General features: G+C 71.8%; 50 protein-coding genes, 1 pseudogene and 1 riboswitch (1 of these 52 only partly in view). Of the genes and pseudogenes, 18 read left to right on the top strand and 33 right to left on the bottom strand.

The window, feature by feature from the left end; genetic code table 11:
• Positions 1-395: 395 nt before the first annotated feature.
• Positions 396-1,001 (bottom strand): hypothetical protein, encoded by a 606-nt coding sequence (locus tag KM933_RS06790; protein WP_056789649.1) that lies wholly within the window; start codon positions 999-1,001, stop codon positions 396-398.
• A gap of 166 nt (positions 1,002-1,167) precedes the next feature.
• Here KM933_RS06790 and KM933_RS06785 point away from each other — a divergent pair, with 166 nt between their 5' ends.
• Entirely contained in the window at positions 1,168-2,313 is a 1,146-nt protein-coding gene (locus KM933_RS06785; protein WP_221349165.1) for a helix-turn-helix domain-containing protein, read from the top strand.
• A gap of 54 nt (positions 2,314-2,367) precedes the next feature.
• Here KM933_RS06785 and KM933_RS06780 read toward each other — a convergent pair whose 3' ends face one another.
• Complete coding sequence (locus KM933_RS06780; RefSeq protein ID WP_221349163.1) at positions 2,368-2,559, bottom strand: hypothetical protein; 192 nt, start codon at positions 2,557-2,559, stop codon at positions 2,368-2,370.
• A gap of 656 nt (positions 2,560-3,215) precedes the next feature.
• On the opposite strand from KM933_RS06780, the gene KM933_RS06775 reads away from it, so the two are divergent.
• The 5 genes from KM933_RS06775 to KM933_RS06755 are packed head-to-tail and all read left to right on the top strand — an operon-like array spanning position 3,216 to position 7,797.
• The gene (locus tag KM933_RS06775; RefSeq protein ID WP_308013279.1) at positions 3,216-4,052 is read left to right on the top strand and encodes a helix-turn-helix domain-containing protein; all 837 of its coding nucleotides are present in this window, start codon (positions 3,216-3,218) and stop codon (positions 4,050-4,052) included.
• Between the two features lie 17 nt (positions 4,053-4,069).
• Positions 4,070-4,288, top strand: coding sequence for a hypothetical protein (locus tag KM933_RS06770; RefSeq protein ID WP_260333160.1), 219 nt, complete (start codon positions 4,070-4,072; stop codon positions 4,286-4,288).
• The gene (locus KM933_RS06765; RefSeq protein WP_221349161.1) at positions 4,285-6,273 is read left to right on the top strand and encodes a hypothetical protein; all 1,989 of its coding nucleotides are present in this window, start codon (positions 4,285-4,287) and stop codon (positions 6,271-6,273) included. The genes KM933_RS06770 and KM933_RS06765 overlap by 4 nt, the downstream gene beginning before the upstream one ends.
• Positions 6,270-7,337 carry a hypothetical protein gene (locus KM933_RS39040; protein WP_260333159.1) on the top strand — a complete coding sequence of 356 codons (1,068 nt, stop codon included), beginning with the start codon at positions 6,270-6,272 and terminating at the stop codon, positions 7,335-7,337. Before KM933_RS06765 ends, KM933_RS39040 begins: the two co-directional genes overlap by 4 nt.
• Before the next feature lie 10 nt (positions 7,338-7,347).
• Positions 7,348-7,797 carry a hypothetical protein gene (locus KM933_RS06755; protein WP_221349159.1) on the top strand — a complete coding sequence of 150 codons (450 nt, stop codon included), beginning with the start codon at positions 7,348-7,350 and terminating at the stop codon, positions 7,795-7,797.
• Between the two features lie 453 nt (positions 7,798-8,250).
• Here the strand turns inward: KM933_RS06755 and KM933_RS06750 are convergent, their stop codons facing one another.
• The 6 genes from KM933_RS06750 to KM933_RS06725 form a co-directional block, all read right to left on the bottom strand.
• A complete protein-coding gene (locus KM933_RS06750; protein WP_221349157.1) occupies positions 8,251-9,012 on the bottom strand; it encodes a transposase in 762 nt (253 codons plus the stop codon).
• Between the two features lie 42 nt (positions 9,013-9,054).
• Positions 9,055-9,474, bottom strand: coding sequence for a hypothetical protein (locus tag KM933_RS06745; protein ID WP_260333158.1), 420 nt, complete (start codon positions 9,472-9,474; stop codon positions 9,055-9,057).
• A 219-nt stretch (positions 9,475-9,693) separates the two neighbouring features.
• The gene (locus tag KM933_RS06740; RefSeq protein WP_221349155.1) at positions 9,694-10,086 is read right to left on the bottom strand and encodes a type II toxin-antitoxin system death-on-curing family toxin; all 393 of its coding nucleotides are present in this window, start codon (positions 10,084-10,086) and stop codon (positions 9,694-9,696) included.
• Complete coding sequence (locus KM933_RS06735) at positions 10,083-10,277, bottom strand: ribbon-helix-helix protein, CopG family (RefSeq protein ID WP_121749681.1); 195 nt, start codon at positions 10,275-10,277, stop codon at positions 10,083-10,085. The genes KM933_RS06740 and KM933_RS06735 overlap by 4 nt, the downstream gene beginning before the upstream one ends.
• Positions 10,278-10,557: 280 nt before the next feature.
• Positions 10,558-11,898, bottom strand: a complete 1,341-nt coding sequence (locus tag KM933_RS06730; protein WP_221349154.1) for a class I SAM-dependent RNA methyltransferase — start codon at positions 11,896-11,898, stop codon at positions 10,558-10,560.
• Positions 11,899-12,090: 192 nt separating this feature from the next.
• Entirely contained in the window at positions 12,091-14,142 is a 2,052-nt protein-coding gene (locus KM933_RS06725) for an APC family permease (protein WP_221349152.1), read from the bottom strand.
• 498 nt (positions 14,143-14,640) lie between these two features.
• Between KM933_RS06725 and KM933_RS06720 the strand changes: the two genes are divergently transcribed.
• Complete coding sequence (locus tag KM933_RS06720; protein ID WP_221349150.1) at positions 14,641-15,312, top strand: potassium channel family protein; 672 nt, start codon at positions 14,641-14,643, stop codon at positions 15,310-15,312.
• A complete protein-coding gene (locus KM933_RS06715; protein WP_221349148.1) occupies positions 15,312-15,989 on the top strand; it encodes a potassium channel family protein in 678 nt (225 codons plus the stop codon). The genes KM933_RS06720 and KM933_RS06715 overlap by 1 nt, the downstream gene beginning before the upstream one ends.
• A 307-nt stretch (positions 15,990-16,296) precedes the next feature.
• Here the strand turns inward: KM933_RS06715 and KM933_RS06710 are convergent, their stop codons facing one another.
• The 10 genes and pseudogenes from KM933_RS06710 to KM933_RS06665 all read right to left on the bottom strand — a co-directional run bounded on the left by KM933_RS06710 (position 16,297) and on the right by KM933_RS06665 (position 26,165).
• Positions 16,297-17,061, bottom strand: coding sequence for a DUF3159 domain-containing protein (locus KM933_RS06710; RefSeq protein WP_221349146.1), 765 nt, complete (start codon positions 17,059-17,061; stop codon positions 16,297-16,299).
• A gap of 3 nt (positions 17,062-17,064) precedes the next feature.
• Positions 17,065-17,463, bottom strand: a complete 399-nt coding sequence (locus KM933_RS06705; RefSeq protein WP_221349144.1) for an OB-fold nucleic acid binding domain-containing protein — start codon at positions 17,461-17,463, stop codon at positions 17,065-17,067.
• 62 nt (positions 17,464-17,525) lie between these two features.
• The gene (locus tag KM933_RS06700) at positions 17,526-18,209 is read right to left on the bottom strand and encodes a response regulator (RefSeq protein WP_221349142.1); all 684 of its coding nucleotides are present in this window, start codon (positions 18,207-18,209) and stop codon (positions 17,526-17,528) included.
• A complete protein-coding gene (locus KM933_RS06695) occupies positions 18,206-20,791 on the bottom strand; it encodes a sensor histidine kinase (RefSeq protein WP_221349140.1) in 2,586 nt (861 codons plus the stop codon). The genes KM933_RS06700 and KM933_RS06695 overlap by 4 nt, the downstream gene beginning before the upstream one ends.
• A gap of 224 nt (positions 20,792-21,015) precedes the next feature.
• Positions 21,016-21,431: pseudogene (locus KM933_RS06690) on the bottom strand (ABC transporter ATP-binding protein); the annotation flags it as partial.
• A 52-nt stretch (positions 21,432-21,483) separates the two neighbouring features.
• Positions 21,484-22,701 carry an alginate lyase family protein gene (locus KM933_RS06685; RefSeq protein WP_221349138.1) on the bottom strand — a complete coding sequence of 406 codons (1,218 nt, stop codon included), beginning with the start codon at positions 22,699-22,701 and terminating at the stop codon, positions 21,484-21,486.
• Positions 22,702-22,902: 201 nt separating this feature from the next.
• On the bottom strand, positions 22,903-23,790 hold the full coding sequence (locus tag KM933_RS06680) for a peptidoglycan-binding domain-containing protein (RefSeq protein ID WP_221349136.1): 888 nt from the start codon (positions 23,788-23,790) through the stop codon (positions 22,903-22,905).
• 467 nt (positions 23,791-24,257) lie between these two features.
• Positions 24,258-25,019, bottom strand: coding sequence for a DUF3710 domain-containing protein (locus KM933_RS06675; protein ID WP_221349135.1), 762 nt, complete (start codon positions 25,017-25,019; stop codon positions 24,258-24,260).
• Between the two features lies 1 nt (position 25,020).
• Complete coding sequence (gene dut, locus KM933_RS06670) at positions 25,021-25,515, bottom strand: dUTP diphosphatase (protein WP_221349323.1); 495 nt, start codon at positions 25,513-25,515, stop codon at positions 25,021-25,023.
• 65 nt (positions 25,516-25,580) lie between these two features.
• Positions 25,581-26,165 carry a PaaI family thioesterase gene (locus tag KM933_RS06665; protein WP_221349133.1) on the bottom strand — a complete coding sequence of 195 codons (585 nt, stop codon included), beginning with the start codon at positions 26,163-26,165 and terminating at the stop codon, positions 25,581-25,583.
• A gap of 57 nt (positions 26,166-26,222) precedes the next feature.
• On the opposite strand from KM933_RS06665, the gene KM933_RS06660 reads away from it, so the two are divergent.
• Positions 26,223-26,684, top strand: a complete 462-nt coding sequence (locus tag KM933_RS06660; protein WP_221349131.1) for a DUF3093 domain-containing protein — start codon at positions 26,223-26,225, stop codon at positions 26,682-26,684.
• Between the two features lie 124 nt (positions 26,685-26,808).
• On the opposite strand, the gene KM933_RS06655 is transcribed toward KM933_RS06660, so the two are convergent.
• From KM933_RS06655 to KM933_RS06640, 4 genes are all read right to left on the bottom strand, one after another.
• On the bottom strand, positions 26,809-27,702 hold the full coding sequence (locus KM933_RS06655) for a hypothetical protein (RefSeq protein WP_221349129.1): 894 nt from the start codon (positions 27,700-27,702) through the stop codon (positions 26,809-26,811).
• A gap of 13 nt (positions 27,703-27,715) precedes the next feature.
• A complete protein-coding gene (locus KM933_RS06650; protein ID WP_005481602.1) occupies positions 27,716-28,012 on the bottom strand; it encodes a DUF4193 domain-containing protein in 297 nt (98 codons plus the stop codon).
• Between the two features lie 391 nt (positions 28,013-28,403).
• Positions 28,404-29,645, bottom strand: a complete 1,242-nt coding sequence (locus KM933_RS06645) for a sensor histidine kinase (RefSeq protein WP_221349128.1) — start codon at positions 29,643-29,645, stop codon at positions 28,404-28,406.
• Between the two features lie 5 nt (positions 29,646-29,650).
• Positions 29,651-30,304, bottom strand: coding sequence for a response regulator transcription factor (locus tag KM933_RS06640; protein ID WP_221349125.1), 654 nt, complete (start codon positions 30,302-30,304; stop codon positions 29,651-29,653).
• Positions 30,305-30,742: 438 nt separating this feature from the next.
• On the opposite strand from KM933_RS06640, the gene KM933_RS06635 reads away from it, so the two are divergent.
• Positions 30,743-30,916 (top strand): hypothetical protein, encoded by a 174-nt coding sequence (locus tag KM933_RS06635; RefSeq protein WP_221349124.1) that lies wholly within the window; start codon positions 30,743-30,745, stop codon positions 30,914-30,916.
• Positions 30,917-31,048: 132 nt separating this feature from the next.
• Here KM933_RS06635 and KM933_RS06630 read toward each other — a convergent pair whose 3' ends face one another.
• Both KM933_RS06630 and KM933_RS06625 read right to left on the bottom strand, forming a co-directional pair.
• Positions 31,049-31,873 (bottom strand): inositol monophosphatase family protein, encoded by an 825-nt coding sequence (locus KM933_RS06630; RefSeq protein WP_221349122.1) that lies wholly within the window; start codon positions 31,871-31,873, stop codon positions 31,049-31,051.
• Positions 31,870-32,997 carry a ferrochelatase gene (locus KM933_RS06625; RefSeq protein WP_221349120.1) on the bottom strand — a complete coding sequence of 376 codons (1,128 nt, stop codon included), beginning with the start codon at positions 32,995-32,997 and terminating at the stop codon, positions 31,870-31,872. The genes KM933_RS06630 and KM933_RS06625 overlap by 4 nt, the downstream gene beginning before the upstream one ends.
• A 182-nt stretch (positions 32,998-33,179) precedes the next feature.
• Between KM933_RS06625 and KM933_RS06620 the strand changes: the two genes are divergently transcribed.
• The 3 genes from KM933_RS06620 to sepH all read left to right on the top strand — a co-directional run bounded on the left by KM933_RS06620 (position 33,180) and on the right by sepH (position 37,225).
• Complete coding sequence (locus KM933_RS06620; protein ID WP_221349118.1) at positions 33,180-34,421, top strand: MFS transporter; 1,242 nt, start codon at positions 33,180-33,182, stop codon at positions 34,419-34,421.
• Complete coding sequence (locus KM933_RS06615; RefSeq protein WP_221349117.1) at positions 34,381-35,700, top strand: D-arabinono-1,4-lactone oxidase; 1,320 nt, start codon at positions 34,381-34,383, stop codon at positions 35,698-35,700. The genes KM933_RS06620 and KM933_RS06615 overlap by 41 nt, the downstream gene beginning before the upstream one ends.
• Positions 35,701-36,148: 448 nt before the next feature.
• Positions 36,149-37,225 carry a septation protein SepH gene (gene sepH / locus KM933_RS06610; RefSeq protein WP_221349115.1) on the top strand — a complete coding sequence of 359 codons (1,077 nt, stop codon included), beginning with the start codon at positions 36,149-36,151 and terminating at the stop codon, positions 37,223-37,225.
• 76 nt (positions 37,226-37,301) lie between these two features.
• Here sepH and KM933_RS06605 read toward each other — a convergent pair whose 3' ends face one another.
• A complete protein-coding gene (locus KM933_RS06605) occupies positions 37,302-38,129 on the bottom strand; it encodes a sulfurtransferase (RefSeq protein ID WP_221349113.1) in 828 nt (275 codons plus the stop codon).
• A gap of 315 nt (positions 38,130-38,444) precedes the next feature.
• Here KM933_RS06605 and KM933_RS06600 point away from each other — a divergent pair, with 315 nt between their 5' ends.
• The 4 genes from KM933_RS06600 (at position 38,445) to KM933_RS06585 (ending at position 46,543) form a co-directional block, all read left to right on the top strand.
• Positions 38,445-39,323 carry a VOC family protein gene (locus tag KM933_RS06600; RefSeq protein WP_221349111.1) on the top strand — a complete coding sequence of 293 codons (879 nt, stop codon included), beginning with the start codon at positions 38,445-38,447 and terminating at the stop codon, positions 39,321-39,323.
• A gap of 96 nt (positions 39,324-39,419) precedes the next feature.
• A complete protein-coding gene (locus KM933_RS06595; RefSeq protein ID WP_221349109.1) occupies positions 39,420-42,638 on the top strand; it encodes an NACHT domain-containing protein in 3,219 nt (1,072 codons plus the stop codon).
• A gap of 236 nt (positions 42,639-42,874) precedes the next feature.
• Complete coding sequence (locus KM933_RS06590; RefSeq protein WP_221349108.1) at positions 42,875-44,935, top strand: ATP-binding protein; 2,061 nt, start codon at positions 42,875-42,877, stop codon at positions 44,933-44,935.
• A gap of 21 nt (positions 44,936-44,956) precedes the next feature.
• Complete coding sequence (locus KM933_RS06585; RefSeq protein ID WP_260333157.1) at positions 44,957-46,543, top strand: ABC transporter substrate-binding protein; 1,587 nt, start codon at positions 44,957-44,959, stop codon at positions 46,541-46,543.
• Between the two features lie 33 nt (positions 46,544-46,576).
• On the opposite strand, the gene KM933_RS06580 is transcribed toward KM933_RS06585, so the two are convergent.
• The 4 genes from KM933_RS06580 to KM933_RS06565 form a co-directional block, all read right to left on the bottom strand.
• Positions 46,577-47,224: a thymidine kinase gene (locus KM933_RS06580; protein ID WP_221349106.1), complete on the bottom strand. Its 648-nt coding sequence runs from the start codon at positions 47,222-47,224 to the stop codon at positions 46,577-46,579.
• A gap of 94 nt (positions 47,225-47,318) precedes the next feature.
• Complete coding sequence (locus KM933_RS06575; protein WP_221349104.1) at positions 47,319-48,506, bottom strand: alkaline phosphatase family protein; 1,188 nt, start codon at positions 48,504-48,506, stop codon at positions 47,319-47,321.
• On the bottom strand, positions 48,506-49,093 hold the full coding sequence (locus tag KM933_RS06570; RefSeq protein ID WP_221349102.1) for a DUF5998 family protein: 588 nt from the start codon (positions 49,091-49,093) through the stop codon (positions 48,506-48,508). Before KM933_RS06570 ends, KM933_RS06575 begins: the two co-directional genes overlap by 1 nt.
• A gap of 41 nt (positions 49,094-49,134) precedes the next feature.
• Positions 49,135-52,209, bottom strand: coding sequence for a bifunctional acetate--CoA ligase family protein/GNAT family N-acetyltransferase (locus KM933_RS06565; RefSeq protein WP_221349100.1), 3,075 nt, complete (start codon positions 52,207-52,209; stop codon positions 49,135-49,137).
• 213 nt (positions 52,210-52,422) lie between these two features.
• On the opposite strand from KM933_RS06565, the gene KM933_RS06560 reads away from it, so the two are divergent.
• The gene (locus KM933_RS06560) at positions 52,423-52,704 is read left to right on the top strand and encodes an HPr family phosphocarrier protein (protein ID WP_221349098.1); all 282 of its coding nucleotides are present in this window, start codon (positions 52,423-52,425) and stop codon (positions 52,702-52,704) included.
• A gap of 197 nt (positions 52,705-52,901) precedes the next feature.
• On the opposite strand, the gene KM933_RS06555 is transcribed toward KM933_RS06560, so the two are convergent.
• From KM933_RS06555 to KM933_RS06540, 4 genes are all read right to left on the bottom strand, one after another.
• Entirely contained in the window at positions 52,902-53,594 is a 693-nt protein-coding gene (locus KM933_RS06555) for a GntR family transcriptional regulator (RefSeq protein ID WP_221349096.1), read from the bottom strand.
• Positions 53,595-53,892: 298 nt separating this feature from the next.
• On the bottom strand, positions 53,893-54,687 hold the full coding sequence (locus tag KM933_RS06550) for a M23 family metallopeptidase (RefSeq protein WP_221349095.1): 795 nt from the start codon (positions 54,685-54,687) through the stop codon (positions 53,893-53,895).
• 13 nt (positions 54,688-54,700) lie between these two features.
• Positions 54,701-54,891, bottom strand: a riboswitch (cyclic di-AMP (ydaO/yuaA leader).
• 236 nt (positions 54,892-55,127) lie between these two features.
• A complete protein-coding gene (locus KM933_RS06545; protein WP_221349093.1) occupies positions 55,128-56,516 on the bottom strand; it encodes a M16 family metallopeptidase in 1,389 nt (462 codons plus the stop codon).
• Positions 56,513-57,671, bottom strand: the 3' portion of a protein-coding gene (locus KM933_RS06540; RefSeq protein ID WP_221349319.1) for a M16 family metallopeptidase. Its footprint extends 200 nt past the window's final position; the window shows 1,159 of its 1,359 coding nt (coding positions 201-1,359); its start codon lies beyond the right edge, outside the window; it ends in the stop codon at positions 56,513-56,515. Before KM933_RS06540 ends, KM933_RS06545 begins: the two co-directional genes overlap by 4 nt.

The raw sequence follows: 57,671 nt of genomic DNA, 5'->3' as shown, positions 1-57,671 counted from the left end.
GACCAGCCCGCCAACAAGGCAGAACGGCGGCGAGCACGGCACTGCACAGGTCCATCGCCGCCCCCACCCGTACCTGCCCGGCCAGCGGGAGAGGACCATCGGTGTGCGGCCTGCGGATGGTGATCGTCTCCAGCAGCCCGCACATCGCAACGACATCGTCGCCTTCTTCGGTGTCGGCTGTTCGGCATAGCGGCTCCAGGAAGCGCGGCTACGTTCCTGACGCTGAGAGACCATCTCACTCGGCGAGTCTGCGGTAGCAGAAGAGGGTGCAGGCGATGCTGGTGAAGGGCAGGAAGTGGTCGCCGCCGGCGGAGCAGGTGGGCTCGTCAGCGGCGCGCCCGGGTTCCGGCCGCGCCGCTGTCGAGCTGTGGTCAGCCCTCGGGGGAGCCCCCGGCTCAGTGGAGCTTGTTGACGGCGGTCTTCGTCGTGGTGCGGAAGGCGGTCAGCGGGGCGTCCTCGAGGTCGCCCATCTGGCCCCAGCGGACGAGGGTGACGGTGCGGCCGTCGCGGCCGACGGAGAACAGGTGGATGTCGGAGATGCCGATCTGCGGGTCGGCGGTGTCCAGGCTGTAGACCCAGGCGCCCTCCTCGACGGCGAGCTTGCCATGGGAGGCGCTGACGGCCTGCAGGCCCGGGTTCTGCTGCTCCAGCAGGGGGCCGCAGCCGGCGAGGGCCCCGCGGAGGGTGTCGACCAGTTTCACGGCGTCGGCCTCGGTACGGGCGACGGTGGTGACCTGGACGCCGTTGGTGTCGAGCTCGGTGCTGAACTCGCGGTAGCGGGTGTTCTGCGCCGGGATCTTGTACGGGGCGCAGAGGACGCCGCCGTTCTCCGGGACGCCGGTGAAGACCTGGGTGGCGGTCCACGGCGTCGACGACGGCGGCATCTGGGAGGCGGCGAGGAAGGCGGGCTGGGCAGCGGCCTGCGCCGGGGCTGTGGCGAGGGCCGCGAGGCCCAGTGCGGCAGCGGCTGCGGTGGCGAGTGCGGTGCGGAGCTTGTTCATGGTGGTGGATCCCCCGTCGGGTCGTTCGTTCGGTCAGTGCTCAACCAGCGTGGGGCGGGCGCCCGCCGGCTGCAACGATCACGCGCCCACCAGCCGTCCCGGAACCATTCCACCCCCGCTGACGTGCAAGGACGTGAAGGTGGGACGCAGGGTCGAGGGGGATGGAATGCCGAAGGACGCCGCCGTCGAGGAGTTCGCGGGGCTCGTGCGCGCGCTCAAGGCGCGGGACGGGAGGAGTTACGAGGCGCTGGGCCGGCGGCTGAGCGTCAGCGCGTCCACCCTCCACCGCTACTGCTCGGGCGCGACCGTCCCACAGGAGTTCGCCGTGGTCGACCGCCTCGCCCTGCTGTGCGGGGCGGACGAGGAGGAGCGGCGGGCCCTGGAGGCGGCCTGGACGGAGGCGGACCGCGCCCGCCGCCGAGCGGCCTCGTCCGCGCCCACGCCTGTGCCAGCCGTGTCGGCCGCGCCGGAATCGGACCCGGAACCGTCCGCGCCGGAGGCGGACCGCGCCCGCCCCCGTCGTGGCGCCCCCGCTCCCCTCCTCGTCGCCGCCGCCGTCGGCCTCGTCGTGCTCGCCCTCGCCGCCGCCCTGCTCGGCCACCCAACCCGTACGGCTTCCGCCCCCGCTCCCGCTTCCACCGCTCCGGGGCGGACCGCGGCCCCCCTCCCCTTCACCTGGAGCATCGGTTCCCAGCTCTGGGAGGGCGGCTGCGGGCACACCTACCTCGTGGACCGGACCCCCCGCGCGGTCGCCCCGCCGCCGGTCGCGGCCGACTCCGGGGCGTGGGCCGGGACGCACGGTGCCGTGCACGGCGGGGAGGCGCTGGTGCGGATCACGGTCCAGGGCCGGTCGCCGTCCGACGCCGTCGTCCTCCATGCCCTGCACGTGCGCGTGGTCGACCGCGCCGCGCCGCTGCCGTGGAACGCGTACCGGATGGACAACGGCTGTGGCGGCGCCGTCACCCCGCGCCACTTCGCCGTGGACCTCGACCGACCGCGCCCGCTCGCGAGGCCCGTCGACGGCCTTGACGCCTCCGGCGCAAAGGTCCGGAAGATCCCGGCCGTCTCCTTCCCGTACAAGGTCACCTCCTCCGACCCCGAGGAGCTGCTGGTCTCCGCGCGGACGGCGGGCTGCGACTGCCGCTGGTACCTGGAGCTGGAGTGGAGCGCCGGGGGCCGTACGGGGACGCTGCGGATCACGGACGGCGGGAAGCCGTTCCGCACGAGCGGGACCAGGGGGAGGCCGGCGTACGTGCACGACTCCGCCGAAGGACGCTGGATCACAGACTCGGACTCTGCACAGACCGGGTGACCGATGAGTAACTTCGAACGGGAAGGCCGTTGCCAAGGGCACCGACCTGGAGAACTACGCAAGCACCGACGCGCTGTCGAAGTTCCGTTCGGATCTGGCCCACATGAAGGAACAGCGCACCGTGATCCGGGGCGAGCTCGGACACGACGCGAAGGTGACCTCGATCGTCGCGGTCGCGAAGCTGCCGACCGCGACGATCGAGGACTGCGTCGACCTGTCGAAGTGGCAGACCATCGACACCCGCACCAACAAGGTCCTTCCCCCTCCCGACGAACCAGCCGCGCCGCTACGTCGCGACGGCGACGGCGGAGAAGTGGCCGAACGGCTGGATGGTGACCGACTACGTACCGGACGGGGCACGCACGTGCTGAGGCGCGCGGCGGCCCCGCGGTGCTCCTGGGGGCGTCCTGGCGCCGGGGCTCGCGTACGCGGACGACAACCACCGCACTCGGCACCAGCCCCGGCTGCCGGGGCTCGCTGCTTTCGGTGACGGTGTGCGCCTCGGACACCACCGCCGCTGGCGGCCCCCCGGGCACCGATGCTCATAAAGCGGCTCGTCGGCTGTGCCGCGGACCCAGCCACGTGGGCGGGGGCGCGCCGAAGACCTCCTTGTGCTTTCCTTCGGGTCATCATGCGGATCCATGGTGTCGGACGGACCGCATCTCGGCTCAGGCACCCAAGCGCCCACTCGCACTCATTGGAACGAAGGCGCCCCAGCCGTCCGCCGGAAACACGGGCACCGGCCCTTGGGGAACCCAACTGCCCCGCATGAGCTTGTCGCGCCCCGGCGTCGGAGAAGGAAACGGGAAACAGCTTCGATCGCCTTGTCCGTCCGGGAGTTGGTGCCGCACTCTTTCGTGCAGCACCGCCTCGACCCGGATGACCGGGTTCGGGAGGTTTCCGTGCCACATCCGTCCACCCTGTTCGGCGAGGAACTGAGGAAGCGGCGTCTGGAAGCCGGACTGAGCCTTACGGACCTGTCCGGTCTCGTGCACTACAGCAAGGCTCAGCTCAGCAAGGTCGAGCGGGACATCAAGGCGCCCAGCCGTGATCTCGCGCGGCTGTGCGACGCCGCACTCGGTGCCGACGGGGCACTGATCGCCCTGGGCACCCCTACCGCTGTCGACTCACCTGCCGTGTCGGCGCCAGGCCGGGTCGAGGAGGAGAACTGGATGATGCAGTTGTCACCGGACGGCCCGAACTCGTTCGGGCCCGTGGGCCGGCGTGAGGTGATGAACGCCGGTGTCGCCTCGCTGATGACCTGGAGGTCGGACGGATCAGGTCCGGCTTCCCCGGCCGCCGGCGCCGGCATGCTGGAAGCCTCACGCTCCCTGTTCACGCACTACCGCAGACTCGGTCAGACCGTGGATCCCGGCCTGCTTCTGCCCGTGCTGATCGCGCAGACACACACGCTGCGGGAGTTGTCGGCGCAGAGCGACAGTGCCACCAGGCGTCGCCTGCTGGCGCTCGGTTCCCGGTACGCCGAGTACGTGGGCTGGCTGGTGCAGGAGACCGGGGACGAGCGTGCGGCGCTGTGGTGGACACAGCGTGCGGTCGACCTGGCCGCCGCCGGCGGCGATCAGGCGCTGGCCGGTTATGCACTGGTCCGCAGGGCGTTGGTCACGCTGTACCGGGAGGACGCCGAGCAGACGATCGCACTGGCCCGCCGGGCGCAGAGCGGCGTGCTGCCATCACGGATCCGCGGTCTCGCCGCACAGCGCGAAGCGCAGGGTCACTGACCAATTCCATCGGAACCGTGAACGGTACAGCCGTACAGAGCCGTGACTTCACCGGTGACGTCGGCACAGTTGTCAAGGGCGCCCATAGTCCTGTTCACACCGGGAACGGCAACATCTACTCGCATTCACGTCATGTATCGGGCGGCGACGGGATGACGTACGCCGAGGGTGACCACCATGGCGCCGTCCAGCACCGGTTCGGTGAACGGGACGGTCACGAGGACAAGGACCGGTGAGCCAGCACACCAGTACCTGGGTCCGGGACTCGGGCGTCACGGTCACGGGCCCCGGCGACGTCTACATCGGAACGCAGCTGCAGGACTCGGACAAGCCGGCGTTCCGCCGCATCGCCGAGGACCAACTCCACCGGCTGCGCTACGTACTGGTCGCTCCGCCGCGTATGGGTGAGGCTCGGGCCGTACTCGCCGACACCGGCACCGTCATCCTGGACGGTGCCCCGGGCAACGGCCGGTCGGCCGCGGCCCGCGTACTGCTGCACGAACATCACCGGGACAGTGGCGTCTTCCACGAACTCCTGCCCGGTGAGGAGGGGGAGCTGTCCCTCCAGGACCCCGCTCTGGTCGGGACCGGTGATCAGTTGCTGCTGGATCTGTCCGCCGCGGACGACCGCCGCTGGGCCGCGGCCCAGGCCGACCTCCCGGCGCTGCGCAAGGCCGTGCACGAGCAGCGGGCTCACCTGGTCGTGGTCATGCCGACCCGCGGCATTCTCGACCCGGACCTGCAGTACTGCCGTGTGGTGCTCGAACGGCCACCCGAAATCGGCGTTCTCCGGCGGCATCTGCGCCTTCACGGTGTACCGCCTGAGCAATATCTCCGGCCGGATGGCACCGTCACCGGGTTCCTGACGGCGAACAGGCCGATGCGGGAGATCGCAGAATTCGCCGATCTGGTGCGCCGAGCACGCGAAGCCGGTCAGCCCGGAGACGGATTCGGTCAGTGGTGCGAGGCTGCCTGGCGGGCGCGAAACGATGGCCGACGGGAAGCCGCCGCGCTCGTCACCAAGCTGCGGGAGGCGCCGCAACGGGCCCTGCTGATCACGGTGTCCATGCTGCACGGGGCGCATGCCGATGTCGTTCACCGCGCGGCCGAGCAACTGCTGAACGCCAACGGGCCTGCGCCGGAGGGCGACTCGCCGCTGCAGCACCGGGACCTCGCCGAGCGACTCCTTGAGATCTCGGCCACTGCCACTCCCAACGGACAGGTCCGGTTCGAGAGGCTGGACTTCGACTCCGCCGTTCGTGCCCATTTCTGGGACCACATGCCCGATCTCCGCCCTCACCTCGGCACCTGGGCGGCGAGTGTGGTGGAGCTGAACGACCCGCACGTCGTCCCCCTCGTACGCGACGGCCTGGTGGAACGAGTGGCTGGTGAATATCTGCGGACCGGACGTGCGGACGGCTTGAGGGCCCTCGTCGAACACTGGAGCACCGGTGGGACGAGCCGGTCCCGTCTGGAAGCGGCCGTTCATGCGCTCACCTGCGGGCTGGCGGACCCGGTGCACGCCAGGTACTTCCGTGAGCAGATCTACCAGTGGTGCGCCAACCGGAGTCTCAAGGGGGAGTTCGCGCAGGTGTTGGTCCGTGTCTGTGCCGACGTCCTCGCGACCAGTCATCCCGATCAAGCCCTGGTCAGGCTCCACCACCTGGCCCGGCGTGAGCGCGGCACGACGCGTGCCCGGCAGGCGCTGTGCGAGCTGGTGGCGCGCAGCCGCCGGCTGCACCGCGTGCTGCTCAACCGTCTCGCCCATTCCGACTTCTCACCCGCCGATCTCGGGATCTTCCTCCAGGCCAGCGACCCCGAACTGTTGACGCAGCACACCGGCACCTCGCACACCCTGATCGACGAACAGGTCGCGCAGGGCTCCCTGATGACCTGTTGGCACGCGGTACTGGCCGGGCTGACACCTCCGCAGTGGCAGACCGAAGCACGACGTTGGCTCCACTGGGCGGCTGCCGACACCGGACCGCACGGCGGGCTCCTGCTCGATCTCCTCGTCAGTGCGGCACAGCGGTGCTCGGAGAAGCGGGGCAAGGTCTTCGCTCTGCTGTACGCATGCGCCCGCGATGCCGAGCGCACCGGCCCGGGAGATGCGGCGCGGGCCGCGGAGACCACCGGTCTGCTGCTCCGCAAGATCAGCGCGGCTCAAAGCATCGCTCCGGCCACACCGCCGACGACATCACCCGGGGGGACTCGACCATGACCACCGCACGGAAAACCACAACCGTCTTCCTCACCGTTCTGAGCGGTCTCCTGCTGAGCATCGTCGGTCTGACGCAGCGGTGGCCGGCATGGGCTTGGCCACTGCTGGCAGTGCTGCTGCTCGTCGTCCCCGCAGTCGTCTTCCGGATCGCCGCGATGCGCCGCGGCACGGTACCGGTGGTTTTCGAAGAGCAGCTCACGGCCGCCCCCGTGGAACGCACGGAACATCGCGTCAGCAAGGTTGTGCTGCCCAGCAAGTGGGCCGACTACGACTTCGCCTTCTCCGCGACGGTGCGCTGGTACCTCGTCGACACGCCGGCGGGTGCCCGCGTTCTCAACCCGGCGGGCCTCGCCGTCGACGCGGTCCTGAAACGGGCCCGCGCCATCACCGAGCAACGAGAACCGGTCCGGGCCTCACTCGTCGAGCAGGAACTGTCCGGCGCCCTCAGCCGGATGCTGCCTGAGCCCACCGGGCACCTCCAGGCGATGGCGGAGAACATCCAGCTCGTCCTGGCGGAGCAGGACCGGGAGCGTCTCGACAAGCTCGCCGACGTACGCAAGGACGAGGAAGTCTGGGTGCACCAGCGCAAGTACGAGCAGAGCAGGCGCCGGTACCTGGGCGAGGACGTCCTCAAGAACACCGGCAGCGCCGTCGTCTGGTGGCTCACCAAGAACGACGAACACGTGGAACATACGGTGAACGACCTGGCCCTGCTCGCTCAGCTCACCTCGGCGGCCAATGACACCAACATTCCCGAACGGCTCCGGGATCTGATCTCCCAGCAAGCCGGCGAGCCGACGACGCCGGACTTTCCTCGGGAGGAGCCTCCCTCAGCGCCACAGGGACGGGAGACGGCCACGATGCACCTGTCCGACTTCCTGAACAGCATCGGTTTCACCGACGGAGATGTACGCCGCCCGATGCTCGCCGCACAGATCGCCGGCCTCATCAAGGAGCAGAACCGCCACGAGACCGCCGAGGAAATCCAGCACCACTTCGATCCGCCGGCGTCCCTCGCTCCGGACGACGACGAGGCACCTGCCTCCGAGTCTCCTCTCGCCTAGGAGAAGACGTATGGACAGCGAACTGGCCGTACTCGTGGCGTCGGGTGCCACCACACTGGTCTCTCTCATGGTCACCGACTCCTGGACACACGCCCGGGAACTCGTCGGGCGGTACCTGACCCGCACAGGCGCGGACCCCGGCACGTTCGACGACCTGCAGGACGCAAGGACCCGGCTCCTCGGCGCCGACGCCACGGAACGTGAACGGACCGCCCGCGAGATCAGCCGACGATATGGTGCCCGTCTGCGCCGACTGGCAGAAGCCGACGACGACAGCGACGAAGCCCTACGCGCTCTGCTGACCTCGTTACTGCAACTCTCGGCGTCCGCGACAGACAGCCGGCGCACGGTGGACAACCGCATCAGCGGCGGAGTCCAGCACGGTCCTGTCATCCAGTCGGGCAGCGTTGCCGGGCTGACCTTCCACATGGATCACGTCGATCGCGCGGATCGCCAGTAGCGCCGGCGCAGGGAGGGCACCGCGCGCTCCTGTGCTCGGTCAACCCGTTCCTGCCTCGGCTCGGACGATATGGGTGCTGTGGGCAACACGAGTCGGCCGTCCCGAGGCAGGCGCGCAGCGTAGCTACGCGCGCCCGATGGTCACGGCACCCCGGAATCCATCCGACGAGGTTGTCGTCATCGTCGACATCACGCCGAGCGACGGGGCGGGGACCGGCAAGAGGTGTGCGTCAACTCAGGTGTCCCCCGTCGCCGCGTTGGCGCAGGGGCCGTCGATCGCATCGGCGCCGGGTACGTGACGCCGGGGTAAGGCACCCAGCGTCACCCGGTGACCCGAGCCAAGAACTCGAGCGGAAAGCCTGCGGCTGCTGTCCGGTATCCCGCGTCCAAGGCTTGTCCCGTAACAATCTTGGGGTCGGTGGCGGCGGGCTCGGTCGCGGTGCCGCCGCTTCGCCTATCCGGCGAGAGCGAGGTTGTGCAGTCGGGCGGCACCGAGCATGGCGTGATGGACGCCGTCGCCTTTGAGGCGGCAGTCGCGCAGGATTTTCCAGCCCTTCATGCGGACGAAGGTGTGCTCGACGCGGGCCCGGATCTGCTTGTGGGAGCGGTTGTGTTCCGCTTTCCAGGCCGGGGGTTCTTCACTCTTGCCTCGGCGGTGCGGGATGACCAGACCGGTGCCTTGGTAGCCGCCGTCGGCGATGGTCATCGTGATGCCGATGGCGGCCTTGGCGCCGGATTCTCCCCAGCCGCGGGAGTCGTGCCGGTTGCCGGGCAGGGGCTGGCCGACCACGACGACCGGGTGAGTGTCGATGACCACCTGACGGGCCGTGGAATAGCGGTAGTTCTTCGACTGCTCGGAAACCGTGTGGTCGCGGGTGGGCACGAGGGTGCCGTCCACGATCAGCACGGTGTCCTTGCGGAACCGCTTGCGCGGCTGCAGCGCGAGCAACGGTCCGAGGTGATCGATGACCCGGTCCGCCGCGGACTTCGAAATGCCGAACAATGGAGCAATCTGGCGCATCTTCAAGTCCGTTCGCCAGTAGACCGTGACAAGCAGGATGCGATCCTCGAGCGGGAGCCCCCAGGGCCGCCCAGGCTGGAGCTCGGTAGCGGTTTCGCGCCGCACGGCGGTCACCAGCTTACCGAAGCAGCGCGGGCTCAGCCCGGTGAAAGGGCCTATCCAGGACGGCCCCGACGCCGTGATCACTGCAGTCACATCAGGATCGTTCCACCTGGAGCCGACCGGGATGGGCACGGGTCAAGTACGGAGCCACAAGTGCCGATCCAGCTGACTGCGCAGACGCGCAGAAGCCCCACGCAGAGTCCCGAGTCGTCGCACTTCTGCCGCCGCCACTTCCGTCCGTCCCGCCAGCACAAGCACAGCGGCATAGGGTCGTTCGCCTTCGGCGAGCTTCGCCGCCACGGCGTCACGGACGGCTCGCAGCACGGTGTGGTCCGCGCTCGGATGTTCCGCCAGCAGGCGAAGGAGCCTGTTGTCGTTCCAGGCGCTGTCTCGGGCCGTGCTCAGTTCCAGCAGAGTGCCAGGCGCCGTGGAAGGATTGGCGGCCAGCGCCTGCCAGACGAAGGGGTACGGACACCGCGCGAGTCGATGCAGAACGGCGCTGTCGCTCTCGGCATGCGCCAGTTCGAGGTAGTCGGCAGGGGTGTGCACGGACATGGCCCCTCAGGATCGTCGGGCCGATCATCCTGCCATCAGGACTCGGTCACCCGTGTGCGGGGCTCTGATCCCAACCGGCTCGAAGATCACTTACGGGACAGCCCTTAAAGGGAGCCACGCCTTCCAGTACACAGCGTCCCCTTCCGGCTTGACCTGAGCAGAGCCGGATCGCACCTGAGGGCAGGGCACGCACGCGCCCTGCCCTCACGTCGTCGAACGTCAGAAAACGGGGAACCAGGCCGATAGGCGCTTGGCAATGGCCGGTACATCGACGTTGTCCTGCGCGACGTCCTCGACGAACGGGCCGGCAACGGAGACGGGCGGCGGGACGGTACTGGCACTGGCGCCGTTGAACCGCAGGAAGACACGCATGGCGAGCCAGGCGGTCCGTTTGTTGCCGTCGATCAGCGCGTGATTGCGGGCGACGGAGTGCAGCAGCGCCGCAGCCTTCTCGTGCAGCGTGGGATACAGCTCGACTCCGAACACGTTCGTCCGGGGTCTCTCGATCGCCGTCACCAGAAGGCCCATGTCACGCACGCTGTGCTCGGTGCCGTTGACCGTACGGGCGATGGCCAGGATCTCGTCGAGCTGGATGTAGCGCACGTCGGTCACTTCAGGTAGTCCAGGATCTCCGCATCACTGTCCATGAGCTCGACCAAGACGTCATCGACCTTCAGCTCGGCCCGGTTCTGGGCGTCACGGATGGCCTCGATGGCGAGTTCCTGCTTACTGCGGCCCTCCCGGCGAGCTCGCTCGGTGAGCTTCGCGTCAAGGTCGTCGGGGAGTCGGAGTGTCATCGCCATACGACCATGATACCGGGATGGTATCAATGGCGCTCTCGACTCCGCGAACGCGGAACCAAGCGGTCGCTTGCGCCGCTCACGCGAAGGCATGGTAGAGACGCCATTACGAGCGTCGTCCGAGCGTCAAGATCCCCGAAGAGACATCTGAAGCGTCGCCCTGATGCAGCGCACTCCTCACGAACTCGCAGGTCAGATAGCTCTCAAGGGTCGACCCGCCCGATTGAACCGCTGCACGGAGGGAAACGGGTCGAGCAACCCACCAGAGCAACAAAACCGCAGGTCAGGCGCCCCTCGGGATAGGCTCCAGGATCGCCACGCACTCCACATGGTGCGTCATCGGGAACAGGTCGAACGCCCGCAGTGTCCGCACCCGGTAGCCGCCCTCCCTGAAGTACGCCAGGTCCCGGGCCAGTGCCGCCGGGTCGCAGGCCACGTACGCGATCTTGCGGGCGCCCAGTGACGACAGGTGCTGGACCGTCTTCTTGCCGGCTCCGGCCCGCGGCGGGTCCAGGACGATCAGGTCGACCTCGGTGATGCCGGTGCGCGGCAGGACCGTCTCGACCTTGCCCTGCTCGATGCGGACCCGGTCGAACGCGGCCAGGTTGTGCCGGGCGTCCTCCACCGCGCGCTTGCCGGACTCGATGCCGAGGACCGCGCCCTTGTCGCCGAGGCGGTCGGCGAGGGCGCCCGCGAAGAGGCCGACGCCGCAGTAGAGGTCGAGCGCCATGTCGCCCTTGCGCGGGAGCAGGCCCTGCATCACGGCCTTGACCAGGGTGTCGGCCGCCATCGGGTGGACCTGCCAGAAGCCGCCGCTGCCGACCCGGTGCGTACGGCCGTCGGCGCGTTCGCGCACGAACGCGCGGCCGTGCACGCGGTGGATGCCGCCGTCGTGCTCCTCGACCCGCATCACGGAGACGGGCCTGTCGAGTTCGACGAGGGGCAGGCGCGCGCCGGGCTTCGGTTCGAGGATGACCATGCGGTCCTGCGAGCCCGTCGCGGCGATCGCCTCGACCGAGGCCATGCCGGACCAGTCGCGCTGCTCGATGCCCAGTTCGGAGATGCCGTCCGCGGCGATCATGCAGTGCTCGATCGGCTCGACCTCGTGCGAGCGGTGGCGGCGCAGACCGGCGTTGCCGTCCTCGTCGACCGCGTACTGCACGCGCGTACGCCAGGAGGGCACCTGTCCGGCGGGCAGCTTGTCGCCCTCGGCCGGCATCACCGTGCCGTCCCAGCCGGCCTCCTCCGGAGTGAGGCCGGCGAGCCGCTTGAGCTGCTCGGTGATCACCTCGCCCTTCAGGCGGCGCTGCGCGCCCGGCTTGGCGTGCTGCCAGTCGCAGCCACCGCAGCGCCCGGGGCGGGCGTAGGGGCACGGGGCCTCGATACGGTCCTTGGACGCCTCCAGGACCTCGACCGCGTCGGCGCGCAGGAAGCGCGCGCCCTCCTCGCCCTCGGTCACCCGCGCCACGACCCGCTCGCCGGGCAGCGCGTGCCGTACGAAGAGGACCTGGCCGGCGTCGGTACGGGCGATGCAGTGCCCGCCGTGCGCGACGGGGCCGACCTCGACCTCGTACTCCTGACCCACGAGCGTCCCCGCCGGCGTTTTCTTCGGTTCTGCCTGCATGACGGGGTGACTCCAGATGCGAGAGGGGAGGGAACGGACGGTCGGACCGGACGGAACGGCCGGACGCCAGCCCACCAGTCTACGCGGGCGCCGCCCGGCCGCTCGCCACGAGACCGCCGGCCTGCCTGCCCGACCTCTCGGCTTCTCGACCTTCGGCTTCTCGATCTCTCGGCTTCTCGGCTTCTCGGCCTCTCAGCGCTTGGGCGTCGACGGTTCCTTCGGGCGGTGCTCCGCCGGGCCCCGCCGCACCGAACCCGGAGCCGTCCACTCCTGCCGCCTGCGGGCCCGCTTCTTCGCCACCTCCGAGGACTGCAGCTGGTAGGGCACGGACGTCACCATCACGCCCGGCGTGAACAGCAGCCGGCCCTTGAGCCGCAGCGCGCTCTGGTTGTGCAGCAGCTGTTCGTACCAGTGGCCGACCACGTACTCGGGGATGATCACCGACACCACGTCGCGCGGGGACTCGCGGCGCAGCCCCTTCACGTACTCGATGACCGGCCGGGTGATCTCGCGGTACGGCGAGTCGAGGACCTTGAGCGGCACGGTGAAGCCGCGTCGCTCCCACTCGTCGCGCAGGGCCTTCGTCTCGGCCGGGTCGACGTTGACGCTGAGCGCCTCCAGGGTGTCGGAGCGCATCAGCTTGGCGTAGGCGAGGGCGCGCAGCGTCGGCCGGTGGATCTTGGAGATCAGGACGACGGAGTGGACCCGGGAGGGGCGCAGGCTGTCGTCGGACGGGCCCTCGGGCGCGGCGATCTCCGCGGCCACCCGGTCGTAGTGCCTGCGGATCACGGACATCGTCGCGTAGAAGATCACCATGCCGAGCAGGGCGACCCAGGCGCCGTGGGTGAACTTGGTGCCGAGGACCACGACCAGCACCAGCCCCGTGAAGAAGGCACCGAAGGCGTTGATGGCGCGGGAGCGGATCATGCGGCGGCGCTTGGCCGGGTCCTTCTCGGTGGCCAGGTGGCGGTTCCAGTGCCGGACCATGCCGGTCTGGCTCAGCGTGAAGGACACGAACACACCGACGATGTAGAGCTGGATGAGGCGGGTCGAGTCGGCGCCGTAGACCCAGATCAGCAGGATGGCCGCGCCGGCGAGCAGCACGATGCCGTTCGAGAAGGCGAGCCGGTCGCCGCGGGTGTGCAGCTGGCGGGGCAGGTACCGGTCCTGGGCGAGGATCGAGCCGAGCAGCGGGAAGCCGTTGTACGCGGTGTTCGCCGCCAGGAACAGGACGAGCGCGGTGGCCGCCGCGAGCACGACGAACAGGATGCTGCCGTGGCCGAACACCGCTTCGGCGACCTGGGAGATCACCGGGTCCTGGACGTAGTCGGAGCCGACCGCGACGCCGTTCTCCAGCAGGTCGTGCGCCGGTTGCTCGGCCATGCGGACGTTCGTGGCCATGGCCAGGCCGATGATGCCGCAGAACATGGTCACGGCGAGCAGGCCCATCATGGCGAGGGTCGTCGCCGCGTTCCTGGACTTGGGCTTGCGGAAGGCCGGGACGCCGTTGCTGATCGCCTCGACGCCGGTGAGCGCGGCACAGCCGGAGGAGAAGGCGCGCAGCAGGAGGAAGACGAGGGCGAAGCCCGCGATCCCCTGGTGCTCCGCCTTCAGTTCGAAGTCGGCGGTCGGCGCCTCCATGCTGTCGCCGAGGACGATCCCGCGGAACGCCCCCCACGCGATCATCAGGAAGACCCCGGCCACGAACACGTACGTCGGGATCGCGAAGAGCTTCCCCGACTCCTTGACGCCGCGCAGGTTCATCAGCGTGAGCAGCACGATCACGGCGGTCGCGCAGAGCACCTTGTGCTCGACGACGAACGGCACGGCCGAGCCGAGGTTCTCGATGCCCGACGCGATCGACACGGCGACGGTGAGGACGTAGTCCACGAGCAGCGCGCTGGCGACGGTGAGACCGGCCTTGGGGCCGAGGTTGGTGGTGGCCACCTCGTAGTCGCCGCCGCCGCTGGGGTAGGCGTGCACGTTCTGCCGGTACGACGCCACGACGGTGAACATCAGCACGACGACCGCGACGGCGATCCAGGGGCTGAAGTGGTAGGCCGACACACCCGCGACGGACAGGACGAGCAGGACCTCCCCGGGCGCGTACGCCACGGAGGAGAGCGGGTCGGACGCGAAGACGGGGAGGGCGACGCGCTTCGGCAGGAGTGTCTCCCCCAGCCGGTCACTGCGCAGTGCGCGCCCGATCAGGATCCGTTTGGGCACGTCGGTCAGTTTGGACACGGGGAGGATCGTAAGCGGTCCGGCGAGGTCCGGCCCACCCTCCCCCGCCCTCCGCGGCGGCCGACCGGAGGGATCTGTGACAACGATCTGCTCTACGAGTGAAATCCAGTGCGGCCCCGCTTATGAATTCCCTGGTCGGGCGAATCTCCATGCCTATATGAAAAAAGCCAAGACTTTACCGTCCTTTGCCGATTCATGGAGGTTCCATGCACGCCACCGCTGAACTCATCGGCGCCGCCGCGGGACTTGTCGGCCTCGGGGTCCTCGCCCTCGTCAGTGTGCGCAGCATCGGCCGCCGCTGATCGCGACCCCGGATTGCGGCCCCGCCGGGGCACCGGTGCACGGTGGTGCAGGGGGGAGTGCGGAGGTGTGTGGGGAGCACAGGGGTGCACGAAATGCACGGGGGTGCCGCCGACCGACCGCGCGTGTGTAGCTTGGGCGTCGGTCTGAGACCCTGTTTCAGCCTGAGCTGTAACTTTTCACACCGGAAGGACGGGCGTGCACATCGTCATCATGGGCTGCGGCAGAGTGGGTTCCGCTCTCGCCCAGACCCTGGAGCAACAGGGGCACACGGTCGCCGTGATCGACCAGGACCCCACCGCCTTCCGGCGACTGGGCTCCGGGTTCGGCGGCCGTCGTGTGACCGGCGTCGGTTTCGACCAGGACACCCTGCGCGAGGCGGGCATCGAGGAGGCGGGCGCCTTCGCGGCCGTCTCCAGCGGCGACAACTCGAACATCATCGCCGCCCGGGTGGCCCGCGAGATGTTCGGCATCGAGAACGTGGCGGCGCGCATCTACGACCCGCGCCGCGCCGAGGTGTACCAGCGCCTGGGCATCCCGACCGTCGCCACGGTCCGCTGGACGGCCGACCAGATGCTGCGCCGGCTGCTGCCGTCGGGCGCCGAGCCGCTGTGGCGCGATCCCACCGGCGGGGTGCAGCTCGCCGAGGTGCACGCGTCCACGGCGTGGGTGGGCCAGCGGATCAGCCGGCTCCAGGAGGAGACCGGGGTGCGTGTGGCCTTCCTCACCCGGCTGGGCGAGGCGATGCTGCCCAGTTCGCAGACGGTGCTGCAGGAGGGCGACCTGGTGCACGTGATGATGCGCACGGACGACATCGAGAAGGTCGAGGCGTCGTTCGCCGAGGGCCCCGAAGAGGAGAGCGGTCACTGATGAGGGTCGCCATTGCCGGTGCCGGCGCCGTGGGCCGCTCGATCGCGGGCGAGCTCCTGGAGAACGGGCACGAGGTCCTGCTGGTCGACAAGGCGCCGACCGCCATCTCGGTCGAGCGCGTCCCGATGGCGGAGTGGCTGCTCGCCGACGCCTGCGAGATCACGTCCCTGGACGAGGCGGCGCTGCAGCGCTGCAACGTGGTGATCGCGGCCACGGGCGACGACAAGGTCAACCTCGTCGTCTCGCTGCTCGCGAAGACCGAGTACGGGGTTCCGCGGGTCGTCGCCCGCGTCAACAACCCCAAGAACGAGTGGCTGTTCAACGAGTCGTGGGGCGTGGACGTCGCCGTGTCGACCCCCCGGCTGATGTCGGCCCTGGTGGAGGAGGCGGTGAGCGTCGGCGACCTGGTCCGCCTGCTCCGCTTCAGCCACGGCGACGCCAACCTCGTCGAGCTGACCCTGCCCCCGGAGTCCGCCCTCGCGGGCACCCAGGTGGGCGACGTGGCGTGGCCCGAGGACACCTCGCTCGTCACCATCATCCGGGGCACCCGGGTGCTGACCCCGACCCGGGAGGACTCCCTGGAGGCGGGCGACGAACTGCTGTTCGTGGCGGCACAGGCGCGCGAGGAACAGTTGGAGGACCTGCTGTCCGTACGCCGCCAGGACGCGACGGGCTGAGACGTCCTGACGGCAGGACGTCCTGCCGCCCTGCCGTCCACGGACACTTGTGCCCCGCCATGGGTCGGCCCGGGCGACGCTCGTCGGCCGGGCCGGCACCCATCGGCTCGGCCGGCACCCGTCCGGCGCCCGCCGACCCGGCCGGAGGCACCTCCCGGCGGCGACCGGAGGAGTCCGAGGACGAGACCGTCCGGACCGACGCCGAGGCCGGAAAGGGACCGGGAGGAACTCCGGGAGCGGGCTGCCCCCGGGGCGGTCCGCTCCGGCACCGGGCTCCCAGCCCTGCTCGGCGCACCTGGCGTCCGGCTCAGGTCGGCGAACCGGCCCCCGGACCCTGGTCGGCGGACCGGCCCGCCGCCCGGCGTTCCTTCTCCGCCTCCTCCGCCTTCTCCTCCGCCTCCATCTCGGCGAACACATCGATCGGCGGCGGCGCCTTCGCGAGGAACACCCAGGTCAGCCATACCGCGAGCAGGAAGGGCGGGATCTTCAGGGCGATCAGGACCCAGCCGAACCGGGTCGTGTCGGCCCACCAGTACAGCGGGAAGAGGATCGCGCACTTGGCGAGCAGGATCAGGCCCCAGGCGTAACTGGCCTTCGCGTACGCCTTCTTGCGGCCCGGGTTGCGCGTGCGCCAGGAGAGGTTCTCCTTGAAGACCGGGCCGAGGATCAGGCCGATCAGGGGGACACCGGCGAGCGTCGTGATGATGTAGGCGAGGGCGAGACCGAGCGTGTACAGCATGCCCGGCAGGTAGAAGTCCTTCGCGTTGCCCGTCATCATCGCGAAGACGACGCCGAAGGCGACCCCGAAGACACCGCTGAACGCGTGCTTGACGGTGTCCTTCATGACGAGGCGGACCACCACGAGCAGGACCGAGACGCCGAGGGCCGCGATGGCCGCCGAGTGCAGGTCCTTGTTGATCGTGTAGATCGTGACGAAGAGCAGGCCCGGCAGGACCGTCTCGATCATGCCCCGCAGACCGCCGAACGCCTCGAAGAGGGCCGCCTCGGTCACCGCCCGCGAGTCCTGCGCGTCCCGCTGGGTGTCTTCGGTCGGCTTGTCGAGCGACGTCACCGGCTACTCCCGTCCGAGAGGTCTGAGTTCGTACTTCGGGTTGAACAGCACGCGACGGCCCCGGCTCATCGAGATCCGGCCCGACGCCATCAGCTTGCGCCCCGGTTCTATCCCCACGATGGAGCGCCGGCCGAGCCACACCACGTCCAGGGCGGCCGAACCGTCGAACAGCTCGGCCTCCAGGGCCGGGACACCGGCTCTCGGGCGCAGGGTGACCGTGCGCAAGGTACCAGTGACCGTCACCACCTGTCGGTCGTGGCAGTCACCGATGCGCGTGCAGCCCGCGGTCTCGGCGTCCTCGCGCAGCTCCTCCGACTCCAGGTCCTCCTGGGAGGAGGAGAGCCGGTCGAGCATGCGCCGGAACCGGCCCGTCGGCTTATCGGAACGAGGGACAGCGCTCATGCCCCAAAGCGTACCGGGGGGAAACCGCCGACTGCGTACCCACGGCGTACGTACCCGTGGCCTCACCGCTCGAACCGGTAGCCCATCCCCGGTTCGGTGACGAAGTGCCGGGGATGCGAGGGGTCCGCCTCCAGTTTGCGGCGCAGCTGCGCCATGTAGACGCGCAGGTAGTTCGTCTCGGTGCCGTAGGAGGGGCCCCAGACCTCCTGGAGCAGCTGTTTCTGCCCGACCAGACGGCCGCTGTTGCGCACCAGCACCTCCAGGAGGTGCCACTCGGTCGGGGTGAGGCGCACGTCGCGGCCGTCCCGGTTGACCTTCTTGGCGGCCAGGTCGACGGTGAAGCCCGGCGTCGTGACGACCACGTCGTCCTCGCCGCCCCCGGTGGGTTCGGCCCGGCGGACGGCGGCCCGCAGCCGGGCGAGCAGCTCGTCCATGCCGAAGGGCTTGGTCACGTAGTCGTCGGCGCCGGCGTCGAGGGCCTCGACCTTCTCGTCGGAGGAGTGCCGGGCGGACAGCACGAGGATCGGCACGCGCGTCCAGCCGCGCAGTCCCCTGATCACCTCGACGCCGTCCATGTCGGGCAGGCCCAGGTCGAGCACGACCACATCGGGGTGGCGGGCGGCCGCGAGCCGCAGCGCGGTGGCGCCGTCGGGGGCGGAGTCGACCTCGTACGCGCGTGCCTTGAGGTTGATCACCAGGGCTCGGGTGATCTGCGGCTCGTCGTCGACCACGAGGACGCGGGTCATGGGGCCTGCCTTTCCGGTGGTGCGGTCAGGGGTGGGGACAGTGGTGCGGACTGTGGCGTGCCCGCCGGGAGCGGTCCCTGGCGGGAGGGGCCGGCGCGGAGGGTGAGGACCATGGTGAGGCCGCCGCCGGGGGTGTCCTCGGCGTTGAGGGTGCCGCCCATGGCCTCGGCGAAGCCGCGGGCGACCGCGAGGCCGAGGCCCACCCCGGCGCCGCGCGGGGCGTCGCCGTGGCGCTGGAACGGAGCGAAGATACGATCCTTCGCCTCGTCCGGAACGCCCCGGCCCCGGTCCACGACCCGTACCTCCACCCGGTCGCCGAGCGCGCTGGCGGCGACCAGGACGCGTTCTCCGGCGGGGCTGTACTTGACGGCGTTCTCCACGATGTTGGCGACCGAGCGTTCCAGCAGGCCCGGGTCGACCGCGACCATGGGCAGGGACTCGGGGATCTCCAGCTCGACACTGTGCTCCGGTACGCCGCCCAGGGCCATCGGGACGACCTCGTCGAGGTCGATCTCGCGGATCAGCGGGGTGACCGTGCCGGTCTGCAGGCGCGACATGTCGAGCAGGTTGCCCACCAGGGCGTCGAGCCGGTCGGCACCGGCCTCTATCCCTTCCAGCAGCTCCGCCTCGTCCTCCTCGGACCAGGCGACGTCGTCCGCCCGCAGGGACGACACGGCGGCCTTGATGGCGGCCAGGGGTGTCCGCAGGTCATGGCTGACGGCGGCCAGGAGCGCGGTGCGGATGCGGTTGCCCTCGGCGAGCGCGCGGGCCCGCTCGGCCTCCTTCTGGAGTCGTTTGCGGTCCAGGACGACGACGGCCTGGGCGGCGAAGGCGGCGAGGACCCGGCGGTCCTCGGCGGGCAGCACCCGGCCGGAGAGGGCCAGCGCGGTGTGGTCGCCGACCGGCACGTCCACGTCCGCGGCCTCGGGGAACGCCGGCGGGTGCGGGCCCACACTGCCCGCGCAGGTCCACGGGTCGGTGTCGCCGGCGCGTTCGAGCAGCGCGGCGGACTCCATGCCGAAGGTCTCGCGGACCCGCTCCAGCAGGGCGTCGAGGCTGGTCTCGCCGCGCAGGACACTGCCCGCCAGGAAGGAGAGGATCTCGGACTCGGCGCGCAGCCGGGCCGCCTGGTGGGTGCGGCGGGCCGCCAGGTCCACCACCGAGGCGACCGAGATGGCCACCCCGACGAAGATCGCGATGGCGACGAAGTTCTTGGGGTCCGCGATGGTCAGCCGGTGCAGCGGCGTGGTGAAGAAGTAGTTCAGCAGCAGGGACCCGAAGGCCGCCGAGGCGAGCGCCGGCAGCAGTCCGCCGAGCAGGGCCGCCGCCACGGTCAGCGCCAGGAACAGCAGCATGTCGTTGGCGAACCCGAGGTCCGCGTCGGCCCGGTACAGCAGCAGCGCCAGGACGGCCGGGCCGGCGACACCGGTCAGCCAGCCCGCGACGATCCGGGACCGGCCCAGGCGGGCTCCCCGCGCCACCGGCAGGCCGCGCCCCTTGCCCGCCTCGTCGTGCGTGACGATGTGCACGTCCAGGTCGGGCCCCGACTCCCGGGCGACCGTGGCGCCGACGCCGGGGCCGAACACGTACTGCCAGGTCTTGCGCCGCGAGGAGCCCAGCACGATCTGGGTGGCGTTGACACCGCGGGCGAACTCCAGCAGCGCGGACGGGACGTCGTCGCCGACGACGTGGTGGAAGGTGCCGCCGAGGTCCTCGGCGAGGGTCCGCTGGACGGCCAGTTCCTTGGGCGAGGCGGAGGTGAGGCCGTCGCTGCGGGCGACGTAGACGGCGAGCACCTCCCCGCCCGCGCCCTTCTCCGCCAGCCGGGCGGCCCGGCGGATGAGCGTACGGCCCTCGGGGCCGCCGGTCAGGCCGACGACGATGCGCTCGCGGGCCTGCCAGGTGGAGCGGATGCCGTGCTCGCCGCGGTACTGCCGGAGGTACTCGTCGACGTGGTCGGCGACCCAGAGGAGGGCCAGCTCGCGCAGGGCGGTGAGGTTGCCGGGGCGGAAGTAGTTGGACAGGGCCGCGTCGACCTTGTCGGGCTGGTAGACGTTGCCGTGCGCCATCCGACGGCGCAGTGCCTGGGGCGACATGTCGACCAGCTCTATCTGGTCGGCCCGCCGCACCACCTCGTCCGGGACCGTCTCCCGCTGGCGCACGCCGGTTATCGACTCCACGACGTCCCCGAGCGACTCCAGGTGCTGGATGTTCACCGTCGAGACGACGTCGATGCCCGCGGCGAGGAGTTCCTCCACGTCCTGCCAGCGCCTGGCGTTCCGCGAGCCGGGCACGTTGCTGTGCGCCAGTTCGTCCACCAGGGCGACGGCGGGGCGGCGCTCCAGGACGGCGTCGACGTCCATCTCGGTGAAGACGGCGTCCCGGTGGACGAGCTCCCTGCGCGGGATCTGCTCCAGGCCGTGCAGCATCAGCTCCGTACGCGGCCGGCCGTGGTGCTCGACGAAGGCCACCACGCAGTCCGCGCCCCGCTCGACGCGGCGGTGCGCCTCGGAGAGCATCGCGTACGTCTTGCCGACGCCCGGTGCCGCACCGAGGTAGATCCGAAGCTTGCCGCGTCCCATGGCCTCATTGTCTTCCCGCACCCGCACCCGCACCCGCTGCCTGTGCTGCTTATGTTGCCTACGCTGCGTAAACCCTATGGCCGACGATCGGGGCGAACGGGACGGGAAGCACCGGTACGGGCGTCTTTGACGGAACCCTGACGCCCGGACAGGGGTGAGGACGCGGGCACGGAGAGCTACGGGGCCGGGCCGGAGCGGGAGGGCCTGGCCGGAGCGGGAGGGCGTCAGTTCTCCACGATCTCGCCGTCGCTCAGCTCCGGGACCCGGTCGGCCAGGTCCCGGAGGGCCGCGTCGTGGGCGGCGACGAGCGCGGTGACCCGCTCGCTGCGGACGACCGCCCGCAGCAGCTCCATCGCCCCGATACCGGTCTCGGCGTCGGGTCGGCCGGTGGGTTCGTCGGCGACGAGGAGCGCCGGCCTGTTCGCGAGGGCGCGGGCGACGGCGACGCGCTGCTGCTCTCGCGCGGGTCGGCCCGGCGCAGCCGCATGGGCACGCCCATGTTCTCGGCGGCCGTCAGGATCGGGACGAGCCCGAAGGACTGGAAGACGAAGCCGATGCGGTCCCGGCGCAGCTCCAGCAGCCCGTTCCCGCCGAGCCCGGAGAGGTCGAGCCCGTCGACGGTGATCCGTCCGTCGTCCGGGCCCGCAGGCGTCCGGCCCGGGCCCGCAGCCGTCCGGCCCGGGCCGGACCCGTCAGTTCGGGTTGTCGCCGTGCGTCAGCGTCTCCCAGGCGACGAAGAGGTTGTTGCTCCCCGCCGGACGGTTCCGCGCCGTCAGCCGTTCGGTGTTGGTCATGGCGTGGCCGAGGCGGTGGTGCAGGGCGTTGTGGCCGACCTCGGTGACCGGTCCGAGGCCGAGGTGCAGCGAACCGCCGCACAGCCAGCCCGGTGCGGCCTCGCCGAGTTCGTACTTCGCCTGGAAGCCGAGCGCGTGCCGCAGCCGCTCGCCGACGTCGGTGCCGTACAGGTCCTGGCCCTGGATGCGGCTGGTCTCTGCGACGTGCGAGATCGCGGAGAGGCCGTACCCGGTGTGGGTGAAGTCGCGGCAGGTCTCCTGGGTGAGCCCGTTGACGAAGGTGGACTGCCCCTGCCAGTAGTTGACGATCTTCTGCGTGGTGTCGAGGTTCTGGCTCGGCACGGTCTTCGGCAGGGCGCCGTCGGAGGCGAGGTAGACGTAGGCGGCCGTACGGGTGCGGAACCTGGCCATCGCCCTGTCGTAGGAGGTCTTGTCCTCCAGGAAGACGGAGATGCCGACGGCGGCCTCCATCATCGACAGTTCCCAGTTGCCGTTGGAGTTGGACCCGTTGACGACCTCGGGCAGGTAGACGTCGCGCAGCATCGTCGAGAAGCGGCCCGAGTCCGCCCAGCCGCCGTCGTACGTGTACTTGATGATCTCGGCGGCCCTGGGCCAGGACGAGCCGGCCCAGCCGGTCTGCAGCGGCGCGTTGCTGTTGGTGTGGTCGCGGATCGTCGCGGACCAGGCGTCCATCAGCTCGATCGCCTTCCGTGCGTACCGGGCGTCCCGTGTGACGTACCAGGCGAGTGCCTGGGTGTACGCGGCGATCGCGTCCTCGCGCTCGTCCGTGCAGCCGTTGTTGGGGTTCGAGTACGAGCCGCACTCCACGACCGCGCGGGGCTTGGCGGTGCGCGTGAGCGAGGCGTACTTGCTCGACATCATCTGGTCGTACGCGCTCTTCCAGGGCTGGACACCGGCGTTGACCTGCTGCCGGGCGAAGTCCAGCTGGCTCCGGGAGACGGTGACCCCGGGGTGCGCGAAGGCGGCGGGGGCGGCCTCGGCGCGCGGCGCGGCGGGCCAGGCGAGGGCACCGGCCAGCAGGGCGGTGACGGTGGCGAGAAGGGCGGGGCGGGAGGTCCTGCGGGGGCGTGGGGGGAGCGGAGCGGTCGGCTTCATGGGGGGGCCATCCGTTCTCGTATGTGAACGTGAGATGCCTTTATGAACTTAGGCGCTGGTCGGCGACCATAGGTACAGACCATGTCCACGTCAAGAGAAAAGACGAAGGCGGTGTGGGTGGTCCCCGGCGGCGGGGTCCGCCGCCGCCGGGGACCACCCGCACCGCCGCGCCGCCGCGCACCGGAGCGTCCGGCGGGCCGGTCAGGCCTTGACCGTGAAGCCGTGCTCCTTGCCGAGCTTGCGCAGGGTGGTCTGGCCCGGGATGCCGTTGGCGTCGGCCCCGCTGTAGCCGTAGCGGCGCTGGAGGGCCGCGTACGCCTCCACGGTCTTGGTGCCGAAGGAGCCGTCGGCCCACCGGGAGGGCAGCAGCCCCTCCGCCACCAGGGCCTTCTCGACGACCAGGACGTCCGACTTGTGCGTCTTGCCGCCCTGGGGCAGACCCGGGTCGCGGCGCGCGGCGGCGATCAGGTTGCTGAGGTCGACGACGGGCTTGGCGGGGGTGGTGCCGCCGGAGCCGCCGGCCGGGGCCGCCTCGAAGAGGGCGGACTTGTCGATGTCGCCCGGGTCCCAGTGGTCGTTGCCCGGGATGTTCGCGTGGCCGTAGTGGCCGCCCTTGCTCATCCACACCGAGCGGGGACGGTTGGTCGCGTCGGCACCCGAGGTCGCGAGGCGGCCCGCGGGGAAGGTGTCCGGAATCTTCCAGGAGCGGATCGCGGCCATCATGGCCCGGTAGTTCGGGCCCGGCTTCCAGGTCTTGGTGAACGGTTTGCCGGCCCGCCCGAGCACCTCGATCTGGATGCAGACCTTGCCGACGCGGTTGGTGCGCGTCTCCCCGTCGTTGTGCAGCGCACGGGCGCTCTGGTTCAACGGGCCGAACTGGCCGAGCCGGTCCGTCGTCGGGTCGTACAGCAGGTGCGGCTCGGCGGCGACCTTGATCAGGTAGGCCGCCACGGCCTCGAAGGCGTCGTCCCCCGTGCCGCTCTCCGTGGTGTGCCAGACGACGCGGCCCGGGACGGAAGGATGGTCCATCGCGCCCCCGATGCTGCCGTCGCCCAACCGCTGCGCCCTCTCGATCCAGTTGGTGCTCATCCCTGACCCCCATGGTCTTTCTCGATCGGCAAGTGGTGCGTTCGTCAAGGGAGTTGAAGACTTCCCCTTCTTCAACATGCCCAGGGTGACGCAGCGTAGCCGCTTTCCGGTTGCGGCTCAGGGTTTTCTTCACTCATTCGGCCCACAGTCCGGACATCAAAAAAGATGAATGTCCAGACATCGGGGGGAAAGAAAAGTGCCCGCGGACCGGTTCCGCCGTATGCGGCCGACAGCCGCCCCCCACCTCGCCGTACCCGCTCCCTCGCCTCGCCGCGCCCCGCCCGCGCCCCGTCCGCGCGCCCGCCCCGAACCGCCTTGTACCGACTTGACCTGCCTCGATCCATCTCGACCCGCCTCGATCTGCCTCGATCTGCCGGAAAACGGCGAAGGGCCGCACTCCCCGGAGAGAGTGCGGCCCTTCGCGCACCTCCGCGCGCGCGGCCGTACGGCGGTGCCGTGTCGGGCGTCTAGCGGACCTCGGTGATCTCCGGTCCGCGCTGCAGCTGTCCCATGCCGCCGGAGAAACGGGATCCGGCCTGCTCCTCCTGCTGCACACCCTCAGCGACCATCTGCGCGTCGTCGGGCAGCTTCAGGACGATCGGGTCGCGCGGGGCCATCGGGCCCTCCCCGCGGACCACGACGGTGTCCCGGAAGATCTGCTCCAGCAGCCCGGCGGCCTGCGGCTGCACCGCGCCCTGCCCGGAGATCACCCCGCGCAGGAACCAGCGGGGGCCGTCGACACCGATGAAGCGGACGACCTGGAAACCGCCGGTCCCGTCCGGCAGCTGCACCGGTACCTGGGCGCGCAGCTCCCAGCCCAGCGGGCCCTCGACCTCGTCGATGACACCGCCCTGCTGCGTGATGCCGGCCGCGATCTCCTCGCGGACCTCGCCCCAGATGCCCTCGCGCTTGGGGGCGGCGAATGCCTGCAGCTGGACGGCGCTGTCCTTCAGCACCACCGTGGCCGCGACGATCGCGTCGCCCGCGACCTCCACGCGCAGCTCCATGCCGTCGACCCCGGGTACGAAGAGGCCGCCCAGGTCGACCCGGCCCTCGGCCGGATCGCGCACCTCGGTGCTGTCCCAGGGACCGTCGGGGCGCGGCTCCGGTTCGAGCCTCACGCGCTCGCGCTCCGCCTCGTCCGCCTCAGTGTCGACGCCGTCGACGACCTGCTCGGCCTCGCCCGCCGCGTCCTCGGCGGCACTGCCCTTCTTGCGACGTCCGAACACGTCACTGTCCTTCCCGGTCGGATACGACCGAAGCGTATCGATTCCCACCCGCTGTGCCGCCCACCGCGGCGTGCCCGCCGGTGGACCCGAAGCCCTCCGCGCCCCGCGCCGAGTCGGGAAGTTCCAGAACCTCCTGGAAGCGCACCTTCTCGACCTGCTGGACGACCAGTTGGGCAATCCGGTCGAAGCGCTCGAACCGCACGGACTCGCGCGGGTCGAGATTCACCACGATCACCTTGATCTCCCCACGGTACCCGGCATCAACCGTCCCCGGGGCATTCACCAGAGCGACACCGCACCGGGCGGCCAGCCCGGAACGCGGGTGCACGAAGGCCGCGTACCCCTCGGGGAGCGCGATGCACACCCCGGTGGGCAGCACGGCCCGTTCACCGGGCTCCAGCACGCGGCCCTGCGTGGTCCGCAGGTCCGCGCCCGCGTCACCGGGGTGTGCATAGTGCGGAAGCGGTACGTCCGGATCGACCCGCTTGATCAGCACGCCGACGGGCGCCTTCCCGGGGCCGACCGGCGCCTCCTCGGGGCCGACGGGCGCCTTCCCGGGGTTCACGGGTTCACCTCGAAGGCACGGGCCCGGCGGACGGTGTCGGGGTCGTCCATGGCCGCCCGGATCTCCTCCTGGCGGCCGTTGTCCACGAAGTGGTCGACCTTCACCTCGATGAAGAGGGCGTCCGCGCGGACGGCGACGGGCCCGTCGGGAGCGCCGATGCGCCCGGTGGCGGACGAGTAGATCTTGCGTCCCGCCACCGCCGTGACCTCGGCCTCCAGGTACAGCACGGTGCCCAGGGGCACGGGACGCACGAAGTCGGTCTCCAGCCGGCCGGTCACCGCGATGGTGCGCAGCAGCCAGTTCAGCGAACCGAGGGTCTCGTCGAGGGCGCTCGCGAGGACACCGCCGTGCGCCAGGCCGGGGGCGCCCTGGTGCGCGGGCCGGACGGTGAACTCGGCGGTGATCCTCACCCCTTCGCCGGCCCGGGCCTCCAGGTGGAGGCCGTGCGGCTGCCCGCCGCCGCAGCCGAAACACTGGTCGTAGTGCGCGCCGAGCAGCTCGCCCGGGGCGGGTGCGTCGGGATGGCGCACCGGCGCCATGGCGTCGGCCGGGGGCCGCAGGGCCGAAGATGTACCACTCACAGGCGCAGACCTTACCTCCGTGCCGGAGCCCGTACGCACCGTGGCAGGCTTGACGGTATGCAGCCCTCCGCCCCGCCGTACGAAGAACGTCTCACCGCGCCCCGCTCCTGGTGGCTCGTCTGCCTGCTGGCCGGTCTCTCGATGGCCCTGATCCTGCTCCCCTTCGGCCCCCTGCCCATCCTGGGCGGACTGGCCGGCGGCACGGCGGTGGCGGCCGTGGTGGTCAGCTCGTACGGCTCCGCGCGGATCCGTGTGGTGGGCGGCTCCCTGATCGCGGGGGACGCGAGGATCCCGGTCTCCGCCCTGGGCGAGGCCCACGTCCTGGACCCGGAGGAGGCCCGCGCCTGGCGCTCGTTCAAGGCGGACGCGCGCGCCTACATGTTGCTGCGCGCCTACGTCCCGACGGCTCTGCGCGTGGACGTGACCGACCCCGCGGACCCGACCCCGTACGTCTATCTGTCGACCCGCGAGCCGGAGCGGCTGGCGGCGGCACTGGACGCGGCGCGCGCGACCGCGTAGACGGCACCCGGGACCGGACCGGGAAGCGGGGTCGAAACCGGGACCGAGGTCAGGACCGGGACCGGGACGAAGGCGTACGAAAGTTTTTCCTTCCGTCGGGCGGGGTCCTGCCCGCCCGCGCGGATCAGCGCTCCAGTTCCCCGCGGATGTCCCCCATGCCCAGCGGATCGGCCGGCTTCTCCAGGGGCGGCAGTGCCGGGAGGGCGTCCCAGGGCACCTGCATCTTGCGGAGGTCCTTGCGGACCCGGTCCGCGAGCTTTCTCGTGTCGCGGCGGTTCATGACCGCCCCGACGGCCGCGCCCACCATGAACGGCATCAGGTTCGGCAGGTTCCTGATCGTGCGCTTCATGATCTGCTGGCGGAGCTCGCGCTTCATCTGGCCCCCGAGGGCCGCGCTCAGCGTCGACGGTTTGGTCACGTCGATGCCGCGCTCCTCCGACCACGAGCCGAGGTAGGCGGTGGTGCGCTCCTTCAGGTTGCCCGGCGGCCGCAGTCCGTAGACCTCGTACAGTTCGGCGATCAGCTTCAGCTCTATCGCGGCGACGCCGGTGATCTCGGCGGCGAGCTCCGCGGGCATCGCGGGCGGCACGGGCATCATCGCCGCGGCGCCGACCCCCGCGCCCACGGTGGACGTGGCGTTGCACGCGCCCGCGACGAGCTTGTCCGCGAGCTGCTCCGGGCCGAGGCCCGGGAACTGCTCCCGGAGCGTGGCGAGGTCGCGCACGGGGACGCGCGGGGCGTTCTCGATGATGCGGTCGGTGACGTACGCCAGTGCGGCCCGGGCCCGGTCGCCGCCCTTGCGGACGCCTTCCCTGACCCCGTGGCCGACGGCCGCCCGGCGTTGTGCGACAGGCCCCTTCGGGACCGGCACCTCCAGGGCGCCGGAGGCGCCTGTCGCGTCCGCCGGTTCGAGCGAGGCCGGGTGGCCCCGCTCGTCGTCGTGCATGCCGTCCTGGGACGGCCCGGCCGCCTCCCGGTCACGGAAGCGGCGCTTCCAGGGCGGGGTCGTGCCTGTCACGGCAGACCCCGCCTCAGTCGCAGTCGCGGCAGATCGGCTGGCCGTTCTTCTCCCGCGCCAGCTGACTGCGGTGGTGGACCAGGAAGCAGCTCATGCAGGTGAACTCGTCCTGCTGCTTCGGCAGGACCCGGACGGCCAGTTCCTCGTTCGAAAGGTCCGCTCCGGGCAGTTCCAGGCCTTCGGCGGCCTCGAACTCGTCCACGTCGACCGCCGAGGTCGACTTGTCGTTCCGGCGAGCCTTCAGTTCTTCAAGGCTGTCCGAGTCGACGTCGTCGTCGGTCTTGCGTGGGGTGTCGTAATCCGTTGCCATGTCGCTCTCCCCCTCTGGGTGTCTGCAGTGTCTCAGCGCACGTAACGCGTGAGAGGCCGGACTTGTGCCCGACCTGAGGCGGAGATTTTGCCTCACATCAAGGTCTGTTACTCAATCGACACCCAACCGGACTCCCGAGGAGTGATCGGCTTGGATGGCGAACGGGACCGTACACGGTTCGAATGCCGCACTTCAAAGGCGTCTCACCGTGTACTTCCCGTGATCTCGGCCCCCGAAAACCCGGATTTTCCCGGCTTTCGACAGCCCGATCGATCACGCAGGGTAGATGGTCCGGAATTCGCCCCTGTGATCGATCACACACGAGGGCGCTTGTCGCCCGCCCAGAAAATTCCGCGCAAAGCGAACATCCTCGCGTGTCGGCGACATGGTCTCAGATGGGCAGGGCCACTCGCATCACCAGGCCACCTCCTTCGCGTGGCTCGGCGGCGATGTGGCCGCCGTGCGCGCGGGCCACCGACCTGGCGATGGACAGGCCGAGGCCCACTCCCTTGTCGCTCCCCGTCCGCTCGGTGCGCAGCCGGCGGAACGGCTCGAAGAGATTGTCGATCTCGTACGCGGGGACCATGGGCCCGGTGTTGGACACCGTGAGGACCGCCTGGCCGTGCCGCACCTCCGTGACGACCTCGACCCAGCCGTCGTCCGCCACGTTGTACCGCACGGCGTTCTGGACGAGGTTCAGGGCGATCCGCTCCAGCAGGACCCCGTTGCCCTGGACGACCGCGGGGGCCCGCTCCCCGCGGACCTCCACGCCCTTCAGGTCCGCCTCGCCGCGCACCTGGTCCACGGCCTGCGAGGCGACCTCGGCGAGGTCGACCGGCTTGCGCTCGACGATCTGGTTGTCGCTGCGCGCGAGCAGCAGCAGGCCCTCGACGAGCTGCTCGCTGCGCTCGTTGGTGGCCAGCAGGGTCTTGCCCAGCTGCTGCAGTTCCACGGGGGCGCCCGGGTCCGACAGGTGCACCTCCAGGAGGGTGCGGTTGATCGCGAGCGGCGTCCGCAGCTCGTGCGAGGCGTTCCCGACGAACCGCTGCTGGGCCGTGAAGGCCCGCTGCAACCGCTCCAGCATGTCGTCGAAGGTGTCCGCCAGCTCCTTGAGCTCGTCGTCCGGACCGTCCAGCTCGATGCGCCGGGACAGGTCCGAGCCCGCGACCGCGCGCGCGGTGCGGGTGATCCGGCCCAGCGGCGAGAGGACCCGTCCGGCCATCGCGTAGCCGAACGCGAACGCGATCACGGCGAGGCCGAGCAGGGCCATCAGGGAGCGGCTGAGCAGGCCGTCCAGGGCGTGCTGCCGCTGGGCGGCCGTGCACTCCTTGAGCATCGCGTTCAGCTGGTCGTTGCTGCCGGCCCCGCTCAGCTGCGGACAGGTGTCGCTGGCGAGCTGGAGGTTGCTGCCGGTCACCGAGAAGTCGACGCCGCTGCCCTCGTGGAGGGCCTGGGCGGCGAGCAGGTAGATGATCGACAGCAGCAGGATGCCGGCGATCAGGAACATCCCGCCGTACAGCAGCGTGAGCCGTATGCGGATGGTCGGGCGCAGCCAGGGGAACGGCGGCTCCGGCTTCCAGGGGTCCCAGGTGGGTTTCGGGGGTGCCTTGGGAGGGACGGGTGTCGTGGCCATCGGCATCAGATCCGGTAGCCGGAGCCCGGCACGGTGACGATGACCGGCGGCTCGCCGAGCTTGCGGCGCAGGGTCATCACGGTGACGCGCACGACGTTGGTGAACGGGTCGGTGTTCTCGTCCCAGGCTTTCTCCAGGAGCTGCTCGGCGGAGACGACCGCGCCCTCGCTGCGCAGCAGCACCTCCAGGACGGCGAACTCCTTCGGCGCGAGCTGGACCTCCCTGCCGTCGCGGAAGACCTCGCGGCGGTTGGGGTCGAGTTTGATCCCGGCGCGCTCCAGGACGGGCGGCAGCGGCATGCTCGTGCGCCGGCCCAGGGCACGCACGCGTGCCGTCAGCTCGCTGAACGCGAAGGGCTTGGGAAGGTAGTCGTCGGCGCCGATCTCCAGGCCCTCGACGCGGTCGCTGACGTCCCCGGAGGCCGTGAGCATCAGTACGCGCGTGGGCATGCCGAGCTCGACGATCCTGCGGCAGACGTCGTCGCCGTGGACCAGCGGGAGGTCCCGGTCCAGGACGACCACGTCGTAGTCGTTGACGCCGATGCGCTCCAGGGCGGCCGCGCCGTCGTACACGACGTCGACGGCCATGGCCTCCCGGCGCAGTCCGGTGGCCACCGCATCGGCGAGCAGCTGCTCGTCCTCGACGACGAGTACGCGCACGTCGCTTGTCCTTCCTCTGTCCCGTCGCGCGGCGGCTTCGCGGCTCACGCGGGCGGGGTCCGATGGGGCGCTCCCGCCCGGCGCGGCCGGGAGCAGGGAGGTGGGACTCCATCCTGCCCTTTTCGGCCATAAGTCGGCTGTAAGGCGGCTCAGCGGGCCCGGGACCCGGCCGGCCCCGGAAGGCGGAATTTTCTCGCCCGGTCGAGGTTTCCCCGTGAGGGCGCAGGGGGAGGACGGCTTTACACCCCGCGATCACGCTCTGCCTGTGCCGCACCACCCTGCGGTATGCCACGGTCCGCTTTCCGCAGAGCAGGTGGGGGTGTTCGGCACCGCCGCCGTCCGGCCGGGCGGCACCGGGCACTCCGAGGACGTGATCGCCCCTTCCGAACGGCACACCCCCGTGCCATCGACCCACGACCCAGGACGAGGGGGCGCAGCATGGACGCATTCACCGCAGGACTTCTGCAGCGCATAAGGACGACCGAGTCCGATCTGACGATGGCTCGCGAGACCGGTGACGACTTCCTCGTCGAGGTCGAGCAGGGAGAACTCGACGATCTGCACCGCCTCGCCGCGGAGCACGGTGTACAGGTCGGTGCGGCACACCTCTGACCGGGTGCGGCACGAGAGCGGGGCCCCGGGAATCCAGCCCGGGGCCCCGCTCCGTCGTCTGCCGTGGGGATGCCGGCCGTAACGGTGCCGGCCGTACCGACGCCGACCGTGACGATGTCGGCCGTACCGGTGTCAGTCGTGCCAGGCGCCCAGTTCGTCGAGGCGGGACTGGAGGCGCTCGAAGAGGCCGGGCGGAGCCGCGACCGTCAGGTCGGTGGAGAGGGGCTCACCGGGGCGCCCGCCGGTCAGCGCGCCCGCCTCCCGGGCGACCAGATCGCCCGCGGCGTAGTCCCAGGGGTTCAGCCCGCGCTCGTAGTACGCGTCCAGGCGGCCCGTCGCCACGTCGCACAGGTCGATCGCGGCCGAGCCGCCGCGACGGATGTCGCGGACCTGGGAGATCAGCTGCCCGACCACCTCGGCCTGCCGGACCCGGCGGTCGGCGAGGTAGCCGAAACCGGTGCCGACGAGGGCCAGCGCGAGGTCGGGCGCGGGCCGCACGCGCGCGGGACGGTCGCCGGCGTACGCGCCCCCGCCCAGGACGGCCCGGTAGGTCTCCGCGCGCATCGGGGCGTACACGACGCCGACCAGGGTCTCGCCGTCCTTGCGGGCCGCGACGGACACCGCCCAGCTGGGCAGTCCGTACAGGTAGTTGACCGTCCCGTCGAGCGGGTCGATCACCCACTGGACGCCGCTGCTGCCCTCGATGTCGGCGCCCTCCTCGCCGAGCACGCCGTCGTCCGGCCTGGCGTCGGCCAGCAGTCCGGTGATCAGCTTCTCGGAGGCGATGTCCATCTCGGTGACGACGTCGACCGCGCTGGACTTGGTCGCCGCCACCCCCAGGTCGTCGGGGCGGCCGTCCCGCAGGAAGGCGCCCGCCCGGTGGGCCGCGTCGAGCGCGATCTCCAGCAGTTCGGCCTTCAGCTCGTCGTTCGCTGCGGTGGTCACGGGGCTCCTCATGCGTACGGGCTGTCGGCGCCCGCGGCGGCGGGCCTGGGCGCGCGGGCCGGACAGCAGCCCACGGGGCAGAGGTGGTGGCTCGGGCCCAGGTCGCCGAGGGCGCAGGGCCGCGCGTCCCGGCCGCTCTCCGCGGCGGCCCGTTCCAGGACGAGGTCACGGACCGCGGCCGCGAACCTCGGGTCGGCGCCCACGGTGGCGGAGCGGCGCACCGGCAGCCCCAGCTCCCCGGCCTTCGCGGCGGCCTCCGTGTCGAGGTCGTACAGGACCTCCATGTGGTCCGAGACGAACCCGATGGGCACCATGACGACGGCCGGGACGCCGGCTGCGTGCCGCTCCTCCAGGTGGTCGCAGATGTCCGGCTCCAGCCACGGGATGTGCGGGGCCCCGGAACGCGACTGGTAGACGAGCTGCCAGGGGTGGTCGGTGCCGGTCCGCTCACGTACCGCGTCGGCGACGAGCCGGGCGACGTCCAGGTGCTGGCGCACGTACGCCCCGCCGTCGCCGTGCGCCTCGACGGGGCCCGAGGTGTCCGCCGAGGCGGTCGGGATCGAGTGCGTCGTGAAGGCGAGGTGCGCGTCCGCGCGGACGTCCTCGGGCAGGTCGGCGAGGGACGTGAGCACGCCCTCGACCACCGGCTCGACGAAGCCCGGGTGGTTGAAGTAGTGCCGGATCTTGTCGATCCGGGGCAGCTCCAGGCCCTCGCCCTCCAGGGTCGCCAGGGCGTCGGCGAGGTTCTCGCGGTACTGGCGGCAGCCCGAGTACGAGGCGTACGCGCTGGTGGCGAGGGTCAGGACGCGGCGGCGGCCGTCGGTGATCATCTCGCGCAGGGTGTCGGTCAGGTACGGGCCCCAGTTCCGGTTGCCCCAGTACACGGGCAGGTCGAGGCCGTGCTCCGCGAAGTCCTTGCGGAGGGCGTCCAGCAGGGCGCGGTTCTGGTCGTTGATGGGGCTGACCCCGCCGAACAGGAAGTAGTGCTGCCCCACTTCCTTGAGGCGTTCCTTGGGGATGCCCCGGCCGCGCGTCACGTTCTCCAGGAACGGGACCACGTCGTCGGGGCCCTCGGGGCCGCCGAACGAGAGCAGGAGCAGGGCGTCGTAGGGGGTGGCATCGAGCGCGTCTCGCATGCCTCGATCCTGCCACCCGCCTCCGGCGGACGGGCACCGGCCGGGGCCGGACGGCGGGTGGGCGGCGGGTGGGCGGCGGGTGGACGCCGCGACCGGTGACATGGGCGTATGCGTTAGGGTCGCCTTACTCGTAAGTCGTATCAGCCGCTTCACGCCTTACCGGACCTCACCGGAGACCCTCCGTGCCCAGCCCCTACCGCGCCCTGTTCGCCACCCCCGGCTCCAAGGGCTTCACCGCCGCGGGTCTCCTCGGCCGTATGCCGCTGTCGATGATGGGTATCGGCGTGGTCACGATGATCTCCCAGGTCACCGGGCGGTACGGGCTCGCCGGCGCCCTCTCGGCGACGATCGCGCTGTCCGCCGCGGCGCTCGGGCCGCAGATCTCCCGGCTGGTGGACCGGTACGGGCAGCGGCGGGTGCTGCGGCCCGCCACACTGGCCGCGCTGGTCGTGTCCGCCGGCCTCCTCCTGACCGTGCGCCTCGACGGTCCCGACTGGGTGCTGTTCCTCTGCTCGGCGGGCATCGGCTGCGTGCCGAGCGTCGGCGCGATGACCAGGGCGCGCTGGGCGTTCCTCCACCGGGGCCGGCCCGAACTCCACACCGCGTACGCCTTCGAGTCCGTCGTCGACGAGATCTGCTTCATCTTCGGGCCGATCGTCTCCATCGGCCTGTCCACCGTCTGGTTCCCGGAGGCGGGACCGCTGGTCGCGGCCTGCTTCCTGGCGGTCGGCGTCTTCTGGCTGACGTCCCAGCGCGCCACCGAGCCGCCTCCCCATCCGCACGACGAGCACCGGGCGGGGGGTTCGGCGCTGCGCTCGGCCGGGCTGCAGGTCCTGGTGGCCACGTTCGTGGCGACCGGAGCGATCTTCGGCGCGGTCGACGTGGTCACCGTGGCCTTCGCCGACGAGGAGGGCCACAAGGGGGCCGCGAGCCTCGTCCTGGCCGTGTACGCGGCGGGTTCCTGCGTGGCGGGGGCCGTCTTCGGGCTGCTGCGGTTCACGGGGGCGCCCGCCCGCCGGTGGGCGCTGGGCATCTGCGCGATGGCCGTGAGTATGATCCCTCTGCTACTGGTCGGGAACCTGCCGTTTCTGGCTGTGGCGCTGTTCGTTGCGGGCCTGTCCATCGCGCCGACGATGATCACGACCATGGCCCTCGTCGAACTGCACGTACCACGCGCGAGACTGACCGAGGGCATGACGTGGGTGAGCACGGGACTCGCGGTCGGGGTCGCGCTCGGCTCCTCCCTGTCCGGCTGGGTGATCGACTCGGCCGGGGCGCGGGCCGGGTACGGGGTCCCGGTCGCGGCCGGGGCCGTCGCGGTCGCGGTGGGTTGTCTCGGGTATCGCCGGCTCAGCAGGCCGGTTCCGCAGCGGGGAGGGACCCATGAAGAGCACAGTGAGCGGGCAGAGCGGCCCCTGGCGTAACTGGGCCGGGAACGTCACCGCCCGTCCGGCCCGGGAGGTCTCCCCGGCCTCCGTCGAGGAGCTCTCCGCCGCCGTGTGCGAGGCCGCGGAGGACGGGCTCAGGGTCAAGGCCGTCGGTACGGGCCACTCCTTCACCGCCGCCGCGGCGACCGACGGCGTGCTGATCCGCCCCGACCTGCTCACCGGTATCCGCAGGATCGACCGCGACGGCGGCACCGTCACGGTGGAGGCCGGCACTCCGCTCAAGCGCCTCAACCTCGCCCTGGCCCGGGAGGGGCTGTCGCTCACCAACATGGGCGACATCATGGAGCAGACGGTGGCGGGCGCGACCAGCACCGGCACGCACGGCACCGGCCGGGACTCCGCCTCGATCGCCGCGCAGATCAAGGGCCTGGAGCTGGTGACCGCCGACGGCTCGGTCCTCGCGTGCTCCGAGAAGGAGAACCCCGAGGTCTTCGCGGCGGCCCGGGTCGGGATCGGCGCCCTGGGCGTCATCAGCGCCGTCACCCTCTCCGTGGAGCCGGTCTTCCTCCTCACGGCCCGCGAGGAGCCGATGGGCTTCGACGAGGTGACGGGCTCGTTCGACGAACTGTTCGCGGAGAACGAGCACTTCGAGTTCTACTGGTTCCCGCACACCGGCAACTGCAACACCAAGCGCAACAACCGCAGCGCGGGCCCGGAGCGGCCGGTCGGTACCCTCCGCGGCCTGTACGAGGACGAGTTCCTCTCCAACGCCCTCTTCGGGGCGGTCAACCACCTGGGCCGGGCCGTCCCCGCCTCCATCCCCTCGATCGCCCGGATCTCCAGCCGCGCGCTGTCCGCGCGCACCTACACGGACATTCCCCACAAGGTCTTCACCTCCCCCCGCCGGGTGCGCTTCACGGAGATGGAATACGCCATTCCGCGCGCCGCCCTGGTCGGGGCGCTGCGCGAACTGAAGGCCATGGTCGACCGTTCGCCACTGCGCATCAGCTTCCCGGTCGAGGTGCGCACGGCTCCCGCGGACGACATCACCCTGTCGACCGCGTCCGGCCGGGACACCGCGTACATCGCGGTCCACATGTTCCGGGGGACGCCGCACCAGGCGTACTTCAGCGCCGCCGAGCGGATCTTCACCGCGCACGAGGGGCGGCCGCACTGGGGCAAGCTGCACTCCCGCGACGCGGAGTACCTCGCCGGGGCCTATCCGCGGTTCGGCGAGTTCACCGCCCTGCGCGACCGGCTCGACCCCGAACGGCGGTTCGGGAACGACTACCTGCGGCGGGTCCTGGGCGAGTAACCGTTCACCTCGACCGATTGCCCGAGCACAGGACGTGCGGGCGGAACGGTCGTCCCGCGCCCGTCGATCATGTGAAGAAAACGTCTCACCATGATCACGATAACGTCACCCCGGGTGGCCAACTCCCGCCTCCGGACAGAAGTTCGGTGGCGTGCCGATCCACGCAAGTGGCCCGAATGGAGTACTGTTGCGAGCCCTGGGTCCGGACACTCACCAGGCCGTCCGGGGCCTTCCAGAACCGCCGGGAGGGGGCTCGTTGTACAGGGTGATGAGGTTTGTCACTTAGCGTTGCGAACAGGTAACCGTGCCATAACGGCGCTCTCGGGCCACCGTCCGACACGCCGGGCAACTCGGCAAGGTTGTGGCAGGCTGCACCCGGGCAGGCCACACTCGACTAGCGGAAGCAGCGACGCACGTGACGTCGGCAGGCACCACCCGGGAGGTCCCCATGCCCGAACTGCGTGTCGTGGCCGTCTCCAACGACGGCACACGGCTGGTGCTGAAGGCTGCGGACAGCACGGAGTACACGCTTCCGATTGACGAGCGTCTACGCGCCGCCGTACGCGGCGACCGTCCCCGCCTCGGCCAGATCGAGATCGAGGTGGAGAGCCATCTCCGCCCGCGAGACATCCAGGCACGTATACGCGCGGGAGCGTCCGCCGAAGAGGTCGCCTCGCTCGCAGGCATCCCCGTCGACCGGGTGCGCCGGTTCGAGGGCCCCGTGCTCGCCGAGCGCGCCTTCATGGCGGAGCGGGCCCGCAAGACCTCCGTCCGCCGTCCCGGTGAGACGACCGGTCCCCAGCTCGGCGAGGCGGTGCAGGAGCGCCTCCTACTGCGCGGGGCCGACAAGGAGACCGTCCAGTGGGACTCCTGGCGCCGCGACGACGGCACCTGGGAGGTCCTCCTGGTCTACCGGGTGGCGGGTGAACCGCACGCGGCGAGCTGGACCTACGACCCGCCCCGGCGACTCGTCCAGGCCGTCGACGACGAGGCCCGTTCGCTGATCGGCGAGTCCGACGACCTGGCCGCGGCCGAGCCCAGCTTCCCGTTCGTACCGCGTATCGCCCGGCTGCCGCGCGACCGTCCGCTGGACCGCGCCCTGGACCGGCAGATCGAGCGGCCCGGCCTGCCCGCGTCGCCCGAGTCCGACCTGGACGAGGGCGTCGGCGAGCGTGACTCCCTGACCAGCCTCCTGGAGGCGGTGCCCAGCTTCCGCGGCGACATGGTCGTGCCCGAGCGGCCCTCGGCCGCGCCCGCCGCCTCGGCCCCGGCCGCCGAACTCCCCGCCACGGACGAGCCGCTCGACCCGGAGCCCGAGGCGGAGGAGCCGCCGGCTCCCGCGGCCTCGGCCGGTTCCGCCTACGCGGACGTGCTCATGCCGCGCGCGGTGGCCAGCCACCGGGAGCGGCTCGTCGGCGCCACCGACCGGCAGGCCGAGGCGGACGGCGTGCGGCCGGGACGCAGAGCGGCCGTACCGAGCTGGGACGAGATCGTCTTCGGGACACGCCGCAAGAAGCAGGACTAGAGGTGACCGGAGGATGAGAAGGGTTCGCACCGGGACGGTGCGGACCCTTTCCCCTTCCCTCCCCCGGCGCCCGCGGCTACCGCGGGTCGGGGCCGGTCGCGACCGGCCGGGTGCCGTCCCCGGACCACTCCGACCAGGAACCCACGTACAGCGCGGCCGGGATGCCCGCGACCGCCAGCGCGAGCACCTCGTGGGCGCCGGAGACACCCGATCCGCAGTAGACACCGACCTCGGTGCCGCCGTCGGCGCCCAAGGACCTGAAACGGTCCGCGAGTTCGGCGGCCGGGAGGAAGTGACCGGTCGCGGTCACGTTCCCGGTGGTCGGCGCCGAGACCGCGCCCGGGATGTGACCGCCGACCCGGTCGATCGGCTCGACGTCGCCGCGGTAGCGCTCGGCGGCCCGGGCGTCGAGCAGCAGACCGGTGCGGGCCAGCGACGCGGCGCCGTCCGCGTCCAGCAGGGGCAGCGCTCCGGGAACCGGTACGAAGGTGCCGGCGGCCGGAGCCGGCCGGCCGCTCTCGACCGGACCGCTCCAGGTCGCGAAGCCGCCGTCAAGCACACGCACCGACGGATGACCCGTCCAGCGCAACAGCCACCAGGCGCGTGCGGCCGCCCAGCCGAGCCCTCCGTCGTACACGACGACGTCGCGGTCCGCGGACACCCCGGCCGCCCGCACGGCCGCGCCGAAGACCTCCGGGTCGGGCAGCGGATGGCGGCCCGCCGCACCGGCGGGACCCGCGAGTTCGGTGTCCAGGTCCAGGTAGGAGGCGCCCGGGAGGTGCGCCTCCTCGTAGGCGTGGCGCAGGTTCGGGCCGCCCAGCTGCCAGCGGATGTCCAGGACCACCGGGGGGTTCGGCCCCGCCAGGTCGCTCGCGAGTCGGGGCGCGGAGATGATGACGTCCATGGCCACCATCCTGGCGTACGGGGGTGGCCACATCCGCCGGGTCCGGCTACTGTGCTCCGCCGGACCGCCCCGGCCACGCGGTGTGCGGGAACGGGCACGCTCCGTACGGCCGGCGGGCACGTCCGCGCGGGCGCGGGGAAACGGGTGGGCGACGCGCATGCGGGCGTCCTCCCGTCACGGGCCGTCGGGCCGGAGCGCGGCCCGTTCCCGGCGGTGCGACGATCGGCACCGGGTGCCCCGGTCCGCATGTGACGGTATGCCCGGTTCGAGAGCGGAAGCGAAGCGGCCCCACACGGCGCCGAGGAGAGGGTGACGATGACCGAGGCACGCGGGTCGGCCGGCCTGAACGGCACTGCGTACACGCCCGGCACACCCTGTTGGGTGAGTCTGATGGTGCACGGGTTGACCGCGACCCGGGAGTTCTACGGGAAACTGTTCGGCTGGGAGTTCCAGCCCGGCCCGCAGCACCTGGGGGCCTACGTGCGGGCCCGGCTGGACGGGCGGCAGGTGGCCGGGATCGGGCAGCTGCCCGCCGACCGCCGGCTGCCTGTGGCGTGGACGCCCTATCTCGCCTCGGACGACGTGGACCTGACGGCGGAAACGGTCCGGCACTGCGGCGGCACGGTCGGCGTGGGCCCCCTGGTCGCCGACGAGGCCGGCCGTCTGGCGATCGCCTCGGACCCCTCGGGCGCCGTGTTCGGCGTCTGGCAGGCCGCGGCCCACCTCGGCGCGGGCGTCACCGGTGTGCCGGGGACCCTCGCCTGGAACGAGCTGATCACACGGGACACCGCGGGGGTCGCCACGTTCTACCGGCGGGTCTTCGGCTACGAGGAGGAGCCCGCCTCCGACGGCCCCGACTGTCTCACCCTGCGCGTCGGGGGCCGCCCGGTGGCCGGCATCCACGGTGTCGGCGACGCCCTCCCGCGGGACCGCGGCGCCCACTGGATGACGTACTTCGGGGTCATGGACGCGGACGCGGCCGTGGACCAGGTCGTCGACCTCGGCGGCCACGTCCTCGAACCGGCCCACGACGGCCCGCACGGCCGCGTCGCCACGGTGGCGGACCCGGAGGGGGCGGTGTTCTCGGTGGTGCGGACGGACCGCCGGGCCCGGGTGGACGGACCGCAGGGCCCGGGTGGACGGACCGCAGGGCCGGGCCGCGTGTCCGATCGCACCTCTGTCCCAAGCGCGTGATCCGCCACGACAGCCGCCGCCGCACGGCTAAGCTGGACGGGTTCGAGGGTCTACGGCTGGGGACGGGCGCCCGTCGGCGCCGGTGGGAGAGGCGCTGTGGACGGCGGCACGGTGGGCCTGCGGATCGCGTCGGCGGTGGTCGTACCCGTACTCAAAAGACTGCTGCTGCCTCCCGGGAAGGTGCCGGGGGCGGAGTTCGGCGACCGCCCGGTCCCGATCCGCCGGCTGGTGTCCTTCGCCAGGGAGCACCGCACCCTCACCGAGGACGACCTGCACAAGCTGGCGCGCGAGCTGGTCCGCCGCGCCGTGCGGGCCGCCGGACCGCACGACCCGCCGATCGACCCCGACGAGCACGACGCCGTGGGACAGGCGCTGACCCGCACCCTGCACGCTCTCGGCGATCTCGACATGGACGACGTCCAGGCCTTCGCGCTCGGCCCCGGGAAACTCGCCGCGGAACTGTCCAGGAGCGCGGGTCCCAGCACGCGAAGGCTCCTCAGCGAGGACGCGGCCCGCTTCCACGACCGGCTCCTGGAGACGGCCTGCGTGCATCTGGTGCGTTTCTTCAGCCAGCGGCCCGGGTTCGCCGCCCGCGCCCAGATCGAGCAGAGCCGCGAACTGCGGGAGCAGAGCGAGAAACTCGACAGGATCCTGCGGCAACTGCCGGACACCAGCAGCCAGGACGCGCGGTTCGAGGAGGCGTACGCACGCTACATCGTCGAGTTCCACGGCAGGCTCACCATCTACGGCGTCGACCTGCGCGAGCCGGACGGTCACGACTGGCCCCTGGAGACGGCCTATCTGAGTCTGGAGGCCATGCCCTACCGCGACGGAGCCGATCCGGTCCCGGTGGTGGCCGGCGAGCCGGTGGCCGACCGGGACGCGGAGGCCGAGCGGGCCGCCTGCCCGGCCGAGGCGGTCCTCGCCGGCCATGAGCGCGTACTCCTGCGCGGGGTCGCGGGGACCGGCAAGACGACCCTCGTCCAGTGGCTGGCCCTCGCCACGGCACAGCAGGAGCGGGTGCCCAGCTCGCTGTCGCAGCTCTTCGGACGCGTCCCCTTCGTCCTGCCCCTGCGCACCCTGGCGCGCAAGGACGCCGAACTGCCCGTGCCCGACGACTTCCTGCGCTGGACGGGGTGCCCCCTGGTGGGCACGGAGCCGAAAGGGTGGGCCACGCGCGTGCTGCAGCACGGGCGCGGTGTGCTGCTGATCGACGGAGCCGACGAGATCCCGAAGGACGACCGGGTGCGCACGCGGGCCTGGCTGAGGAAACTGCTGACCGCCTTCCCCGGAAACCTGTGGCTGCTCACCTCCCGCCCCTCGGCCCTCGACCGGGGCTGGCTGGCGCGCGACGGGTTCCAGGAGTTCTCGCTGGCCGCGATGCGGCCCGCCGACATCAGGCAGTTCGTCCGGCGCTGGCACACGGCGGCGGGGGCCTCGGAGGATCTCGGCGAGTCGCTCAGCCTGTCGCTGCGCAGCAGCCCGGAGTTGAGCCGCCTGGCGACCAACCCCCTGATGTGCGGTCTGATCTGCGCCCTGCACCGTGAGCGTCGCGGCTTCCTGCCGCAGGGCCGTGCCGCCCTGTACGAGGCGGCGCTCTCCATGCTGCTGGAACGCCGCGACGTGGAGCGCGAGGTGTACGGCCGCGGCCGTCCGGCACTGGACCAGAGGTCGGCGACGGAACCGCTCCAGCGGCTCGCGTACTGGCTGATCCGCAACGAACGGACGCAACTGGACCGGTCGGACGCGGTGGACGTGGTGCGGCGTCTGCAGCCGTCCGTGCCCCGCCTCGCGGAGGTCGGGACGGCGGAGGACACCCTGCAGCACCTCCTGGAGCGCTCCGGGCTGCTGTGCGAACCCGCCGCCGGCGCCGTGAACTTCATCCACCGCACCTTCCAGGACTTCCTGGGCGCCAAGGCCGTGCTGGAGGAACGCGACATAGGCATGCTGGTGAACAACGCGCACCTGGACCAGTGGGAGGACGTGGTCCAGATGGCCGTCGCGCAGGCACGCCACCAGGAGCGCGCCGACCTGCTGACACGACTGCGCGAACGGGGCGACCGGGAACGGGACACGGCGGTGCAGGCGCGGCTGCGGCTCCTCGCCCTCGCCTCCCTCGAACAGGCCACCCGCCTCGAACCCGCGGTACGGGAGGCCATCGAGGACCGGGCGGCACGGATGCTCCCGCCGCGCAGTCTGCGGGAGGCCAGGTCGCTCGCGCAGACCGGTCCGCTGCTCCTCGGTCTGCTGCCCCGGGCGGGGGACCTGGCGGGTGACGAGGAACTGGCCACCGTGCACGCCGTCTGCCAGATCGGCGGGGACGCGGCCGTCCCGAGGCTCCGGGAGTTCCTGGGCACGCGTCAGCCCGCGGTACGCGCCCAGCTCCTGGGCCACTGGGACCGGTTCGACACCACGGTGTACGCCGAGGAGATCGTACGGCCGCTCCTGGAGATCGCTCCCGAGGAGACCGTCACCGTGCGCTCGCACGCCGAGCTGGCGGCCCTGCGCACCATGTCCTCGTACCAACGCGTGGGACTCCACGGCGACTTCGACCCCGAGGAGATCCGTGCTTCGCTCGACCCCCGGCGGCTGCGCGAGCTGCGCCTGCGCAATACGCTGCGGTTGCGGGACCTCGGCCTGCTCCGCGCCTACGCCGAGCTCGAGACGCTCGCCCTGCAGGGCTGCCGGAACGTCAAGGACCCCACGCCGCTGACCCGGCTGCCGCGCCTGCGGAGGCTGGAACTCCGGGACCTCCCCCAGTTCGAGCCGCTGCTGGAGCTGGACGGCTGCCCGCGGCTGGAAGCCCTTCTCGTGGGACCGGAGGTCCCCTGGCGCGGCCTCTCCGACCTCCCTCGCGCCACCGCGCTGCGCCTGCTGTCGCTTCCGTCGTCGGCGTCGCAGCTCTCGGACGTCGTGGAGTGCCGGGTGCTGGAGGAGCTGCGCCTGCACGACGCGAGCGAGCGCCTGGCCCCGGAGGGGTGGGGTTCCCTGCTCGGCGGGCTGCCGGCCCTGCGCAGGCTCACGCTCTCCGCGCAGCAGCTGAGCGTCCTGCTGTTCGCCCCCCGCACCGAGCTGCCTCAGGTCACCTGCCTCGACGTGCGGGCGAGGGCCGGCTCCGCCGTTCCGCTGCGACGGATCGCCCGGCGTCTTCCGGGGCTGGAGGAGATCAGCCTCTCCCAGGTCGCGGAGCTCGACCTGTCGCCCCTCGCCGGACTGCCCCGGCTGCGCCGGGTGCGGCTCGCCCACCCCGGCGAGATCCGTGGGGCCGATTCGCTGCCCGAGGACGTCGAGTTGTCCATCCACCCGCGTCCCTGACACACCCGTGCGTCCCATGGTCCGAACACCCGTGTGGAGCGGTGGCACAGTGGGTCACCACCTGGTAACACAGCAGTGGATTCACCTGGCGGGACGTGTGCGGGAACGGTACATTCTACGCCTCCAGGCGCGATGGGTTCAGACGCCGGCGCCTTGTGTCTCGGGGGACGGTACCGCCGGTCACCGAGGTTTTTGCTGCCGGGCGGCGCAGGGCGACGGAAGCGGGACACAGTGAGATGCACGTTTCGGAAGGGGTACCGCTCTACGGCCGGGACCCGCTGCTGCGTTCGCTCGTCCCCCGGCTGACGGGGCTGTCCTACGACGAACGGTCCCGTACGGTCCGGGAGCACCAGGGCGACCTGCCCGTGGTCCTGGTGACGGGCCGTCATGGCATGGGGCGCAGCGCCCTCCTGGCAGAGCTGGCCGCCCGTTACGCGGGGCGTCTGCCCCTCGCCCACGTCCGGGCCGTGACAGCCGAGTCCGGAGCCCTTCCGCCCACCTCCGCCGAGGACACGGTGCCCGTCGCCTCGACCCTCGTCGAGTTCCTGACGGAACTGGTGCGCGGGCTCGGACCGGCACTGCGCCGGCGCTTCCCCGTCCTGGTCCCCGGGCTGTTCGCCGTCTCCGGCTGGCACCACGGCGACGCGGAGCAGCGTGACGCGGCATGCCTCCGGTACGCCCGGCTGCTGCTCGCCTGCCGTCTCGCCGACGAGGACGAGAACACCTTGCGGCACGCCTGGGCCACCGCGGTCGAGGAGCGTGCGGAAGCCGTCGGCACCGCTGCGGGCCCGGAGCGGGACCGGCCCACGCTCAGTGCCGCCGTGACGGCGGAGTACACCGCCCGGTACCGGCCGGTCGCGGCCCAGGAGTGGTACCGGCGCCGCTTTCCGCAGGGTGTACGGGGGCGGGATCCGCTGGTGCTGCTCGCGGAGTGGTTCCTGCAGGGCGGCGACTACCGGCGCGCGGCCGAGCGGAGCCTGGTGGCGGCCTTCCTCCACGATGTCGCCGCCGCCTACGGCAGGCTGCAGCGGTGGAACCGCGAGCCCTGGCCGCTCGTCCTGCTGGACGACGTGCACCTGGCCGCGGGCGGGGACTTCCTCGACCTGCTCCTCGACCACCGCGCGATGCCCGGCCGCCCCGACCGCGAGGAACTCGTCGTGGTGGCCACCCGGCTCGGCGACCTGCCGGAGAGCGCACCGGACGCGGTCCGCCGCGACCTCCCGGAACTGACGAGATCCTCCGGCTGGGAGCGCAGGGGTCTGGCTCCGTCCGCCGGTCTGCTCAGCGTCCCCCTCACCCCACTGGGCCGGGACGACATCCTGCCGCTGCTCGTGCGGGAGCGGTCCGGGCCGCCGCTCCACCCCCATCTCGCCTCCGCGGTGCACTCCCTGACCGGCGGGCATCCCTCGGTGACCACCGTGCTGTGCGCGGCGGCCCTGGACGCCGCCGGGCGGGGTCACGCCGTCGACCCGCGCGACCTCCTCGAACTCACCACGAAGGACGGCCGTCCGGTCAGTGAGGCGGTCCTGGAGCAGTTGCTCCCGGACCGGCGCCAGCGCGACCGGCTGATCGTGCTCTCGCTCGCCCGCGACAGCACAGCGGCCGAGGCGCTGGCCGACCACCTGCGCCTCCAGGGACCCGATCAGCTGCCCGCCAACTCCGCCGCCGACTACCTGGAGGAACAGCGGTGGCAGGAACACACGGATCCGGGCCGGCCGCTGGTCACCGACCCCTTGTTACGGACGCTGCTCGTGCACGAGGCGCGGCGCACCACCCAGGGGGACTCCGACGGCCGCGGCTGGCAGGAGATCCACCGTTTCCTGCAGGTGCACCACTCCCAGCGGGGCGAGAGCGGGGAGGCGGACGCGCTGCGGCACATGCTCGCGGCCGGGAACGCCGAGACGGTGGTGGCCACGCTGACGGAGGAGTTCCAGTCGGAGCAGGACGAGCAGGCCGCCTCGCACTGGCTGTTGTGCCTGCGGTACTCCGCCACGGCACCGACCCCGCCCAGCGGGGAGTGGACCGACGAACGGATACAGATCGCACTCGGCGCGCACGACCGCCGGTACGCGAACCTCCACGAGATCGAGCGCTGCGTCAACCGGCTGCTGCACGCCCAGTGGCACGTGTCCGAACCGCACGCCCAGCCGGACCCCGACATGTGCAGGGCGGTCGGCGAGGAACTGGCGTTCCTCTCACCGCGGCACCCGACCTGGCACGCCGTCCTGAGCCAGGCCGCCCGCAGCTGGCCCGTCGCGGCGCGGCAGAAGCGCCCCTTTCCCATCCCTGGTCGGTGAGAGGACATGATGGTCCGTCTGTTGCGTCCACGTCGTCGGCCGCTCCGTCGCCGGCCCCGCGAGTGGGGTCCGGTCGAGTGGACGGCCGCCCTCGGGTTCGGCGTGCTGCTCGTCGTTGCGGTCACCGTCGTCGTCGGCGCCGCGCGGGGCCCCGGCAAGTGCGGTGACGACCTGCGGGAGGTCAACGGGGACTGCGTGGGCGTCACCGAGTACTCCTTCGAGGCGGACCCCGGCATCGCGAGTCTCGTCGAGGCGGTGGCGGAGGAGAACGCCCGGGTGAAGCGGGGCTGGGAGGACCCGCCGAGCGGTCCCGAGATCCCGTACGTGCGGATCGCGCTGATGATGCCGTTCACCTCGGACGAGCACAGCGCGATGACGACGGACATGATCCGCCGCGGACTCGCCGGTGCGCTGGTCGCCCAGCGGCAGGCCAACCGCTTCGGCGGACCGCGCTTCCAGCTGCTGCTCGCCCCCGACGGCCGGAACCTCGACGCCTGGGAACCCGTCGTCACGCGGCTGGCGGAGCTGGCCGAGGACACCGAGGCCCCGCTGGTCGGCGTGTCCGGCATCCCGAGCAGCACGCCGGAGACACGGGAGGCCATCGCCGCGCTCAGCGCGCGCAAGATTCCCACCGTGGGTCCCGTCATCACCGCGTCCACCATGAACTCCCCGTACTTCTTCAAGACCTCGCCCAACAACGACGAGTTCACCCGCGCCCTCAAGCTCTACCTGGACGACCGGCCGGCGCGGCAGAAGGGGTTCCTGGTCTGGGACAACCGCAAGCAGGACGTCTACTCGCAGAACCTGCGCAGCGTCTTCATGAAGCACTTCGACGGAAGGTACGACCTGGCCGCGCACAGCTCGAACTTCGTCGGCTCGTCCGGAACCGGCCAGGGCGTCCCCCAGCGGTACAGCGACGCCGCCCAGAAGATCTGCCAGGAGAAGTCCGACATCGTCTTCTTCGCCGGCCGCGACCAGGACCTGCCCGCCTTCATCGAGCAGCTGGCCGCGAAGGGCTCCTGCGAGCGCACCGCGAAGCTGCGCATCCTGAAGATCGGCATCGGTCTGGAGCCCACCCTCACCACCGAGGCGCTCACCCGGAGGCTGGAGGAGGCGAAAGCCATGATCGTCAACGCGTCCTCCGTCGACCCCGCCTGGTGGAACGGGAAGCGGAAGCCCGGAAAGGGACTCGGCCCCTTCCTCGACCTCTTCGAGGAGGTCAAGAAGCACGGCCTGGGCGGCAAACCGCTCGACGACGGTTACGCCGTCATGTACCACGACGCCTTCGCGCTGCTCACCAACGCCGTGGACCGCACCGTCACGGAACTGGAGCAGGGCGACGGGAGCACCTCGAACGCCCTGCCCGTCCCCACCAAGGACGACGTGTACAACACGCTCATCCTCCCGAGCATCGCCGGTGACTCGTGCAGCATCAACAACTGCCTGGTCGGCGCCGCGGGGTCCTACGGCTTCGAGGGTCCGGGCAGGAACGACCAGTGGGCCGTGTGCAAACCGGTGCCCGTCGTCGAGTACCCCGTCGACGACAAGAAGTCCCGTCCCCTGTACCGGACCTACCGTGGCAGCTCCACGAGTGCCTGCCCCGCCTGACGGCACGGGCCGCGGCGACGGCCGGTCCCGACCTCAACCGGGCACGACCGGCAGGACGTCCGGCGACAGCGCGCCCGCCCGCACCGACGCGCTGGTCATCCTGCGGCGGTGGTGACGGCGGCACAGCACCTCGTAGCCGATGTCCTCCGGCTGGCCGACGTCGCCGACGACGACCTGGGCGCCCTCCAGGACCATCCGGCCGCCTATGGTGCGGGCGTTGTGGGTGGCGCGGGCACCGCACCAGCAGAGGGCCTCGACCTGGAGGACCTCGACGCGGTCCGCGAGTTCGACGAGGCGCTGGGAGCCCGGGAAGAGCTTGGAGCGGAAGTCGGTGGTGATGCCGAAGGCGAAGACGTCGATGTCCAGGTCGTCGACCACACGGGCGAGCTGGTCGATCTGCTCGGGGGCGAGGAACTGCGCCTCGTCGGCGATGACGTAGTCCGCCCGGCCGCCCCGCGAGAGGTGGTCGACGAGGTACGCGTACACGTCCTGGTCGTCCCCGACCTCCACCGCGTCCGTGACCAGGCCGAGGCGGGAGGACAGCTTGCCCTCGCCCGCGCGGTCGTCCCGGGTGAAGATGATGCCCTGCAGACCGCGGGCCGAGCGGTTGTGCTCGATCTGCAGAGCCAGCGTCGACTTCCCGCAGTCCATGGTTCCGGAGAAGAAGACCAGCTCGGGCATGGCGGGGTGAGCACCTTTCGGCGAGAGCGGCTCGGGGGACGGGGGGTGTGGGACGAGGAGGGGCCACGGGAGACGAGAGGGGGACGGGGGACTGTCAGGAACGTACTTCCAGCAGCGGGACGTGCTGTTCCGCCGGAGTCATCGAGCCGTGGTTGCCGACCATCTCCGACTCCTTGGGCTCCCGCTCGGACGCGATGATCAGCACGTCGTCGCGGGCGGCCGCGATCACGTCGCCGATGCGCGCGTACACCCGCTCGTCGATGTGCGGTCCGAACCAGCCCGCCGCGATCGCCTCGTCGCGCGAGGCCACCCAGAACTGCTCGCCGAGCACCTCGCGCCAGCAGGTCAGCACGTCCGACTCGGCGCCCCGGACCGCGTAGACGTGCCGGGCCCGGCCCTCGCCGCCGAGCAGGGCGACGCCCGCGCGCAGCTCCCAGTCCTCGTCGAAGTCGATCCGGTGCCGCTCGCCGAAGGGGACGTCGATCATGCCGTGGTCGGCGGTGACGTACAGGGCGGCGCGCGGCGGCAGTTGCTCGGCCAGGCGCTGGACCAGCCGGTCCACATACATGAGCTGGCCGCGCCAGGCGTCGGAGTCGATCCCGAAGCGGTGGCCGTTGCCGTCCACCTCGGCGTAGTACGTGTAGACCAGCGAGCGGTCGCCCGCGGCCAGTTGCTCGGCCGCCATGTCCATGCGGTCCTCGCCGGTCAGCCGTCCGTGGAACGTCCCGCCGCTGAGCGCGACCTTGGTCAGCGGGGTGTTCTGGAAGTGCGGTGACGACACCTGGGCCGTGTGCACGCCCGCCGCGTCGGCCAGCTGGAACACCGTGGGGTACGGCTGCCACACGCCCGGCTTGGTCCAGGGGAGCCAGCGGAGCTGGTTCATCAGCTCGCCGGTCTCGGGGTTGCGCACGGTGTAGCCGGGCAGCCCGTGGGCCCCCGGCGGCAGCCCGGTGCCGACCGAGGCCAGCGAGGTGGCGGTGGTCGAGGGGTAGCCCGCCGTGATCGGCCGGCCGGTGCCGCCGCGCGAGCTGCCCAGCAGGGAGCTCATGAAGGGGGCCTCGTCCGGGTGCGCCCTCAGCTGCTCCCAGCCGAGGCCGTCGATCAGGAAGACGCAGTTCCGGTCGGCCGGGGCCAGTTCCGCGAGCGGGGCGGCCATGTCCGGTACGCCCATGCCCGCGGCCAGGGTGGGCAGCAGGTCGGCGAGCGAACCGGCTCCGTACTCGGGGACGGGCGCGGAGCCGACGGCGAGCGGTTCCGGGTCGTCCCAGGCGTGCTGGGCCATCAGCGGGTGACGTCCGCGGTCGCCTCGGAGAGCGACTGGGCGAAGGCGAGGGTCTGGCGCACGGCGTCCGGGCCGTCACCGGCCTCGCTGACGCGCAGGCTCAGGTCGTCCGCCGTCGAGCTGCCGGTGTAGCCGTGGTCCGCCTCGCAGTTGGGGTCGCCGCACGCCGCGGGCTCCAGGTCGATGCGGGACACCGCGCCCCAGCCGATGGTCAGGACGACCTCGCGCGGGGGCGTCCCCACGACGTACTTCTCCGGGTTCGCCACGACCCGGCTGAGCACGACCGACGAGATCCGGCCGAGCTTCACGGACTCGGTCGAGGTGGTCGCGTACGGCGTCGGCGACGTGCTGTCCGCCGCCTGCTCGTCGGTGTGGCTCACGATGAAGCGGTTGCCGGTGAGGACGAGCACCGTCACGTGCCGGCGCACCTCGTTGGCGTCGAACGTCGTCTCCTGGTGGACCAGATACGACCGGATGGGCTCGCCGCCCACAGCGGCCTCCACCGCCTCGGCCACGAGGGCCGGGTAGTAGCCGCTGCGCTCGATCGCCGCTCGCAGCCCCTGGGTCGTCGTACTGGTCTTGGCCATGATGTCCATCCTACGGGGGCGCACCGACTGCGAGGGACCGCTCAGTAGACCGGGAGCGTGCGGGGGCCGAGGTCGTCGCGGGCGGGCGGCGGCGCGAGCCGCACGGAGGCACCGAGCACGCTCAGTCCGCGCGGGGCGACGACGACGGGCTCCAGGGCGACGGAGACGACCTCCGGGTGGTCGTCGACAAGGCGTGACAGACGCGTCAGCAGTTCCTCCAGCGCCGTGACGTCCGCCGGGGCCGAGCCCCGCCAGCCGAAGAGGAGCGGCGCGGTCCGGATGGACCGGACCAGGGAGGCCGCGTCGCGGTCGGTGACCGGAATCAGCCGGTGCGCGGTGTCCCCGAGCAGTTCCGACGGCGCTCCCGCCAGCCCGAAGGAGAGCACGGCCCCGGCCGCCGGGTCGACGACGGCGCGGACGACCGTGTCGACTCCGCGCGGCGCCATCGCCTGCACCACCGGACGCAGTTCCCCGGGCTCCCCGAAGAGGCCGGTCAACTCGGCGTACGCCCTCCGCAGTTGCTCCTCGTCCGCCAGGTCCAGCCGGACGCCGCCCAGGTCGGCGCGGTGCCGCAGGTGCGGGGCGGTGGTCTTCAGCACCACGGGGAAGCCGAGGCGCCGCGCGGCCGCCACGGCTTCCCCGGGCGTGGGCGCGGGGAGGGCGCGGCGGACGTGGACGCCGTAACGGGCGAGCAGGGCGCAGGTGTCGTCGGGACCGAGGGCGAGCCCGCTGTCCCCACTGTCCTCGCTGCCCCCACTGTCCTCGCGGTCCCCAGCGCCCTCGCGGTCCTCGCCGGTCAGGAGGCGGGCGATCTGTCCGGCGGCGCCCTTCTCGTCGATGTCCTCGTACTCGGGCACCCTGCCGGTGTCGGCGGCCTCGCGCCGCCACTGGCCGTACCTGACGGCTTCCGCGAGCGCGCGGACGGCCCGCTCGGCGGCGGGGTAGGCCGGGATGAGCCGGGAGGCGGTCCCGGTGCTCCCCGCCGCGGCGCCCTCCGGCCCCGGGCCCTCCGGCTCCGGGCCGTCCACCTCCGAGCTCCCGGGCGGAGTGTGCCGCGGCACGGCGCTCGGGCGGTCGGTGGGTGAAGGGTCGACTGACGGACGGCCGGTGGCCGGACGGCCGGTGATCGGGTGAGCGCTGTCGACGGCCTCGTCCGCAGGGGCTGCGGGGACCGCGGGGGCCGCTGAGGTTCCGGGGGCCACCGGGGTCTTGAGGGCCACCGGGGGCGTGGGAGCCGTCTGCGGTGCGGTGCTGGTGGCCGCCGACAGTGCCTCCGCGAGGCCGCCCAGCTCCACGTGGACCACGAGGACCGGCTTGCCGGGAGCCGCGGCCGAGGCCGAGCGGAGGGCCTGCGCCAGCGCGGCGTCCGCGGCGGACCGCTCCCCCACCGCCGGGATCGCGGTGACCACGACGGCGTCACAGCCGTCGTCGGCCAGCGCGTGCGCCAGCGCGGCGCGGAAGTCCTCGGCCGAGGCGTCCGTCGTCAGGTCGCGCGGCGGCAGCGGCCGCAGCCCCTGGGCGAGACACGCGTCGTACGTCAGCAGTCCCAGCGATTCGGAGTTCCCCAGGATCGCCACGTTCGGGCCGGCGGGCAGGGGCTGGCGCGCCAGCAGCAGCCCCGCGTCGACCAGTTCGGTGATCGTGTCCACCCGGATGACCCCGGCCTGCCGCAGCAGGGCGGACACCGTGGCGTGGGGCAGCCGGGTGGCCCGTACGGCATGCCCCTGGGGCGCGGCCCCGCCGTACCGTGCGCCCTGGACGACGACCAGCGGCTTGGCCGCCGCGGTGCGCCGGGCGAGGCGGGTGAACTTCCGCGGGTTGCCGATCGATTCGAGGTACATGAGCGCGACGTCGGTGTCCGGGTCGTCGTACCAGTACTGGAGGACGTCGTTGCCGGACACGTCCGCGCGGTTGCCCGAGGAGACGAAGGTCGACACGCCCGTCACGCCCGTGACCCCGCCGCCGCGCCGGTGCAGCCGCGACAGCAGCGCGATGCCGATGGCCCCGGACTGGGCGAACAGGCCGATGCGCCCGGTACGCGGCATCTCCGGCGCGAGGGAGGCGTTGAGCCGGGTCCGCGGGGAGGTGTTGATGACCCCGAAGGCGTTCGGCCCGATGAGACGCATTCCGTACGTACGCACCTGGCGCACGAGTTCACGCTGGCGCTCCCTGCCCTCCGGGCCGCTCTCGGCGTACCCGGCGGAGACCACGACGAGCCCCCGCACCCCGTGCGCACCGCACTCCGCGACGGCCCCGGGGACGTGCTCGGCCGGAACGGCGACGACGGCGAGGTCGACGGGTCCGGCGATGTCCCGTACGGAACGGTGGGCCGGAACGCCGGCGATCTCCTCCTCCTTCTCCCGGAGCGCTCCGTTCACGGCGTGCAGACGTCCGGTGAACCCCGCGTCGCGCAGGTTCTCCAGGACACTGCGTCCCACCCCTCCGGGCGTGCGGCCCACCCCGACGACCGCGACGGAACCGGGCGCGAGGAGCCGGGCCACGGAACGCGCCTCGGCCCGCTGCTCCCGGGCGCGCTGTACGGCGAGCGAGCGGTCGGTGGGCTCCAGACCGAACTCCAGGCGTACGACACCGTCCTCGAAACTGCGCTTCTGCTGGTACCCCGCGTCGGTGAACACCTTGATCATCTTGTTGTTCGCGGGCAGCACCTCGGCGGCGAAACGGCGGATGCCGCGCTCCCGGGCGACGGCCGCGATGTGCTCCAGCAGGGCGGACGCCACACCGCGGCCCTGATGGGCGTCCTGGACGAGGAAGGCGACCTCCGCCTCGTCCGCGGGGGCGGAGGCGGGCAGGCCGTGCGCGTCGATGCGGTCGTAGCGCACGGTGGCGATGAACTCGCCCCCGACGGTGGCCGTGAGGCCCACACGGTCCACGAAGTCGTGGTGGGTGAAGCGGTGGACGTCCTTCGCGGACAGGCGCGGGTACGGCGCGAAGAAGCGGTAGTACTTCGACTCGTCCGACACCTGCTCGTAGAAGCTGACGAGGCGGTCGGCGTCGTCGGCCGTGATGGGCCGGACGCGCGCGGTGCCGCCGTCGCGCAGGACGACGTCGGCCTCCCAGTGAGCGGGGTACTCGTGCCGGTCCGGCGGGGTCTGCATGGGGCCCAGGGTACGACTCGGGCCGGACGGTGGCGGGGCGCCGGATCCGCGCGGGCGGGCCGCGGGCTCGCGTACCGCGGGGACGCGGGGCAGGCTGGGGAGCCGGACCGGCGCACGACCGGCGTACGGGTCCGGGCGGCGCCCGCCCGGGGTACGCGCCACATGTGGAAGACTGGTCTAGACAACCTTGAGCGACCTGAAGGGCAGCATCACATGGCTGAGCGCCGCGTCAACGTCGGCTGGGCCGAGGGCCTCCACGCCCGCCCCGCCTCCATCTTCGTCCGGGCCGCCACGGCCTCCGGCGTCCCGGTGACGATCGCCAAGGCGGACGGCAACCCCGTCAACGCCGCTTCCATGCTCGCGGTCCTCGGCCTGGGCGCCCAGGGCGGCGAGGAGGTCGTCCTGGCCTCCGACGCCGAGGGCGCGGACGCCGCGCTCGACCGACTGGCGAAGCTGGTCGCCGAGGGTCTCGACGAACTCCCCGAGACGGTCTGACCGTACGCGCCGCGTACGGCGGAGCCGCGTCGCCCACGTCCCGGGCGACGCGGCTCCGTCGTCTGCCGTCGGAGTTTCTTTCCGGGCGCAGGAATAACGCCTGCGCGGAAATTCCAGGGAGTGTGACGGCACACGAAGAAAAGCGGCAGCAGAAATAGGAAGGCGCCGAACACCCCTCTTTGTATACGGCGCTCCTGTTAATACCGCGGTCCCGGCGTGTTTACGGGATGTTGCGAAGTCCTCACATGCTCGGCGCGGTCCCCGCGGGGAAAGCGCGGCCGGTGCGCGGCCGTCGTCCGCTCGGTGTGCAGCGCCGTGACCGACCGGGCCCGGTCACTGTCACCGCGGGCGACGGCGTCCACGATGGCACCGTGCTCGGTCCACGACTCGGTGGGGTCCGCGAGCACCTCGACCGAGTACATCCAGGCGATCTTGTGCCGCAGCTGGCCGAGCGTCGAGATCAGCGCCGGACTGCCCGAGGCCTGCGCGAGCGTCTCGTGGAACCAGCCGCCGAGCGAGCGCAGATCCTCGCTGTTGCCCTGACCGGCCCGCTCCTGACCGAGCCTGACCAGGCCGCGCAGCACCTTCAGGTGCGCCTCGGTGCGCCGCTGGGCGGCACGGGCGGCCCCCAAGGGCTCCAGCAGCCTGCGCATCTCCAGGAGGTCGGCGCCCTCCTGCTCCGTGGGCTCCGCGACGCACGCGCCCGCGTGCCGGCGGGTGACCACGAACCCCTCGGCCTCCAGGGTGCGCAGCGCCTCGCGCACCGGGACCCGCGAGACGCCGTAACGGCGCGCGAGCAGTTCTTCGGTCAGCCGGCTGCCGCGTTCGTGGACACCCGCGACGATGTCGTCCCGGATCGCCGTGCATACCGAGCGCGGGGGGATACGCATGACCGGACCTCCGCCTTAATCCCCGCGAAACGCGGTCGATCGACGCTTCTTCGGTGACTCTATTGCAGAGAGCGGGAAATTCCGAAGGGAGACCGGAATCCGTGGATATTTTTTGGACACACCATCCCTCCGGACAGGCACTCGTCCGGTGCGAAAGTGACGGAAAGCGATCGAGAAGGGACGGGAAGAACCGGAAAGCGGTCCGGACGCACGAAGGCCCCGGCTCGGTGAGCCGGGGCCTTCGACGCGGGTGCACCGCCATCGGTGCGCCGCCGTGCGGTCCGTGCGGTCCGTGCGGTCAGACGTTCACGCCGTGCGAGCGCAGGTACGCGACGGGGTCCATGTCGGAGCCGTACTCCGCGGTGCTGCGCACCTCGAAGTGCAGGTGCGCCCCGGTGACGTTGCCGGTCGCCCCGGAGATGGCTATCCGCTGTCCCGCGGCGACCGTCTGGCCGACCGAGACGCCGACGGACGAGAGGTGCCCGTACTGGGTGTACGTGCCGTCGGTCATCCTGATGACGACCTGGTTGCCGTAGGCACCGCCCCAGCCGGCCTCCACGACGGTGCCGGAACCCACCGCGAGCACGGCGGTGCCGCTGGGGGCGTGGAAGTCGACACCGGTGTGGCTGCCGGAGGACCAGACGGCGCCGCCGGCCTTGTAGAAGGTGGAGACGTACGAGCCGGCGATGGGCGAGGTGTACGCGTCGAGGCGCTTGCGCTCGGCCTCACGGGCGGCACGGACCTCGGCCTCGCGCTCCTTCTCGGCCCTGGCCCTGGCCTTCGCCACGGCCTCCTCGGCACGCTTCTCCGCGGCGGCCTCGGCCTTCTCGCGGGCGGCGGCCTGTGCGGCGGCCTGCCGCTGCGCGGCGGCCTGTGCGTCTATCTCCTCGGCGACCGAGTCGCCGAGGGTGACGGCCTGCATGGGCCCGGTGTGCTCCATCGGGACGACCGCGCTCCCGGCGGCGAACGCCGGGGCGGCCAGGGTGCCCACGACGCCGGTGGTCGCGAAGGCGGCGACGCCGACGGTCCTGCGGGTCGTGCGCGTCATGCGGCTGGGAAGACGGTGCTTCCCCGTGGCGCGGGTGAACGCCATGAAGTGGCTGGTCCTTTCCTTCCTTCTCGCCTACCGGGTTAGCTGACGGGTTCGGAGCAGGAAGGTCTCCTACGGACCCCCTCCGGGGAGGGCATCCGATTCACCCCAGGGATTGAGCCCCTCCGGCCGCGAAAGCGGCGACAGGAGGGCGGGTCCCCGGCTCCCCACGGCTCGCACCGTACGGGGACTCGGCGATGACTGTCCGGTGCCGCGGACGCGGCGCACTGCCTGACGAACAGCCGGACTGAAGCTAAGCGGCGCCTCTCGCCGGGGACAAACGGATCACGGTTTTTGTAGCGCATGCCACAAGGCGGACAGGTGGCGTTTCGACCAATGAGGACAAATCGGCAGCACGGGCGGCACAGACGGGAAGGGCCCGGGTGACCCCTCGGTCACCCGGGCCCGGCCGGCCGTCGGTCCCCGGCGCGCGGCGCCGGTCGCTACTCCGCCGTCACGACGGTGACCTCGCCGATGCCCAGGGCCCTGACCGGCTCCTCGATCTGCGCGGCGTCGCCGACGAGGACGGTCACCAGGCGGTCCACCGGGAAGGCGTTCACGGCGGCCGCGGTGGCCTCCACGGTGCCGGTCGCGGCGAGCTGCCGGTACAGCGTCGCCTGGAAGTCGTCCGGCAGGTGCTGCTCGACCTGGTCGGCGAGCGTGCCCGCGACGGCGGCCGCGGTCTCGTACTTCAGGGGCGCCACGCCCACCAGGTTCTGCACCGCGACATCGCGCTCGGCGTCCGTCAGTCCCTCGGCGGCGAGCGTGCGCAGCACCTTCCAGAGGTCGTCGAGCGCCGGGCCGGTGTTCGGGGTGTCCACGGAACCGCTGATGGCGAGCATGGACAGGCCCGTTCCGTCCGGGGCGGAGCGCAGCACCTGGCCGAACGCCCGTACGCCGTAGGTGTATCCCTTCTCCTCGCGCAGGACGCGGTCCAGGCGAGAGGTGAGGGTGCCGCCGAGGCAGTACGTGCCGAGCACCTGGGCGGGCCACACGCGGTCGTGCCGGTCCGCGCCGACACGGCCGATGAGCAGCTGCGTCTGGACGGCGCCGGGACGGTCGACGACGACCACCCGGCCGGTGTCGTCGGCGGTCACCGACGGCACGGGACGCGCTTCGGCCTGCGAGCCGGTCCAGGTGCCGAGCGTGTCCGCGAGCAGCGCGTCGAGGTCGACACCGGTGAGGTCGCCGACGACGACCGCGGTGGCCGTGGCGGGGCGTACGTGCTTCTCGTAGAAGGCCCGTACGGCCGCCGAGTCGATCGCGGCGACCGTCTCCCCGGTGCCCTGGCGCGGGCGCGACATGCGCGAGTCCGCCGGGAAGAGCTGGCGGGACAGCTCCTTGGCGGCCCGGCGGGCCGGGTTGGCGGTCTCGTGCGGGATCTCGTCGAGCCGGTTGCGCACCAGCCGCTCGATCTCGCCGTCCTCGAAGGCGGGCGCCCTGAGGGCGTCGGCGAGCAGGCCGAGCGCCTTGGGCAGCCGGGAGACGGGGACTTCGAGGCTGATCCGTACGCCGGGGTGGTCGGCGTGGGCGTCCAGCGTGGCGCCGCAGCGCTCCAGCTCGGCGGCGAACTCCTCGGCGGAGTGCTTGTCCGTGCCCTCCGTGAAGGCGCGCGCCATGATCGTGGCGACACCGTCCAGGCCCTTCGGCTCGGCCTCCAGCGGGGCGTCCAGGAGGAGCTCGACGGCGACGACCTGCTGGCCGGGGCGGTGGCAGCGCAACAGCGTCAGGCCGTTGTCGAGCGCGCCGCGCTCGGGTGCCGGGAAGGCCCAGGGCCTGGCCTCGCCGGCCTGGGGCTGCGGGTGGAACTCCATCGTGGCGAGCTCGGTCACTTGGCCGCCTCCTCGTCGGTGTCGTCGGTGGTGGCGGTGCCGGCTTCGGTGTCCTCGGGGGTGAGCGGCTCGTAGACCAGCACCGCGCGGTTGTCGGGGCGCAGACGGGCCTTCGCGACCTCCTGCACCTCTTCCGCGGTGATGTCGAGGACGCGCTGCACGGCGGTCAGGGCGAGCTGCGGGTCGCCGAACAGGACGGCGTACCGGCACAGTTCGTCGGCGCGGCCCGCGACCGTGCCGAGGCGGTCCAGCCACTCGCGCTCCAACTGGGCCTGCGCGCGCTCCATCTCCTCGGCGGTGGGGCCCTCCGCGGCGAACCGGGCGAGCTCCTCGTCGACGGCCGCCTCGATCACCGGGACCTCGACGTCACCGGACGTCTTCACGTCGAGCCACCCCAGGGAGGGCGCTCCGGCGAGGCGCAGCAGGCCGAACCCGGCGGCGACGGCCGTGCGGTCACGGCGTACGAGCCGGTTGTAGAGCCGCGACGACTCGCCGCCGCCCAGGACGGTCAGGGCCAGGTCGGCCGCGTCGGCCGCGCGCGTGCCGTCCTCCGGCAGCCGGTAGGCGGCCATCAGCGCGCGGGCCGGGACCTCCTCCTCGACGACCTCGCGCAGCTCCTCGCCGATGGTCTCCGGGAGCGAGCCGTCGCGCGGGGCGGGCTTGCCGTCGTGGCCGGCGATGGAGCCGAAGTACTTCTCGACCCAGGCGAGCGTCTGCTCGGGGTCGATGTCGCCGACGACCGACAGCACCGCGTTGTTGGGCGCGTAGTAGGTGCGGAAGAACGCGCGGGCGTCCTCCAGGGTGGCCGCGTCCAGGTCGGCCATCGACCCGATCGGGGTGTGGTGGTAGGGGTGGCCCTCCGGGTAGGCGAGGGCGGTCAGCTTCTCGAACGCGGTGCCGTAGGGGACGTTGTCGTAGCGCTGCCTGCGCTCGTTCTTGACGACGTCGCGCTGGTTCTCCATCGACTCCTCGTCGAGCGCGGCGAGCAGCGAGCCCATGCGGTCGGCCTCCAGCCAGAGGGCGAGCTCCAGCTGGTGGGTCGGCATGGTCTCGAAGTAGTTGGTCCGCTCGAAACTGGTCGTCCCGTTGAGCGAACCGCCCGCTCCCTGCACCAGTTCGAAGTGGCCGTTGCCCTTCACCTGGCCGGAACCCTGG

It is taken from the genome of Streptomyces beigongshangae, from assembly GCF_019710745.1.
Taxonomy (GTDB): Bacteria; Actinomycetota; Actinomycetes; order Streptomycetales; family Streptomycetaceae; genus Streptomyces; species Streptomyces beigongshangae.
Note: the sequence above shows the minus strand (reverse complement) of the source record. Positions and strands in the feature narration are given on the sequence as shown.

Coding starts and splice junctions, on each gene's coding strand:
- KM933_RS06625 (WP_221349120.1), bottom strand. CDS start 32,997: ATGCGAGACGCGCTCGATGCCACCCCCTACGACGCCCTGCTCCTGCTC.
- KM933_RS06645 (WP_221349128.1), bottom strand. CDS start 29,645: ATGGCCACGACACCCGTCCCTCCCAAGGCACCCCCGAAACCCACCTGG.
- KM933_RS06745 (WP_260333158.1), bottom strand. CDS start 9,474: ATGTCCGTGCACACCCCTGCCGACTACCTCGAACTGGCGCATGCCGAG.
- KM933_RS06635 (WP_221349124.1), top strand. CDS start 30,743: ATGGACGCATTCACCGCAGGACTTCTGCAGCGCATAAGGACGACCGAG.
- sepH (WP_221349115.1), top strand. CDS start 36,149: ATGCCCGAACTGCGTGTCGTGGCCGTCTCCAACGACGGCACACGGCTG.
- KM933_RS06705 (WP_221349144.1), bottom strand. CDS start 17,463: ATGAGCGCTGTCCCTCGTTCCGATAAGCCGACGGGCCGGTTCCGGCGC.
- KM933_RS06615 (WP_221349117.1), top strand. CDS start 34,381: ATGAAGAGCACAGTGAGCGGGCAGAGCGGCCCCTGGCGTAACTGGGCC.
- KM933_RS06700 (WP_221349142.1), bottom strand. CDS start 18,209: ATGACCCGCGTCCTCGTGGTCGACGACGAGCCGCAGATCACCCGAGCC.
- KM933_RS06580 (WP_221349106.1), bottom strand. CDS start 47,224: ATGCCCGAGCTGGTCTTCTTCTCCGGAACCATGGACTGCGGGAAGTCG.
- KM933_RS06695 (WP_221349140.1), bottom strand. CDS start 20,791: ATGGGACGCGGCAAGCTTCGGATCTACCTCGGTGCGGCACCGGGCGTC.
- KM933_RS06565 (WP_221349100.1), bottom strand. CDS start 52,209: ATGCAGACCCCGCCGGACCGGCACGAGTACCCCGCTCACTGGGAGGCC.
- KM933_RS39040 (WP_260333159.1), top strand. CDS start 6,270: ATGACCACCGCACGGAAAACCACAACCGTCTTCCTCACCGTTCTGAGC.
- KM933_RS06560 (WP_221349098.1), top strand. CDS start 52,423: ATGGCTGAGCGCCGCGTCAACGTCGGCTGGGCCGAGGGCCTCCACGCC.
- KM933_RS06605 (WP_221349113.1), bottom strand. CDS start 38,129: ATGGACGTCATCATCTCCGCGCCCCGACTCGCGAGCGACCTGGCGGGG.
- KM933_RS06570 (WP_221349102.1), bottom strand. CDS start 49,093: ATGGCCAAGACCAGTACGACGACCCAGGGGCTGCGAGCGGCGATCGAG.
- KM933_RS06590 (WP_221349108.1), top strand. CDS start 42,875: ATGCACGTTTCGGAAGGGGTACCGCTCTACGGCCGGGACCCGCTGCTG.
- KM933_RS06550 (WP_221349095.1), bottom strand. CDS start 54,687: ATGGCGTTCACCCGCGCCACGGGGAAGCACCGTCTTCCCAGCCGCATG.
- KM933_RS06600 (WP_221349111.1), top strand. CDS start 38,445: ATGACCGAGGCACGCGGGTCGGCCGGCCTGAACGGCACTGCGTACACG.
- KM933_RS06680 (WP_221349136.1), bottom strand. CDS start 23,790: ATGAGCACCAACTGGATCGAGAGGGCGCAGCGGTTGGGCGACGGCAGC.
- KM933_RS06715 (WP_221349148.1), top strand. CDS start 15,312: ATGAGGGTCGCCATTGCCGGTGCCGGCGCCGTGGGCCGCTCGATCGCG.
- KM933_RS06650 (WP_005481602.1), bottom strand. CDS start 28,012: ATGGCAACGGATTACGACACCCCACGCAAGACCGACGACGACGTCGAC.
- KM933_RS06790 (WP_056789649.1), bottom strand. CDS start 1,001: ATGAACAAGCTCCGCACCGCACTCGCCACCGCAGCCGCTGCCGCACTG.
- KM933_RS06575 (WP_221349104.1), bottom strand. CDS start 48,506: ATGGCCCAGCACGCCTGGGACGACCCGGAACCGCTCGCCGTCGGCTCC.
- KM933_RS06685 (WP_221349138.1), bottom strand. CDS start 22,701: ATGAAGCCGACCGCTCCGCTCCCCCCACGCCCCCGCAGGACCTCCCGC.
- KM933_RS06555 (WP_221349096.1), bottom strand. CDS start 53,594: ATGCGTATCCCCCCGCGCTCGGTATGCACGGCGATCCGGGACGACATC.
- KM933_RS06785 (WP_221349165.1), top strand. CDS start 1,168: ATGCCGAAGGACGCCGCCGTCGAGGAGTTCGCGGGGCTCGTGCGCGCG.
- KM933_RS06730 (WP_221349154.1), bottom strand. CDS start 11,898: ATGCAGGCAGAACCGAAGAAAACGCCGGCGGGGACGCTCGTGGGTCAG.
- KM933_RS06735 (WP_121749681.1), bottom strand. CDS start 10,277: ATGGCGATGACACTCCGACTCCCCGACGACCTTGACGCGAAGCTCACC.
- KM933_RS06630 (WP_221349122.1), bottom strand. CDS start 31,873: ATGAGGAGCCCCGTGACCACCGCAGCGAACGACGAGCTGAAGGCCGAA.
- KM933_RS06660 (WP_221349131.1), top strand. CDS start 26,223: ATGCAGCCCTCCGCCCCGCCGTACGAAGAACGTCTCACCGCGCCCCGC.
- KM933_RS06755 (WP_221349159.1), top strand. CDS start 7,348: ATGGACAGCGAACTGGCCGTACTCGTGGCGTCGGGTGCCACCACACTG.